Raw genomic sequence first — 57,671 nt, forward strand, 5'->3', positions numbered from 1 at the left:
TCGATCTGAGCGATGACCGCCTCGGTGGCGTCGCCGGTATAGCCATGTGGCACATGGCCGTAGGTCCACACCGGGTGCACCGAGCCGACGGAACGCTGTGGATCGGCCAGATACTGCTGGCCCACCAGCACGAACGGGCGCTGCGGCATCCGGCCCGCGTGGATGTCGCGTTCACCGGCGGCGATCTCTGCGAACGAGCCGCCCAGGTGCACGGTGCCCGCGCGGCGGGCCGCGGCGGCCGTCCAGGGGACGCCGCCCTCCACCGCGAAGTCGACCTTGAACGCACCTGGCCCGTACCGGAATCGCCGGTAGGCGGCGGCGATTCGCGGTGGTAACCGGTCGCCGAGGATCTCCGCGAGCGCGGTCGGCGCCACATCCCAGACGGTGATGTCCGACGGCGGCAGCTCCGCCGCGGAGCGCACCCGGACCCCGGTCTCGATGGTGCCGCCGTGATCGGCCAGGGCCGTCGCCATGGTGTCGGCGATCCGCTGGGAGCCGCCGACCGCCACCGCCCAGCCGTACCGGTGCCCGGCGGTCAGGATGCCCAGCCCGATACTCGCGCTCAGCGGCCGGTCCAAAGGGTGGAAGGCGTGCGCGGCGACTCCGCCGAACAAGGCTCGGCCCTGGTCGGTGCGGAAGGCCCGTGCCAGCAGTGCGGCGGGCGCGGCCGCGGGAATTCCGAAGCGCGCCAACCGGAACGGATGACGCGGGATCCGCAGCAGTGGGCGCATGATGTCGGCGCCGAGTTCGTCGTAGCCGGCGACCGGTCCCTCGAACAGTCGTCGCCACAACCGTTCGTCGTCGCCGAGGCCGACGGCGGTGTCGCCGACCGAACGATGCAGGACACCGGCGCTGCCGTCGTCGAGCGGGTGGACGCAGTCGAGTTCGGGCCGCGCCCACCGCAATCCGTAGCGTTCCAGGTCGATACGGCCGAACAGCGGCGACCCCACGGCCATCGGGTGGATGGCCGAGCAGTGGTCGTGCAGCAGTCCGGGCACGATCGCCTCGTGTGAGCGGGTCCCGCCGCCGATCGTGCCGGCGGCCTCGAGCACCGTCACCTCGATCCCGGCCAGGGCCAGGGTGAGGGCTGCGGCCAGTCCATTGGGTCCGCTGCCGATCACCGTCGCTGTCGTCATCGGCTCGCCCTGACCACGGGCTCGTCGTCGTGCCGCGAGGTCACCGTGTGCGGGATGGGCCCGTCAGGCAGCCAGGGCAGTGCGTCGACCGCGTCGGCGACCTCCCACGTTCCGCGTTCGATCACGCCGAGCGCGGCGTCGATCACCATGTAGGCCTGGGTGCCCTTGTGAATCGGCTGGGATTCCACCCACACCACGATCCATTCCCCAGGTGCGAATCCGACCCGGGCCTGGACCGCGTCGATGAGATCGCGATTGTGCAGGTGGCCGTCACCGAAGTTGAAGCCGATCAACGAGTTACAGGCGAACTCGGCTTCCCGCACGGTCCAGCTGTCGAGTTCCGGAATGTGCTTGTACAGCAGGGAGAACAGGCCGCGGCCCTGGCTGTGCATGGCACGCCACGCGATCGTCTGCTGCATCGTGATCTCGGCGACCGCCGGGTCGTAGCCCATGGCCAGCAGCTGATCGACCTGGTTGAGCGAGGGCCGATGCGCGATCGTGTTCAGCTTCGCCTCCGCGCCGGGAGCGAAGGCCCACAGCGCCGAGGCCCAGTTCCCGGCGTACTGGCGCATCGAGGGCAGGAACGAGACCAGATCGGGGCGCAGGTTGCCCAGCACCGGGAAGAAGGCCAGAGCGGCCACGATGGTCACGGTGAGCCACGGTGAGGACATGTCGAACACGCCGTAGCCGCCGGAGTCGGGGAAGCCGAGGAACAGGAACACCGTCAGGTAGGCGAAGAGGATGTTCCATTCCAGCGGCACGGCCAGCGGGAAGGTGGAGGTGATGAACAGGTGGAAGATCACCATGACGGCCACCGCGGCCAGGGTCAGCCAGCGGTCGGTCGAGAACAGCAACACGATGGGGGTGATCACCTCGACGGTGGTGCCGCCGACGTGAGCCATGAACGAGGCCAGGCCCGAGGGGCGGATATCGCGCGGAAAGTCGCGGTAGTGGGCGCGTTTGATCGACGTGAACGGCATGGTCGGGCTGTTGGAGACCATCGGCGGCACCACATTGGTGAAGTGCTTGCCGAACTTGGAGACGCCCGCGCCGATCCACACGATCACGATGAGCAGCTTGGCGGCGACGATCATGTCGGTGAACGGCAGCACCGCGAAGAACACCAGTGCGGGCAGATACTGTTCGCCGCGAGCAGCCAGGAAGATCGTCTTGTCGCGCAGGCCGCACAGCACGTACAGCACGATCGGCGCGATCAGCAGGGCGGGCCGCACCAGCCCGGAGGTGTTGTCCGGCAACGCTTCCAGCAGCGAGGCCGTGGTGCGGCCGGGCGCGAGCAGGGCGACGGCCAGCGAGGCAAGGAAGCCGAGGTAGAGGATCACGTCGAGCATCGTGCGGGTATCGCCGTCGGTCATGGGCACTCGGCGCCAGGGACGTAGCCGGATGGTGCCGGGCTGTCCGAAATACCGCGCGCCGCCGGTCATCGGCTTGAATTTGCCCGCCAGCGGGCCCCACGAGCCGGCGACGCCGATCGCCTCGAGCAGCACCGTCCACAGCACCAGCTTCTGGTAGACGATCGGCTCGTTCCACCACTGCGTCACGTCCCAGAACGGCCCCGCGCCCGAGGTGGCGGTGGCGACCGCCACGCCACCGATCATGTAGAGCACCAGCACTTTCACCAGATAGATCGTGTGGATCATCTTCGGCGTGCCGAAACCATATTCCGCCCAGTACAGTGCCAATATCCGAATGCGTTCGCGCAGTGGCAGATCCAGAAATGTCTCCGTATCCACCGGCGGGAAATCTCCCGTCTTGAATCCCATGACTCGATGCCTCTCTTCCGTGCTCCGGGCGCGCGCGACCGCGACCGAAAGTCTTCTTTCGTTCGAATTGAATTGCGGGGCAGTATTGTTCAGTCCCTGGAGGCGGACGCCCGCAGCTGTTTCTTGTCGATCTTGCCGACCGGATTGCGAGGCAGCTCCGCGGTGAGAACGATCGCGGCGGGCACCTTGAACGGCGCGAGCGCGCCGCGGCAGTGTTCGGTCAGCTCCTCGGCACTGACCACATCCCCCGGCACGGTCACCACATGGGCGACCGGCACCTCGCCCAGCACCGGGTCGGGCACCCCGACCACCGCGGCCTCGTGGACCGCCGGGTGCCGGTAGAGCGCGTTCTCGATCTCCTTGGGGTAGAGGTTCTCTCCACCGCGGATGATCATGTCCTTGATCCGGTCCACCAGAATCAGGTAGCCGTCCTCGTCGAAACGGCCCACATCGCCGGTGTGCAGCCAGCCGTTCACCACCGCCTGCGCGGTCGCCGCCGGCTTTCCGAGATACCCGCGCATCACGTTCGGGCCGCGGACCACGACTTCACCGGATTCGCCCGCGCCCAGCAGGTTTCCCTCCGGATCCATGATCGCGACGGTCTGGCCGGGCAGCGGCAGGCCGACGGTGCCCGGTTTGCGAGGGCCCGCCACCGGGTTGAGCGTGGAGGCGCAGGTGCCTTCCGAGAGTCCGTACCCCTCCACGATCGGCACGCCGAAACGCTCCTCGAACCGCGCGATGAGCTCGGCAGGCATGGGTGCCGCGCCACAGATCGCCCGGCGCAGCGAGGACAGATCGGGGCGGTGCGTCTCGGGCTGCGCCACCAGCATGGCGTAGATGGCGGGCACCGCGGAGAAATAGGTCGGGCGGACCCGTTCGACCGTGCCGAGGAACCTGGTCGCGGAGAACTTCCCCGCGAGGGTGGTGCGCCCGCCCGCCAGCAGCGGTGAAAGCACGCTCACCACAATGCCGTTGACGTGGAACAGGGGTAGCACCAGCAGGCTGTGGTCGGTGTCGTCCAGGCCGAGCGCCTCGATGATCATCGTGCACATGGCGGCGAGGTTGCCGTGGTCCAGCACAACGCCTTTCGGGCGGCCCGTGGTGCCGCTGGTGTAGATGATCAGCGCCGGGCCGTCACCCGGGGCGGCCGCGACCGGTCCCGCCGGGTGCGCGAGCCGTGCGACGTCGAGTGTCACGCCGACTCCACCGGGTTCGCCGACCACCACCGCCGCACCCGAATCCTCGATCTGGTAACGGATTTCGTCGCCGGCGAGGCCCGGGTTCACCGGGGTGACGGCCGCGCCGAGCCGCCAGGCGGCGAACAGCGCCACCACCAGCTCCACCCGATTGGGCAGCACGACGGCGACCACGTCACCGTCGCGCACACCGGCCCGGTGCAATGCCGAGGCCGCAACCCGCACCCGTGCGCGGAATTCCATGTTGGACAGCGCGGTGGTGTCGTCGGCCAGGCACGGTGCCCCGGGGGCGGAATCCGCTCTGGCGTTGGGCAATTCGGCGATGTGTCGCATGATTCCTCACCGTGACAGATGTGACATGGGTTACATCTCTCAAGGTAGGACGCGTATCCGACGGGGACCACGGGCCGGCGGCCCAGCGTTGCGCGGCCGGGTTGTGCCGTGAACACAAACCGTGCGGTTCCGGCGGTGTGCGGGAGTACTGTCAGCGGCCATGGCGCTCGACAACGATCCCCTCGTACGTGAGGTGGCGGGGCGGATCAAGGCCGACCTGGACCGCCTGACACCCACGATGACCTCGATGTTCGTCGAGGTCATCCCCGAGTTCCGGCACGACGACGAGGTACGCAGGCTGATGGTGGCCAGCACCGAATCCAACCTCGCGGCCATGCTGGACATGCTCACCCTGGCCATCGGTCTCGACGACTTCGCCGTGCCGCCGGCCGCCGCCGAATACGCCCGCCGCTTCGCCCAGCATGATCTGTCGTTGGAGGCGCTGTTGCGTGCCTACCGGCTCGGCGAGCACATGTTCGGGCAGTGGGTCCTGACCGTGCTGGCCGAACTGAGCCCGTCGACCGACGTCGCCCTGGTCACCGCCGCGCGCATCGCGGCACTGGTCAACGGCTACATCGATCGGGTGATCGAGGGCCTGATCGACATCTACGCGAGCGAACGCCGCCGCTGGGACGCGCGTACCGACGCCGCCCGCGCCGCCCAGGTGCGCGCGGTACTCGACGCGGAGGACCTCGATCTGGCCTCGGCCGAGCAGATGCTGTCGGCGTCGCTGCGCGGGTGGCACCAGTTCGTCCTGTTGTGGACTCCTCCGGTGACCCGCGACCCGGGCGCGGTGCTGCGGGCGGGCACCGCGCTGGTGGCCGCCGCCACCGGGAAGACCCCGATGACCGTCGAGATCGACGACCACACCCGGTGGGTCTGGATCGCCTCGGTGGGCCGACCCGCGCTCGATGCCGCGCGATTGGAGCGCGACCTGAGCGCGCACCCGAATCTGTCCATGGCCGTGGGAGATCCGGCCACCGGCCTCGACGGCTTCCGGCAGACCTTCCGTGATGCCCAGGCCGCCCGGGCGGTCGCGCTGGCCACACGCGGACGCGGGCTGACGGTCTACTCGGAGGTGGCGCTGGCTGCTCTGTTCGCCGACCACCTGCCCGAGGTCGAGGCGTGGGCCCGGCGCGTACTGGGCGGGCTCATGGGCGGAGACGAGACCGCCGCGCGGCTACGCGAGACGGTCCGCGCCTTCCTCGACACCCGCGGCAGCTACACCGATGCCGCCGCCCGGCTGCACGTTCACAAGAACACAGTCCACTACCGGGTGCGCAAAGTCGAAGAGCTGCTGGGGCATCCGCTCACCGAGCGCAGGCTCGACATCGAGGTCGCGTTGCTCGCCTGCGCGCAGCTGGGTCTGCCGAAGTCTGACCGGTCGGGAGTTTGACAGTTACCGTCGTCTGTCGCGAGGGGTGAAGCTCAGCCGGTTACGCCCAGGTGCCGGGCTTGGGCGCGGTGAACGGCGACCATTCGGGGTCCGCGCTGGGGGCGCCGGTGCGGCCGAAGTTCGGCATACGGCACACCCCGGAACACGACGACACCCTCTTCGACCGCCCCGCGCGGCGCACCGTTCTTCGTGTCCGTCGTTGTGATCATCGGTGAACTCCAATCTGCCGGTGCCGCCGAAGGAAACAATCGCGGTGCCGCCGGGTTCACCCACCTGTGCTCGAATGTAGGTCACAGGGCCCCAAGGCTTCTCGCTAGTTCTGGGCCGACTGGATAGAGCTTCTCCGGAGGGATGAGGCGCTTGGCGCGGTCGGCCCGCCCCTCGCGCAGATGTGCGGAGATCCGGTGCACGAGGGGGGTGCAATCGCGTATCTCTACGGTCCAGTCGCTGACGTAGCGTTCGACGATGTTTCGAGACAAGCCGACCTGAATGCTGCGGTGGTCGAGCTTCGCCCCCTGCATCGAGTACTCCGGATCCCATTGGACATGGACGAGCGCGTGCTTGAACATTGCCCGCCACTGTGCGGCATCAGCGTAGACCCGCCGCTCGGGGCTGGTGAGGACTGCGTGAGTGAGGGCCTCCTCCCATCCCGCCCGGGTGATCCGGACTGCGAGAATGCGTTCCTGACCAGGCTTGCGGGCCCAGTTGCTGCGCTGCATGAGCCATCGGAAAGACGGCTTGATCCACGTCATGCGATTGAGCGAGAAGGGCTCGACCAAGCGTTGCGCTGCGACAGCGGCGGAGGCGATGGCCTCGTTGAAGGCCTGGTAGACGACGATCGTGTCGCGGTCGAAGTCTGCGCGGATCTCGTACTGATTCATAACGAGCGCAGAGTATGGCCGTGCACGCCGTAGCCGCCACTGCTTTACCCACAGGGCTGGCCGTGAGGCAGCGTGTTGAAGCCGCGCGGCATCTGACCTCTCACCGCCACCCCTGCGCCACAACAGCTTTCAGGCTGAACGGCCGCCGATCACCGACGGCTGTCGATATCCGGACATTCGACCGCATCCGCCGAGCGCGATCATCAGTGTTCGTCGTAGTGCCCGTTGTGGGGTGCGTGCCGGTGCCCATCGTGGATGTAGTCGACGTGGTCGCCATGGGGCACGGCGGTGTGGCCGCAGCCCTCGCCGTGGACGTGATCGTGGCTTTCGTGCGCGGTGTGCGCGGTCGGTTCGCACTCGTCGTAGTGATCGCCGTGTGCGCGGTGCAGGTGACCGTCGTGCACGTAGTCGGTGTGGCCGCTGTGTGGAACAGCTACATGTCCGCAACCTTCGCCGTGATGGTGGTCGTGCTCGGCGTGCGCCGCATGCTCGGGTGTGGTCATGATCCTCGTTCCTTTCTCGCGCCTCTCTTTGTCCGCTTCCCCTCCGCTGTCATTTTCACATCATAATGTGCGCATCCTTTTGCGTATGTGCTGATCGGTAGCTATTTCTCGGGTGGCCTGATGTGCTCGGCAGCCTGCCGATTCGCATGGATGACCGGTTCGGATTCGGCTTGAAAAGGTGTGGAATGGCTGTCACTTTGCTGGTAACGATCTTGAATTTCAAGATCTCGTGAAGGTTGCATGATGGCTGGTCTGGTTTCAGCAAACGTGCTGTGCCGTCACCGCTGTTCGAGGCTGGGCGGTGGTGAGGAGGACGCTGGCGGTGAGTGCGAAGGCTGCGGCGAGGGAGATGACGGTGATGGTCGCGTGGAGGAGGGCCAGGGCCGAGGCGGTGAGTACGGCGGTGAAGGCGGGGCGGATGATCGCGGCGGGGGAGCGGGAGGAGAGGAGGGCGCCGAGTACGACGCCGGGGATCGCGCCCAGGACAAGGGATCCGGTGAGGGCGAGGCGGACATCGCCGAACAGCAGGTGCCCGAGGGTGGCGGCGGCGACGAGGGGGATGGCCTGCACGATGTCGGTGCCCACCAGCTGGTTGGGGCGCAGGGTGGGGTAGACGATCACCAGTGCGGCCATCATGACCGCGCCCGCACCGACGGAGGTGAGTCCGACGAGCAGGCCGCCGAGGACTCCGATCAGGACGGTCGGGACGGGACGGATCGTCAGCGGCAGGTCGTCGGTGGCGAGCGGGCTTCGGCGTCGGCGTTCGATCGCTTGGCGCGCGAGGGTGAAGACGACGGACAGGGTGAGTCCGACCCCGATGGCGAATTTCAGATTGTTCTGGACGGCCGCGGCATGGCCGAGCACACCGACCAGGACCGCGCCGAGGAAGGCTGAAGGGACCGATCCGAGGGCGAGCAGCCCGGCCAGCCGCCAGTGAACTGTTCTGCGGCGCAGGTGAACCGGGACCGCGAACGGTTTCATGATGAGCGAGGCGAACAGGTCGTTGGAGATGGCGGCCAGGGGTGGGATGCCGAAGCCGAGGACCAGCACCGAGGTCAGCAGGGCGCCGCCGCCCATGCCGGTGAGGCCGACGAAGAACCCGATGACGAGCCCGACGGCGCCCAGGGTGGGGGAATGCATGTGTGTGTGCCTTCTGAGGATGACGCGCGGCCGGTCTCGGCGCGCGGTGCGGAGAATCGGGGAGGAGTGCCGGAGGGCTCACACGATGCGGTGGTGATGCGCATCAGGTCGATGTGCAGGCGGCGGATCAGCCTAATGCGGGCGGGAATGGTCATGGGGTTCAGGGGTTTTCGGTGCGCGTGAGGAACAGTGGACTGGTCCATGCCTGGTGGCCGTCGAATTGGCGGGCGCGAAGGTAGACGGCACTGTCGTGCGGCGGCACCGCGAGAGTCACGGCGCCGCGCACGCTGACCGGGAGCCCGGCCGGGTCGGCGATGCGTTCGATCCGGATCCGGAGATCGAGCCCGCCCATGGCGAGTTCCCGGTGACCCGACCGGATCAGCTCGGCACCGGTCACCTCGAGCGTGCCGCGCCGATCGTCCTCACGCACGGTGGTCTCCAGCTCGAAGCGGGCGTCGGCAAGCGCTCCGAGGGTCACGACCACGCCGATATCCGCGCCGTAGGTTGTTGTGCGCCAGGTGATCTCGTTGCCGGTAGCAGCGATCCGCTGTTCGAGGTGCAGGGCCGCCCAGGGCTCGGCGGCCACGACGTCGGTGCCGATGATCCGCATTCGTCCGGTCCAGCTCGCCCAGCGATACCGATCGCGATGGCGGGCCCCGCCCCAGCGCACGCGAACGAGCGTGTCCGACAAGCCGGTTTCGGCGTGCAGGTCGCGCCGCCAGACCTCGCCGGTGGCGTCGAAGAGCCGTATCTCCTCCCATCCGCTGGTGCCGTACACGGCGTACTCGGCATCGAGTTCGGTTGCGGCGGAGACGATATCGTCACCCATCCACCGGTCGCCCGAGCGCAGCAGGGCGACCGCCCGGGCGCCGGTGGTGGCCCAGGTGCGCCGGGCGCGCAGGGTCCGGCCCACCTCGGCGGCGGTCAGCTCGGGTGCGAGGACGCCGGTCAGGCCGCCGGCCGCCCCGAAGATGTTGGCGCCGGGCGCCCCGCTGCCGGGCCGTCCGCGGTGCTCGTCGCTGGCGGCGCTGGCGCCCAGGCGCAGCCCGCGGGCGAGGGCGTCCTCGAGGAACCAGGGGCTCGAGCCCCAGGTGGAGTGGACCTCGATCAGCCGCTCCAATTCCGGGTGATGCCAGTCGAGGACGGCGCGCCGACCGCCGACGTGCGGAATGAGCAGGTAGGAGTCGGGGTCCTCGTCGTAGGCCGCGTACAGCTCGGTGATGGGCCAGGTTTCGGGCACGGGGATGGTGCTCGACATGTTCGCGTGCCAGGTGAGCGATCGGGCGAGAGTGGTGTCCTCGCCGAGGAATACGACATTGTGGTCGCCGCCGACGCCTGCGGTGCCGCACCATTCCACACCCGGATAGCAGACGAACCGGCCGTCCTCCCCGGCCCGCCGGCAGGCGGCGACCACCTCGTCCCAGGTTTCGTCCGTGATCTGGAAGTCGTTGGCGGTGTAGCCGAGCACATCCAGCGCGCCGATCTCGCGTCCATAGGCGAGATTCCATGCGGTGTCCTGGGTTCCGACGGTGTCGTCGGAATGCACGTGCAGGTCCGCGAAGAACGCGCGCGGTGCCGGCAGGTCGGCGATGGTATCGAGGTGGCAGCGCGCGGATGCGACTGCGCCGCCGTCGAATTCGGCCGCCACCAGGATCTCGTCGGTGTCGTCGACCGGCGGCACGGTGAGGGTGGCGCGCGCCCAGCCCGTCGCGGGCGTGGCCGCGGTGGCGACGGTGCGGTCAGCGCGGATGGCGCGCAGCCGGACGGGCAGGTCGCGGCAGGCGTTGCCCCAGCGGTCCTGCAGATGCGCGTGCAGGTCGACCGCCCCGGCATCGGCGCGCACCAGCCGGGGGCCGTGCACGACCAGGCGTTCGGGCGGGCCGGGCACGATAGCGAGATGGCAGGCGCCGGCGTGCGCCATGCGGGAGGTGCCGAGCGGGTCGACGAACAGATGGAAGGCGAAGGCATCCTCCACGAAGGTCTGCACCCGCGTACCGGGACCACCGAAACGCCGGTCTCCGAGCCGGATTTCGATCACGTCACCGGGTCGCAGATATCCGTCCACCACATGGACGAGAACGGATTTCTGGAAGGGCCGCTCGCCGCCCTTCACGTCGTAGCGCACGTCCAGGCGCTGTGCGGTGGCAGCGCTGTCCGGTGACGCGCCGCCGATCAGCGACCGGTGTATCAGCCGCGCGCTCGCGTAGTCGCGTCCGGCGGGGTCGCCGACCTGGAGGTCCCAGTCCGAGTAGTACCGGAAGCAGAGCTTGAGCCATCCGCTGTCGGCGATCCCGGAGCTGCCGACGATGTAGGTCAGCACCAGCTCCTCCGTCGCGCCCGCGGTCAGGGTGTGGGTCGAGCAGGTCAGCGTGCCCAGGAACGGCAGGGCTGTGATCTCGACCGTAATACGTTCGCGCACAGCGGGATCCGAGCAATCGTTGATTCGCGGGCCGTCGTGCGGGCGCAGCGGCACCGGCGCCGTGGGGGAGAGCCGCAGATCGGGGTGCGTGGGCATGCCGATGATTCTGGGCCGCCCGAACTATCCAGTCCAAGGTATGAATATGATCGTATTCATCATCGAGAGTGATTGATCGGATGAACCTTCAGCAGTTGCGCTATGTGGTCGCCGTAGCCGAGCTCGGCAGTTTCACCAAGGCGGCCGCCGATCTGTTCGTCGTGCAGTCGGCGCTGAGCCAGCAGGTGCGCAAACTCGAGGACGAACTCGGGGTGCGGCTGTTCGCGCGCACCACCCGGTCGGTCGTCCCGACCCCGGAGGGGGAGGCGCTGCTGCCGCAGATCCGGCAGGTGCTCGCCGGAGTGGATCGGCTCGTCATCGACGCACAAGCGCTGCACGGCGCCGTACGTGGCCGGTTGACCGTGGGGCTGATGGAGGTGCCGCCGGAGCTGCTGGACGTCGCCGCGCTCATGGCGGCCTTCCACGCCCGCTATCCGGAGGTGAGCGTGACACTGCGCAGCGGCGGCAGTGACCTGCTGGTCGGTGCGGTGCGCGACCGCAAACTCGATGTCGCGATCGTGGGACTGGCCGTCGAATCGGCCATGGCGCACGTGGAATTCACCCCACTGCTGAGCGAGCCGTTGGTCGCGGTGCTGCCGGTCGATCATCCGGCGTCGGCGGCCGCGTCGGTTTCCGTGCACGACCTGGCGGCCTGCCCATTCATCGACTTCCCGCCCGGCTACGGCCTGCGCCACGAGACCGACCGCGGATTCACCAGTGTGACAAGGCATGTCGCGTTCGAGGTCACCCGAGTCGAGCAGGTTGCGCAGTTCGTCCGTCAGGGTCTGGGTGTGGCGTTGCTGCCGGAGTCCGTCGCCCGGTCGCATGCCGACCGGGACGCGAGCCTGGTGCTTCGGCAAGTATCCGACGCCGAACTTCGGCGGCAGGTCAACCTGGTGGCGCCCCGAGCTCCGGTCTCGGCCGCCTGCCAGGCGTTCGTCAGGTGCGTGAACGAATTCGTGCTGAGCGCCGTGCACTCGCGGTGATGCCCGGACACCAACCGAACGAACTCCGCCTATCCATGCTCTGAAACGGGTTCCTGGGCGGCCGCTTTCGAGTACTTTCGCAACATGTTCCAGTTTCGTCGGTGACTCGCGGCGAGACCTGTGCGGACAGAAGGGCTGGTCATGGCGGCGACGGACTACATCATCATCGGTTCCGGGAGCGCCGGGGCCATTATTGCCCGCAGGCTGGCCGATACCGGCGCCGCTGTCACGCTGCTCGAGGCGGGCGGTCGCGACAACAGCCGGCTGGTGCGCAAGCCCGGCATGATCGGTCCGATGCACAGCGTGCCGCAGCTGAAGAAGCGGATCGACTGGGGCCACTACACCGTCGAGCAGAAGCATGCCCTGGGCCGAACCATCCCGCAGACGCACGGCAAGGTGGTCGGCGGTTCGAGCTCGGTCAACGGCATGGTGTTCGTGCGCGGCAACCGGCGGAACTTCGACGACTGGGCCGGCGAGGGCAACAACGGCTGGTCGTATGAGGACGTGCTGCCGAGCTTCAAGAAATTCGAGTCGTTCGAGGACGGCGCGAGCGAGTTCCGCGGTGGCGCAGGTCCGATCAAGGTGATCCGGGCGCGCGATCTGACGCCCGCGTCGGAGTCGTTCATGGAAGCGCTGGCCGAAACCACCGACCTGCCGCGCAACCCCGACTACAACGGCGCCGAGCAGGAAGGCGTCTCGATCTTCCAGCAGAGCAACAGCAACGGGTTGCGCTACAGCACCTCGGTCGGTTATCTCGACGATCGCCCGAAAACCCTTACCGTGCTGCCGAATACGCACGTGACACGCATCGTGATCGAGAACGGTCGGGCCACCGGTGTGGAATTCCGGACCGAGCAGGGCATCGAAGTGCTGCGTGCCGAGCGCGAGATCATAGTCAGCGCAGGAACATTCGGCTCTCCGCAGCTGCTCATGCTCTCGGGCATCGGACCGGCCGATCATCTCCGCGCCTTCGGCATCGACGTCGTCGCCGACCTCCCGGTGGGCGACAACCTGCACGACCACCTGTTCGTGCCGATGACCTTCGCCATGCCGACCGCCGTGCGCCGTTCGTCCGCGGGCTATTTCGCCCGGGCGTTTCTGCGGGAGTCGTTGCGCAACAACAGCACCTGGCTGGCGCGCAGCGTGTTCGAAGTTGTCGCGTTCCTGCGCACCCCGCATGCGGCCGGGGCGCCCGATCTGCAACTGCACGTGCTGCCGTGGAGCTATCCCGGCCCCAATCAGGATGCCCCGATCCGCCACACCCCCGATCCGCGCCGGTCACTGACCGTCCTGGTGACGATGATCTACCCGCAGAGCCGGGGCACGCTGCGCCTGACATCGGCCGACCCCACCGCTGCGCCCGCCATCGACCCCAACTATCTCGCCGAGCAGCGCGACGTGGACACGCTGGTGTACGGCATGGAGCTGACCCGAGAGGTCATGGCCGCAAAGTCGATCAGCAGCGCGGTGGACACCGAGATCTCTCCGGGCCCGCAATACCCCGCCCGCGCGGAGCTGGCCGCCGAAGTCCCCAACCGCGCAACCACCGTCTATCACCCCGTCGGCACCTGCCGCATGGGTGTAGACGACCGCGCGGTCGTAGACCCGGCACTCCGGGTGCGCGGAGTGGCCGGACTGCGCGTCGCCGACGCCTCGATCATGCCCAGCATCGTCGGCGGCAACACCAACGCGTCCACCATGATGATCGGCGAACACGCCGCCTCGATCATCCTGGCCTGAGCGCTATCGAGTGCGCCGCCGCATCCGATCGATCAGCGACTGCCCCGAGAGCTCCTTGTCGACTGCCAGGAGATAGGAGACGGGTGATTCACGGTGGAGAGTCCGGCGGGCCTTTCGCCGGTCCGCCACGTAGGACCCCACTCCGAGGGCCACCCCTCCGGCCACCGCCACCGGGTGTCCGGTAGCAGCGCCCAAAGTGGCACCGGCCCCGAGCAATGTGCCTGCCGCGGCTTCGCTGATATCTACCTTCAGCCCCAGCAAGCCGATGCTGGATTCGACGCCCAGGGCACGCAGCGCGCGGCGGAGCTCGTCGAGTTGCGGCTTGGTATTGGCGTTGTAGACGCTCTGCAGGTGCTTCTCCGCGATGACCGGATCCGCAATGGCGGCAATGGTTCCCAGCTCCGCGGACAACGATGCGACGTGGGTGCGGAAGGCCGCCAGCTCGCCGCGATATCGATCCCGGAAGGAGATCAGCGTGTCCAGTGGCACCCCCTCGAGGTGATCGGGCCGGATGGATGCCTCGACGGCGAGGTGGACGTAGGCACCCTCGACATCGCCGATCGCAGGTACGGCGACATCCTCGTCGAGCAGGAGTTCGTAGAGGCGGTCCAGAGTGCCCACGGCGCTGTGCGCGTCGACATCGTCGGTCGCCGGGGCCAGCGCGCGGTGTTGCGACACCACATCGGCCAGCGCGGTCAGGTAGATCCGGGCCAGCGCGGGATGCAGACCGACGTAGACGGCATCGTCCTCGTCCACGATGACGGCGAGATCGGCCGCCTCGAACGAACTGAGCAGGGTACGAGCCATTTTCGGTCCACTCTGCCCTGCGTGTACCCACACCAGGCCCGGGTAGCTGCCGCGCAGCCCGGGTACCGCTCGCCCGCCGGCTGTTTCCTCGATGGCCTGCTGCCAGGCGAATCGCTCCCGCAGATCCTCTCCGCCCAACTCCACGATCTCCCGGAACACATCCGCGATCGCCACCAGTTCCCGGCGCGAGGGTTCCACCCCGAAGAGGAAGTCCGTCTCCGACTGCAACTGCAACACCAGGTCCGAGTCCACGTCCATGGTGAGCCGCGGCTGAATCCGCCCGACCGAATCCCAGGTCAGAATCGCGAGCTTGAGCCAGTTCTCGTTCCGGAAACGCATTCACGGGTAGTACAGGGCGATCTTAGACACTCGTCCAGCATGCCACCGCTACCACGTTCGCCGTCGCAATGTTGTTGCAGCGGAGTCTGTTCCGTGTGCCGATCCCGCCGCCCTCCACCATTCGTTGTTTTCGCTGACAGTGATGACGGATCCTCGGTCGCTACCAGGGCAGCGTTCCGGAGGCGTCGAAATAGCCTCCGGTGGGACCGTTTTGGGGAACGCGGGCCATCCGTACGATGATCTCGGCACCCTCCTCGACGGTCTGCCTGCCCGCGTGGGCGTTGAGGTCGGTCGCGGTGTATCCGGGTTCCACCGCGTTGATCCGAATTTCCGGGAACGCTTTCGCGTATTGCACGGTGATTCTGTTCAGCGCGGTTTTCGATGCGGGATAGGACAATCCGGGATAGGCGTAGGTTTGGGTGCCGGGGGTGGTGCCGCGTGCCATCGAGGCCAGGGAACTGCTGACATTGACGATGACCGGTGCGGTGGATTGCCGTAGCAGCGGCAGGAACGCGTGCACGACGCGCACGACGCCGAAAACATTGGTGTCGAATACCGCTCGCATCATGTCGGCTGTGACGTCGGCCAGATCGACCGCGCCATTGCCCTCGATATCGATGCCCGCGTTGTTGACCAGCACGTCGAGTCCGCCGTCCGCCTCGGTGATCTTCGCGGCCGCGGCGACGGACGCGTCGTCGGTGACATCCAGCTGGACGGAGCGTGCCCCGATTTCCGCCGCGGCGAGCCGCCCACGTTCGGCGTCGCGGCTGCCGACATACACGGTGTGCCCCGCCGCGACGAGCCGACGGGCGGTTTCGAAACCCAGCCCCTTGTTGGCGCCGGTAATGAGTGTTGTTGTCATGTCCTCAGATTCGCGCCGCCCCGCGGCATCAGCCAGTCGCCTGATCTTCCTGGGACTGTCGATACCAGGCTGGGACGGCCGATATCGAGCGATCCGCCGACGGTGAGCGGATCGGCGAACGGGCAGAATGAATCCCATGGCCACAGCGGAATTCGGAGTAGCGGTGCGGCGCTGGCGCGATCAGGTATCGCCCGACGCCGTAGGGCTGTCGGCGAACGGCGCGCGCCGTGCGCCCGGCCTGCGCCGTGAGGAACTGGCGCTGCTGGCCGGTATTTCCGTCGACTACGTCACCCGGCTCGAACAGGGCCGAGCATCCAACCCCTCGCCCCAGGTGGTCGAGGCGCTGGCGCGGGCCTTGCGCTTGTCGGCCGACGAGCGTGCGCACCTGTATCGGCTGGCCGGACTGGTACTGCCCGAGCCCGGAACCGTCCCGACCGCCATCCCGCCCGCCGTACAGCGCATGCTGGATCGGCTGGTCGGCATCCCGGTCGCCGTCTTCGACGCGTCCTGGACACTATTGCAAGCGAATCCGGCATGCGCGGCGCTGCTGGGCGATTCGACGACCTGGCAGGGCAACGAACGCAACCGGGTGTGGCGGCATTTCATCGGCCCCGGCTCCGTCGGCCGCTACGCACCGGGCACCCTCGAATCCCTCGAAACCGCACTGGTATCCGACCTGCGCGCCGCCGAGGCCCGCTACCCCGCCGACCAGCGCCTGCGCCGCCTCATCGCCGACCTGCGCACCCATAGCCCCCGCTTCGCCGCATTCTGGGAGTCCGGCGCCGTCGCCGGCTACGACATCACGGTCAAGACCGTCGACCACCCGACAGCGGGCGCCCTGACCCTGGACTGCGCAGTCCTCACGGTGGCGGGCTGCGACCTGCGAATCATGATCGACACCGCCGAGCCCGGCAGCGCAGACGCCGAACGCCTTTCCCTGCTCACCGCCCTCGGAACCCCAACCGCCATCGGCTGATCATTCGGGCCGGACGGCGTCGGACCACGTCACCCGAACTCGGCCTGACCGACAGTAATTACGTCATCCGACGCTCGCCGCGGCCTTCCCGCGAAACCTATCTTCCTCGACGCGGACGCTCGCGCCCGCGATTCACGGCTCGCGAAGAGGAAGGGGTCCCACTGATGACAGCCACATCCCAGTACGCCGTCGCCGACGGCCCTGTGGCCGAGGCCGACGCCACACCCGCGCAGGTCTCGCCGGCCTGGCTGCTGCATCGACCGCCGGGTGACGACTACGTCATGGTCGGCGTCAGCCGACAGATGTGGCGGTGGGGGAGCGGAAACCAGAGTGGAAGCCGCACAACGTGCTTCACCTCGAAAGGACAATGACATGGTCGACATTCGACGCCCCCGGATGCGGCGCGCGGGCCGGGCGATCGCGGCGGTCACGGCGGCGGTCGCGGCCGGTAGCCTCGTCGTCGCCTGCACCGCGAGCACCACCACCCATGCCGGACCGACCGAGGACGCGCCGAAGCCGACCATCGTGCTGGTGCACGGTGCGTTCGCGGACGGATCGAGCTGGAACGATGTCATCGACCAACTCCGCAAGGACCACTATCCGGTTGTCGCGGCAGCCGATCCGCTGCGCGGGCCCGCCGCCGACGCCACCACCCTGCGGGGGCTGATCAGCCACACCAACGGACCCGTCGTGCTGGTCGGCCACTCCTACGGCGGATCGGTCATCAGCGCCGCCGCGGCCGGCAGCGATCAGGTCAAGGCGCTGGTGTACGTGGCGGCATTCCTGCCCGCACCCGGCGAGACCGCGCTGGAGCTGACCAACAAGTTCCCCGGGTCGACCCTGCCCGGCACGCTCGACCCGGTCCCGTTCACCAATCCCGACGGCAGCACCGGCACCGACCTGTACATCCAGCAGGCCAAGTTCCACGACCAGTTCGCCGCCGACGTCCCGGCCGACCGCGCCGCCCTGGCTGCCGCCGCCCAGCGTCCGATCCTGCAGGCCGCGCTCGAGGAGAAGGCCACCGTCGCCGCCTGGACCGACAAGCCCAGCTGGGACGTGATCACCACCCAGGACCTCAACATCCCCGTTGCGGCACAACGGTTCATGGCCGAGCGGGCGCACGCGCAGGTCACCGAGATCGCGGCCTCGCACTCGGTGGCCGCCTCGCACCCCGATCGGGTGGCCGAGGTGATCGAGCAGGCCGCCAAGAATTCCGCCCACTGACAATCGCCAAAGACGTTCGAGGAGAACACGAATCATGGATATGAAACTGGAAGTCGTCGTCCTGCCCGTCGCCGACGTCGACCGCGCCAAGGCCTTCTACACCGAGCGCCTCGGCTTCCGTCTCGACGCCGATTTCCCCGTGGACGACGGTTATCGCGTCGTGCAGGTCACCCCGCCCGGCTCGGAGTGCTCGGTCATCTTCGGCACCGGCGTCACCGCGGCCGAGCCCGGATCCCTGCGGGGTCTGCATCTGATCGTCACCGATATCGAGAAGGCCGTCGTGGAGTTGACCGAGCGCGGAATCGCCGTGGACGGACCGTTCCGTGATGCCACCGGTGTGTTCCACCACGCCGGAACCGAAGGCCGCGTCCCCGGAGCGGATCCGCAGCGACGCAGCTACGGATCGTTCGCCGCGTTCACCGATCCGGACGGCAACGACTGGTTCCTGCAGGAAATCACGCAGCGCGCACCCGGCCGCTGACTCGGCCATCGAAGGGAACCCCATGTCCGACAAGGAAGTTCGTACCTACGACGTCGTGGTCGTCGGGGCCGGGCCGGTCGGTGAGAATGTCGCCGACCGGACCCGCGCCGCCGGGTTGAGCACCGTGATCGTCGAATCCGAACTGGTGGGCGGCGAATGCTCGTACTGGGCATGCGAACCCAGCAAGGCGCTGCTGCGTCCCGCACTGCTCTACCGCGAGGCCGCCCGCTTCCCCGGTGTCGGGGAGGCGGTCACCGGACCCCTCGACGCGGCCGCGGTGCTGAAGCATCGCGACCGGATGGTGGCCGACTGGGACGACCGGGACCAGCTCGACTGGCTCGCCTCGGTCGATGTCGAACTCATCCGCGGCCACGGCCGGCTCGAGGGACCCCGGCGAGTGACGGTCGAGACGCGCGAGGGCGAGACCGTGCGGCTCGCCGCCCGCTATGCGGTGGCCGTGTGCACCGGCACGTCGGCCGCCCTCCCGCCACTGCCGGGCCTGGATGCCGCGCGGCCGTGGACGAGTCGCGAGGCCACCAGCGCCCGGGAGGTACCGGACCGGCTCGCGATTCTGGGAGCCGGAGTCGTCGCCACCGAGATGGCCGCCGCCTGGCAGGCATTGGGCGCGCGGGTCACCCTCATCGCCCGCGAATCCCGGCTGCTGGGCCGGGTCGAAGCCTTCGCCGCGGACCTGGTCGCCGAGCAGCTCCGGGCCGCCGGAGTGGACCTGCGGTTCGGTACCACCATCACCGCCGCCGAGCGCGCGGGCGGACCCGACGACAGCATCCACCTCACCCTCGCCGACGGCACCCGGCTGGTCGCCGATGAACTCTTGCTCGCGACCGGACGCGCACCCCGGACCGACGACCTCGGCCTCGACACGATCGGCCTGACACCCGGCCAGTGGCTCACCACCGACGACACCTTCACCGTGACCGCGGTCGACGGGGAGTGGTTGTATGCGGTCGGGGACGTGAATCATCGTGCGCTGCTGACCCATCAGGGCAAGTACCAGGCCCGCATCGCCGGGGCGGTCATCGCCGCCCGGGCGCGCGGGCTGGCGCTGGACACCGGTCGCTGGGGCCGCCACGCGGGGACCGCGGACCTCGAAGCGGTGCCGCAGGTCGTGTTCACCGACCCGGAGATCGCGGCGGTGGGTCTCACCACCGAGGACGCCGCGCGCGCCGGGCGCGACGTGGACGTCGTCGACTACGACATCGGCCGGGTCGCCGGTGCGATCCAGCACGATCCCGGCTATCGGGGCCGGGCCAGGGTCCTGATCGACCCGGACCGCCGGGTCATCGTCGGCGCGAGCTTCGCCGGGCCGGGCGTCGCCGAACTGCTGCACTCGGCCACCATCGCCATCGCCGGCGAGGTCCCCCTCGACCGTCTCTGGCATGCGGTGCCGTCCTTCCCCACCATCAGCGAAGTCTGGCTCCGGCTGCTGGAAACCTATCGCGACCAACAGAATTCGCCGACCGAGGGAGAAGCCAGATGATCACCTACGACCGGCTCTACGTCGGCGGTTCGTGGACCGAACCCAGCGAACCGGCACTGCTGGAGATCCTCTCGCCGCACGATCGATCGGTCATCGGCTGGGCGGCGCAGGCGCAACCCGCCGATGTGGACCGCGCGGTGGTGGCGGCGCACGCGGCCTTCGAGGGCCGTGTCTGGCGCGATACCTCGCCCGCCGCGCGAATCGCGGCCTTGCGGCAGTTCAACAAGCTGCGCGAGGAGCAGGCCGACCGGATCGCCGAGATCATCACCGACGAAAACGGTTCCGCCGCATGGTTCACCAGGGCCGGCCAGGCCGGTCTGACCCGGCAGGCGAATGCCTACCTCGCGGCGGCCGAGAATTGCGACTGGGAGCGCACGCTCACCCCGTCGGACCCGGATACCGGTGTGCGCAGCGTGGTCCGGCGCGAACCGGTCGGCGTGGTGGCGGCGGTGATTCCGTGGAATTCGCCCTTCTCGTCGGCGACGTCGAAGATCCTGCCCGCCCTGCTCGCCGGAAACTCGGTGGTGCTGAAGGTGTCTCCGGAGAACTCGCTGAGCATGGGTCTGCTGGCCGAGCTGGTGGATCGAATCGGCCTGCCGGAGGGCGTGATCAGCGTGCTGCCCGCGGATCGGGAGACGAGCGAGTACCTGATCTCCCATCCGCGCGTGGACAAGATCGCGTTCACCGGCTCGACCGGGGCCGGTCGCCGGATCGCGTCCATCGCGGGCACCCAGCTCAAACGGGTGAGTCTCGAACTGGGCGGCAAATCGCCGGCGGTGATCCTGCCCGATGCGGATCTGACGGCGGTGATGAACGGCCTGAAATTCGGCTCGCTCTTGAACAATGGAGAGTCCTGTATCGCCCAGACACGGATCCTCGCCCCGCGCTCCCGCTACGAGGAGGTGGTCACGGCGCTGGCGGCGCTGGTCGAATCCTTGCCGGTCGGTGATCCGCGCGACCCGGAAACCTTCATCGGGCCCATGGTGCGCGGCGATCAGCAGCAGCGGGTCCGCGACTACATCGAGGCCGGTATTGCCGAAGGCGCGCGCCTGGTATGCGGCGGTCCGCAGGTCCCGACCGGACTGCGGGACGGCTTCTATGTCACCCCAACTGTTTTCGCCGACGTCACACCGGACATGCGCATCGCCCGTGAGGAAATCTTCGGCCCGGTCCTGGTCGTGCTTGCCTACGACGACATCGACGACGCGGTGCGCATCGCCAACGACTCCGACTACGGACTCTCCGGTGGCGTCTGGTCGGCGGACGAGGACGCCGCGCTGGCCGTTGCCCGCCGCATCCGGACCGGCACGGTCACCATCAACGGTGCACCGATCGGATTCGACGGCCCCTTCGGCGGATTCAAGACCAGCGGCATCGGCCGCGAGTACGGCGCGGTCGGTTTGGGCCAGTACACCGAGTATCAGACGATCACCGTCTGACGCCCCTGGTAAGGCGGTGCGTGCGATCGAGTCCGGCGAGACCGGACAGCGAACCGCCGGGCCCAGCGGCAGCTGCCGGACCCGGCGGTTCACGGGTTGTTCAGAGGTGGTCGGCGTCGATGATCGCCTGCGCGAACGGGCCCGGCGCCTCCTGCGGGACGTTGTGCCCGATGCCGTCGAGGACGCGGTGCTCATGTTTGCCGGTGTACTTGGCGGCGTACGGCTTTCCGTCCTTTGCCGTGCCGTCGAAGTCGCTGCCGATGGTGATCGCGGGCACGGTGATAGCCGGTCCGTTGGCGAGTTGCCGTTCGTAGGCGTCGTATCGCGGCTCGCCCGGGGCCAGGCTCAAGCGCCATCGATAGTTGGTGATGACGATGTCGACATGGTCGGGATTGTCGAAGGCGGCCGCAGTGCGGTCGTAGGTCGCGTCGTCGAAATTCCATGCCGGGGACGCGCGCTTCCAGATCAGCTTGTTGAAGTCGTGCCGATTGCGGGTGTATCCGAGGCGACCGCGTTCGGTGGCGAAGTAGTACTGGTACCACCAGCCGAGTTCGGCCTCCGGCGGCAGCGGCTGCTGCTGTGCCGCCTGCTGCGTGACGATATACCCGCTCACCGCGACCATCGCCTTGACGCGCTGCGGCCACAGCGCGGCGATGATGTCGACCGTGCGTGCGCCCCAATCGAATCCACCGAGCACGGCCTTGTCGATGTGCAGCGCGTCCATGAAGTCGGCGATGTCGCGCGCGATCGCCGACTGCTGGCCGTTGCGGACAGTCTGCGCGGACAGGAAGGTGGTCGGGCCGTAGCCGCGCAGGAACGGGACGAGGACCCGGTACCCGGCCGCCGCCAGCAGTGGCCCGACATCGGCGTAGCTGTAGGCGTCGTAGGGCCAGCCGTGCAACAGGATCACGGGTTGTCCGGTGCTGGGCCCGAATTCCGCGTAGCCGACGCTGAGGACCCCGGCGTCGATCTGCTTGATCGGTCCCAGTGTCGTATTCGCGCCCGAGCCCTTCCGCAGGTCCGCGCCGACCGGAGTCGTGGCCGCCGGCGCGGTCGCGGAATCCGTGCCGCAGGCACTCAGCGAGGCCGCGGCCAGGCTCGCCGCGCCCGCTGCGAGCGCACCACCGAAAAATCGTCTGCTGATGTTCATGTCCTCAGACGCTAGGAACCGGGCGACCGGTGTCGCGAGCGTCGGATGACGTACTCGGTGTCGGTTGGGCTACCGCGCCGGCTCGTCCTCGGTCGGCAGCAGCGCCGCGAGGTCACCGCGCGAACTGATCCCGAGCTTCGGGAAGATGCGGTGCAGGTGGGTACTGACGGTCCGGTGCGACAGGTACAGCCGCTGCCCGATCTCCCGATTGGTCAGCCCCTGCGCCGCCAGCTGCGCGATGCTCAGCTCGTGCGGGGTGAGCCGCTCGCGGGCATCCGGATCGCGGTTCGGGCTCGATTCGCCCGCGCTGCGCAGCTCCAGGCGGGCCCGCTCGCTCCACGCCGTGAAGCCCAGGGCGTCGAAAGTCTCTCGGGCCGTCCGCAAATGGGTGCGGGACTCCACCACCCGGCGCTGCCGCCGCAGCCACTCGCCATAGGCGAGATGCAGGCGGCCGCGTTCGGCGGGCCATCCGGTGAGATCGGCCTCCAGCGCGGCGGTGAACAGCTTGCCGGCCGAGTCGCCGGCGAGCACCGCTCGGGCATACCGCATTCCGATGTGCAGGGCGGGCGACGACGTGGACTCCGCCACCGGTTCCAGTCCGCGCAGCAGCTCCGCCGCCGCGTCGGTCTGCCCGGCGCGGACCGCGGCCTCGGCGAGTTCGGTGAGGAAACACGCGCGCAGCGCCGGCGAATACGACGGGTCGCGCGGATCGTGGATGCGGGCCAGATCGATGAAGGCGTCGTCGAATCGGCCCTCACCGAGCGCGATCAGCCCCCGGGTGAGCTGCACGGTGGCCAGCACGGGCCGCGCACCGGCGGCCAGTCCGGTCCGCTCGGCGTCCGCCGTGAGCTCTGCGGCCTGTACGTAATCCCCACGCAGAGCAGCGATTTCGGCCTGTACCGCGATGACCACCGCATGCATGAACGGCGCCGCGGTCTCGCGGGCGAAGGCCGCGGCCTCGGCCGCGATGGGCGCGGCGGCGGCGAGGTCACCGAGCCGGGCCAGGCTCCAGGCCTGGATCGCGAGGGCCCGGGTCAGCAGCCCCAGCCGTCCGGCGGAACGGAATCCGGGTGCGGCGGCACCGGCGAACTGCGCCGCGAGGTCGAAGGCGCCGACCTGGTATGCCGCGCTGCTGAGAAAGTGATCGACCTCCGGATCGCGGCCCGTGGTCGCGGCCAGCGCCCGCAGGTGGCGCAGCACCTGTTCGCCACGTTCGAACGGGGCCACGATCGAGTCGATCGCCAGCTTGCGCGGGTCACCGTCGGGAATGCCGAAGGTGTCGGCGACCGCGAGGACCGCGCGCCGGGTCTCGGGTCCGGGTTCGGACCAGAAGCACCGCATGGCCGCGCCCCACATGATCCGCAGCGCGGGATCCGGATACCCGTCGGCGGCGACGGAGGCCGCGAGCGCGGCCAGTTCGCCGATGCGCGACGGACTTTCGCGCATGCCGTCCTCGAATCCGCTGACCAGCCACTTCGCGGTGGCCTCCTGCGCGGGGGTGAGGGGGAGGGTACGCGCGGTGTCGACCAGTCGGTCGGCTGTGTCTCGGTGACCGGAGTCGACGGCCAATTCGGCCGCACGCAGCAGGCGATCCGCGCGCCGGCCGGGGGTGGCGCTGAGCGCGGCGGCCCGCTCCAGCGCCGCGACCGCACCGCCGCGGTGCCGGGACCGTTCGGCGACGTCCTCGAGCGTCGCCGCCACCTCCTCATCGGCTCCGGCGGTGCCCGCCGCCCGATGCCACACCTGGCGATCCGGAGACTCGGCGAGCAGGTCGGCGAGCGCCAGGTGCGCGCGGCGGCGTTCCTCGTCCGTTGCCGCCGCCACGAGGGCCGAGCGGACCAGTGGATGACGGAAAGTCACTGTGCCGGAACCGATATCGATCAATCGGGCCGCCACCGCGGGGGCGAGAATGTCGGCCCCCACCGCGGACCCCAGGAGAATCCCAGCGGCAGCGAGTGTTTCGGCGACCGAATCGCCGTCGTCGAGCGCCGCGACCAGCAATGCCGACCGGGTGCGCTCGGGCAACGCGGCACTGCGCGCCGAGAACGCTCGTTCGAGGCGTTCGGTCAACGGAAGGGTCGGCGCCGGTTCGGCGAGATCCCCCACGGCCGTGGGCAGCTCGGTCAGCGCGAGCGGGTTGCCGTGCGCCTCGGCGAGCACCCGGCGGCGGCCCTGGGCGGACAGCTCCGGTGCGGTGCTGTCGAGCACGGCGTTCGCGTCCTCATCGGACAGCGGGCCGAGTCGCATGGCGGTCAGCTCGGCCTCGTGCAGCGGCGAGCTCGTGCCGTCGCGCACGGTGGCGACCATGGCGACGGGCTCGGAGTCGATGCGGCGCGCGACGAAGGCGAGGACCTCGGCGCTGGCGGGATCGAGCCAGTGCACATCCTCGGCGACGACCAGCAGCGGCTGTTCGGCCGCCAGATCGGCCAGCAGTGTCAGGGCGGCGAGACCCACCAGGTGCGGGCTGGGCTCGCCGACGGCATCCGACATGCCCAGGGCGGTTGTCAGCGACTCGAACTGGCGCGCCGGCAGGGCATCGAACGCGCGGCGCAGCGGGTACAGCAGCCGCTGCAGCCCGGCGTAGTCGAGGCCGTGTTCGGCTTCCACACCCGCGGTCCGCAGCACCCGCAGCCCCGCGGCGGCCGCCATGGCGACCGTCTCCTCGACGAGCGACGATTTGCCGATTCCGGGTTCCCCCTCGATCAGGATGCCGCTCCGGTCACCCGGGCCGCCCACGAGTGCGGCCAGGACTTTCAGCTCGGTGTCTCGTCCGACCATCGGCATGGGTGTGGCTCTCCTCCTGGACCCGAGACGACGTACGGGACCGGTCGCGACCTTACCGAAACAGGATTACGTCACCTCAGCGTCAACTGACAGATTCGGCCGCCTGCCCGCGGCGGCGAAGGTATTTCCATGGCTACGGTACGTTTTCATCTCCTGTCCACACTGACTCCCGCCGAGGTCGTGCGGGTGCTCACCGACTTCGGCCCCACCCGCACCGAGGCGTGGCCGAGCATCGACGCCGAGCATTTCGTCGTCCACGACCGCGGCGAGACCTGGGCCGAGGTCACCGAAGGCACGGCCGCCGCCTGGGAACGCGCCCGCTACCAGTGGGATCCGGACGGCGACACCGTCACCATCACCACTCTGGATTCCAAGCTCTTCGGCGCGGGCGGCGGCTGGGTCTTCCGGGCCACGCCGGAAGCGGGCGGCACCCGGGTCGATGTCGAGCTGACCCGGACTCCGCAGGCCTTCAAGGGCAAGCTGCTGGCGGCACTGCTGCCGCTGGTCGGACCGTCCTCGCTGCGCAAGTCGTTCGCCGGCCCGCTGCGGGCGGTGTGATGTCCGCGCTCCACTCGATCCGGGGCACCGGACGGCTCGCGCCGGGCGTCCACACCGTCGATTCCGACGGCATTCTCCAGCGGTATCACGTCTACCGGAGTGGGCCTGTCTGCATCGCCCACCCCGCCGGCCCCGGGATCTTCTGGGAGTACCCGCGCATGCCCGCGCTCGAGGAACACCTGACCATGGTGTACGTCGAGGCGCTCGGCACCGGCGCATCCGGCCGCCTGCCCACCCGTCCGCACGGCTACACCCGCGAGCGGTACAGCCTTGCGCTGCAACGGCTGGCGCGTGATGGGCGGCGACGAACGCCCCGTGCGAGTGCTGGAACACAGCGGGCACCTGGGGCATCTGGAAGAACCCAGCGCTTCGACCACGCGGTCCGGGAATTCGTCTTCTCACCCAAGGAGTGATCGATATGTCCCCGTTTCGTGCGTTCCGCTGGGGCGAGCAGGTCAGTGCGGCAATGGTTTTCGCTGGTCCGGCGGCGCTCTGGAGCTGGGCCGAACTCGCGGTACTGCACGGGCGGGGACCCACCGCACGGGATCTCATCGGCTAGCGATCCCACTGTCTTCTTGCCCCGCCCGATCGAATGGAAGAGCTTCCATGAACGCCACTGCGGTACAGCCCGCTTCGATATCCGGGCGCTCGTCGCTGATTCGCCTGTCCCTGGTCCGCGGCCTCCTGGCCATCGCGTGGGCCCTGGCCTTCGCCGCAGTCCACGACCCCCTGAACGCCATCGCGCTCACCCTGTTGATCGCCTACCCCCTCATCGACGCGGTGTCCTCCGCCATCGACTGGCTCGCGGTACCGGAGGGATCCGAACGCCGCGTGACCGCCCTCAACGGCACCCTGAGCACCCTGGCCGCCATCGCCCTGGGCATCGCCGGAACCACCGGCGGCGTCGCCGCCGTCCTGGCCGTATTCGGTATCTGGGCAACGATATCCGGCGCGGCTCAACTCGCGGTCGGCCTCTACCGGCGCGGCCCCACCCTGGGCAAGCAATGGCCCACCCTCATCTCCGGCGGCCTGTCCTTCTTGGTCGGCGCCGTCTACGTCGCCCAGGCCACCGCCCCCTCCCCATCCCTGGATGTCCTGTCCGTCTACGCCACCGGCGGCGGTATCTTCTTCATGGCCCAAGCCGCACTGCTGGTCTGGAAGTCGCGCTCCGCGGAATGACCGGACAGGTGTAGGCGATGTCATCGGTATATCGCCGCGATCGGCGGCTGATACGACGCTGACTGCTGATTGCCAGCGGGGGAGCGCATCCTGGACGCCGTCGGCGGGTGAACGGGAACAGAAGGTGGCACAGGTTGATTCGGATCAGTCTGCTGGGGGCAGCGGAGGTGATCTCCGGCGATGGGGTGGTTGTCGAGGTGCGGGGGGCGCGGTTGTCAGCGCTGCTGGCCGTGCTGGCGCTCGAGGCCGGGACTGTGGTCCCGGTATCGAGGCTGGTCGATGCGGTGTGGGGTGAGCAGCTGCCCGTCTCACCGGAGAATTCGCTGCAAACCTTGGTGAAACGGCTGCGGGCGATCACCGGGCAGGACGCCGTGGTGTGGGCGGAACCGGGATACCTGCTGGCGGTGGAACCCGAAGCGGTGGACGCGATTCGGTTCGCGCGATTGGTCGACGCCGGGCGCGATGCGCTGTCGGAGGGCAGGCCGGACGATGCCGTGGCGGCGTTGGACCGGGCGCTGGGATTGTGCCGCGGACCGGCGCTCGGCGATGCCGTCGAGACCGCGGCGCTGCGCGTTGCGGCCGAGGTCCTCGCCGAGCGCCGGCTGACGGCGGTCGAGTTGCACGCCGATGCCTTCCTCGCGCTCGGACGGGCCGCGGAGGTCGTGCGCGGGCTGGCCGCCGAGTCGGCCGCGCACCCGTTCCGGGAGTCGCTCGCGGCTCGCCTGGTGACGGCGCTGGCCGCCGCCGGGCGCACATCCGATGCGGTGCAGGAGTTTCGTCGCATCGAGCGGTTGCTGCGCACCGAACGCGGCGTCGAACCGTCGGCGGTGCTGCGTCGCGCGGTCCCGGAACTCGATCTGCCACCCGAACCGCCCGGCGTCGCCCGCGACGTGCCGGCGTCGCCTCGACGGCTCACCAGTTTCGTCGGACGCGTCACGGAGGTCCCCGAGATCGCCGGGATGCTCCAGCGGCACCGGCTGGTGACGCTGGTCGGCCCCGGCGGTATCGGCAAGACCAGGCTGGCCACCGAACTGGTACTCGCACATCCCGGACAGTGGCCGGACGGAGTCGCTTTCGCCGAACTGTCGGCGGTCACGCCGGAACGCCCGGGCGCCAGAGTCCGGAATGCGATTGCGGCAGCGGTTTTCGCCGCCGTCGCACCGGGCGTGATCACCGATGAGCCCGGCCAGGACTGGATCGATCTGCTGGTTCGTAGACTGGGGCGGCGGCGGATGCTGCTCATTGTGGACAATTGCGAGCACGTGATCTCCGCAGTGGCCGATCTGGTGGTGAGTCTGCTGGATCGGCTTCCGCTGCTGACGGTTCTCGCCACCAGTCGTCAGCTGCTGGCGGTGGATTGTGAACAGCTGTACCCGGTGCGGCCCATGCCGATACCCGCGGCGGGTGTGACGGTCGAGGAGGCCGCCGCCAGCACCGCCGTCCGGCTGTTCCTGGATCGCGCTGTCGCGGTTCGCCCGGATTTCCAACTGTCCGAGGACAATTGCCATGCGATCGCGGCTGTCGTACGCAGCCTCGACGGGGTGCCGCTTGCGCTCGAGCTCGCAGCCGCCCGCCTGCACGGCCTGTCACCACAAGCGCTCGCCGACCGGCTCGACGATCGTTTCGGCCTGCTGACCAACGGATCTCGCCGGGTGATACCCCGGCATCGTTCACTGCGGGCGATGGTCGCTTGGAGCTGGGAACTGCTGCCGGCCGCGGAGGCCGAGCTGGCGCGCCGCCTCTCGGTGTTCGTCGGCGGCGCGACCTTGGACGCGGTCACGGGCGTGTGCGGGACCGACATGGACGACGCGGAGACCCTGACCGATCGGCTCGCCGCACTGGTCTCGATGTCACTGGTGGAATTCGACGGTGAGCGCTATCGGATGCTCGATACGATCCGCGCCTACGCCACCGCGGAGCTGGCCCGCGCGGGTGAGACCGAACGATGGGAACACGCGCACGCAGCGTGGTTCGTCGAGTTCAGCGCCGTCGGCGCACGGGAACTGGGTGGGCCCGCCCAGCACGAATGGCTGCACCGATTCGCCGCCGAACACGGCAACTGCGAGGCAGCGCTGGCCTGGGCGGTGCGGCATCAGGCAGCGGAATTCGCGTTGCGGCTGTTCGGCGACCGGGTCTGGTATTGGTTGCTGCGCGGACAGCGAACTCAATTGTCGGCCTGGCAATCCGAGGTGCTCGCTGTTGCCGGTGAGCGGATACCGCCCGGCTGCACGGGATCGTTTCTGATGTGCCGATACGCCGCACACTTTCCGGAACCGACGATGGGTGTCAAGGTGGAGTCGTTCTCCGATGCCTCCGCCGAATTCGAACAACTGATCCGGGTGGCGATGAGCGAGCCGCGCGGCGTGCATTACCTCTTCGTCCTGGTGCTGGCATTGAGGGAGCACCACCGTGGCGATCGGAGTCTGCTGGACTGCTGCGCGGCGGCCGACGATGGCAGGTTGCGCGGTCATGCGCTGGTATTGCGCGCGTTCGAGGACATCGACGCCAACCCCATCACGCGCACCTTCGCCGATCTCGAGCAGGCCGTGGATTGCCTGAGCGAATCCGGCGACCCGCGCACACTGGGCTTTGCATTGTTCCTGTTTGCCTATCTGCGTGTCACCTGGCATGGAATCGCTTGCGCTGCACCCTTGCTGATTCGAGCGGCAGGTCTGCTGAACGCCGAACTCGGCGCCGACGTCCGGCTCCGGACCTTGACCTACGTCGCGAACCTGCATCTCGCCGGCGGTGATATCGCCGGAGCCGCCGGATATCTGGCGTCCGCCGAGCGCATCGATATCGCGGAGCAGACCGCCTTCACGGCGACCGCCCGGTGCCTGACCCTCGGCTACCTGGCATGGCGGGAAGGACGAACGGTTCGCGCACTCGAACTCTTCGATCAGGTATTCGCAGCCACACAGCCGATTACCGATCATCGTAGCTTCGCGCGCATGTTCGAACCGGTCCACTGGCGTGTCACCTACGCGTATGTGCTGCTCGATGCGGGCCGGATGGAGTCGGCCGCGCACCATTTGCGGATCGCTCGCGACTATGCGGTCTCCACGTCCCCGCTGATGCTGCTGAACGTGGCGTTCGGTCATGCGATGGCGGCTCTCGCGTCAGGTCAGGCGGATCGGGCCGCGCGGATCATCGGCATCCTGCGCCGGGAGCATGTGCGCGTAGGCCGCACGGTGCTCGGACCGGATGGCGAGCGTGTGGTGACCCTGGCCCGGAACGCGCTCGGCGACACGGCATTCGAGGCGCTCGCGGGCGAAGGGGACGACACCGCGCTGGAAGCTCTGCTCGTCGAGGTCGAACATGTTGCGCTGACTGTTCGAGGAGCTACGAGATGAGCCCCCGGTTGCCCCGGCCCCAGGTCGCGGTCATCACGACCGCGCGGATCCGCCAGTCGCCCGCCGCGCGGGTCAGATCGAAGCGGTAGGTTCCGCCCAATGTCCATGTCGGCGCGCCGAATCGATCGGCGAGTATGTGCCTGGCCTGGAAGTAGGCGGTGCAGACGGCGGTGTCGCCGTCCACGGTCACCAGGTGGTTGGTGATCACGTGCTGAGTCGCGTCGAACTTGCCCAGCACCTGAGACCACGCGGCGCCGATCTGTGTGGGTGTCAGCGTCACCGGCTCGCCGCCGTTGAGACTGGTGTAGTCCAGGACGGCTTCCTGGGTGAAGACCTCGCCCAGCCGGTCCCAGTCCCGGTGATCGGCGAGCCAGGCCATGAGGGAGCAGGTCGCGATGATGTCGAGCCGATCCTGCACAGCATTCATGATGTCGAGTTCTCCTGTCGTGGTGGATGATTCGTGTCAGGCCAGATGGTGGTCGAGCCAGCGCAGGGCGTGGCCGACGGCCTCGGAGACGTAGGGGTCCTGGTCGTAGAGTTCGACGTGATTGCTGGTCTCGATCCAGACCAGCTCCTTCACCCCGAGGGCGGCATCGTGGACCTGGCGGGCATATTCCGGCAGCAGTGCGGTATCCCCGGTGCCGTGGATGATCTGCAGCGGGGTGGGCGCGACCAGCGGGGCGTGCACGATCGAGTTGTAGATGAAATACGGTTCGAGCGAATCCGCGGTCAGCATGCGCGGCCAATTGGGTGCTTCGGTCCTGCTGGTGCGGTCGTAGTAGCCGTACGCCTCCGGGTTCGGCATGACCGCCACCGGAATCTGCTCGGTCAGCTCCTCGGCAATGGTTGGTATGTAGGCGATTTCGCCGGTCTCGTACTGGCGCTGGACCAGATCGTTGACCCGCCGGAAATAGTCCGCGAAGCCTTCGACGCCGAGGCCCTGCTGAAAGGTCCCGCCGATGTTGTACCCGCCGGCGATGCTCACCACGGCCCTCAGCCGCTTGTCCCGGGCCCCGACGGAGACGGCATAGCCGCCGCCCATGCAGACACCCACGGCCGCAATCCGTTCCGGATCCACATCCGGCCGTGTGAGTAGATAGCTGATGGCGTTCGCATAGTCGGCGATGACCAGATTGGGGTCGTAGCGATGGCGTGGTTCCCCTTCGCTCTCACCGAAATTGCGGGGATCGAAGGTCAGCACCGTGTATCCGGCGTCGCTGAACCGCTCGGCGTAGTGCGGCAGCGTCTGTTCCTTGACGCTGCTGATCGGCCCGCACATCACCACACCCGGTGTGCGCTCGCCGGGTGCGGCGGCCGGGGGCCGGTACAGGTGGCCGGCCAGGGTCGCGGTCCCACTGGCGAATCGGACCGACTCATGCCGGGCGGGATCGGCCCGCAGGAATCGCTGTGCCATGGTCATCGATGTTCCTTTCGTGATGGGTCGTGGTCAGGCGTGCGCGGCGACGACGCGCGGGTTCGCCGCGACGGTGCCGGGGCACGGCGCCGGACAGGGCGGGGCGCCGGTGAGGGTGCTCAGTGCGCCCCGGTGCCGGGCGCTGCTGAGCACCGCGATGAGTTCGAGGGCGAGCACGATCACGCCGTAGCCGAAGGCCGTGGCGGACAGGTCGAATCGGCTCAGGCAGAGTCCGGCGAGGACGGCGGGCAGGCTGAACGCGAGGTACGCCGCCACATAGGTTGCCGTGATCACCTCGGCTCGCCGATCGGCCTCGGTCAGTCCGGTGAGCATCCGCAGGATGCCGGTGAAGGTCGGTCCGGTGCCGAGTCCGGCGATACTGCTGCCGACGAGGAACAGCCACACCTCACGCGTCGCGACGCCGGTCAAGGCGATCACGACACCCGTGACCAGGAAGGCCGGGCCTCGGCCCAGTGCCCGCTCGATGGTCCAGTTGCGGGTGAACACGGCGGCGGTGAGCGACGCGCCTTGCAGCGCGACGATCACCAGCCCGCCGGCCAGCGGGCTGTTCAGATGGAACTGCGCGCGCATGAGCGCCCCACCGAGCGACAGATACAGACCGCCCAGCGCCCAGGTGGCGACGATGGACGGCAGCAGCGTCCGGAAAACCGACCGAACCGATTGCGGCACCGAGACTTTCGGAATCAGTGAGTCCAGCGCACGACCGTCCGGCGCGGCCGTTTCGGGCATCATCGTGACGCCTGCGATCAGCACCAGATACGCAGCCGCCAGTAGCCAGAACACCAAGTGGGTGGGTGCCGGCGCGTAGGTCACCAGCAGTCCGCAGGCCATCGCGCCCGCGGCCGATCCGGCTCCGGCGGCCACACTGGACATCAGGACCCCCAGCCGTGAACCCGGCGGTTGCAGATCGATCAATGCCGCGCTGATCGCTCCGGTGGACAGCCCGGCCGCGATGCCCTGAACCCCGCGCGCCACGAAAAGCCATGCCACCGACTGCGCCTCGGCGAAGACCAGCGTCCCGGCCAGCGCCGTCACCGCGGCGGCGAACAGCACCGGCCGGCGTCCGATGTGGTCGGACAGCGATCCGGCCACCAGCAGAGTGGCGAGCAGGGCAAGGACATTGATCGCATACACGCCCGTCGATACCAGCGAGGAGTAATGCCACTGCTGCTGATAGACGGGATACAGCGGCGACGGCGCCGAGGAAGCGAACAGCATCAGGGCCAGTGCGGCCACCAGTAGCCAGAACGCCGCCATGCGCGGAAGTCGATAGCTCGCGGCACGGGCAGGCCTCCCCGGGCCGGGCCGGATCACATTGTCCACCATGCCCGCAAGCCTGATCGCGGCCGCTGATACCGGACTGTCGCCGCGTGCCAGTCCCGTGTCCGCGGGGCCGGTGAGTGTGGTCGACATGACGAAGATCGACAATGTCAGCCAACTCGACTTTTCCGTTCTTCCGCACCGGGGTGCTCTCGGGATCGCCCCGGGGCGGCTCTACATCGACGGCCGGTGGGTCGATTCCGATTCCGATGCGCGCTGGCGGCACCTCAGCCCCGCGACCAACGAGGAGGTCACCACGATTGCCGACGCTTCGGCCACCGACGTCGATCGGGCCGTCAGCGCGGCGCGGCGAGCCTTCGACGAGGGCCCGTGGCCGCAGCTGCGGGCCAAGGAGCGCAAAGCGATCCTCGAACCCCTGGTGCGGTTGCTGCGCGAGGTCGCACCACGGCTGAGCAGGATCCAGACGCTCGAGAACGGCATGCCGATCTCTTTCACCGCCCAATACCGGCTCTCCTCCGAGGTCGCCGCGGATGTGTTCGATCACCACCTCGGCTGGATCGACAAACTGGGCGGGGAGACCTATCCGCAGTACACCGAGCGAAGTGACCTGCAGTACCTGAGCTTCCGTGAGCCGGTCGGCGTGGTCGGGGCCATCGTGCCCTGGAACGCGCCGGTGCTGCAGCTCGCCAACAAGGTCGCGCCCGCGTTGGCCGCCGGCTGCACGGTCGTGCTCAAACCCTCCGAATACGCGAGCCTCAGCAGCCTCGCGATCACCGAACTGATCGATCAACTGGATTTGCCGCCCGGCGTTTTCAATCTCGTCACCGGCGTCGGTGCCAAGTCCGGCGAGGCGCTGATCACTCATCCCGGCGTCGACAAGATCAGCTTCACGGGTAGTCGCGGGGTTGGCGGCCGCATCCTCAAGGCCAGCGGGCGGGACGTCAAACGTGTCACCCTGGAACTCGGCGGTAAGAGTCCCAGCCTGATCTTCCCCGACGCGAACGTCCGCGAGGCCGGGAAGGCGGTGATGCGCATGATCGCGCTGGGCATGTCCGGACAGCAGTGCACCGCCCAGACCCGGGCCCTCGTGCACGTCGACTGCTACGACGAATTCCTCGACGGTGCACGGGAGATCGCGGCATCGGTGCGGTACGGCGACCCGTTCGACCCGGCCACGAACGCGTCACCGCTGATCAACAAGCAGCAACTGGTGAAGGTGCTGGACTACATCGAGTCCGGCACCGCCGAGGGGGCGCATCTGCTGCTCGGCGGCGATCGGCCGAGCGATGCGCTGAGCGCCGGCAACTATCTGAACCCGACCATTTTCACCCAGGTCGACAACGGCATCCGGTTGGCCCAGGAGGAGATCTTCGGGCCGGTGCTGGCCGTCATCCCGTTCACCGGCGAGGACGAGGCGGTCCGGATCGCCAACGACACCGAATACGGCCTCGCCGCAGGCATTTACACCGCCGACGTCGGGCGTGCCTTCCGGCTGGCCCGCCGCATCCGCGCCGGAGCGGTCGGCATCAACGGCTACACCTTCATGCCCAACGCCCCGATCGGCGGGTACAAGACCTCGGGGTTGGGCCGGGAGGGCGGGCGCACCGCGCTGGAGGCCTACACCGAGCAGAAGACCGTCATGATCGAGACGGGCGCTTGATCACTCGACCGCACGGCCGCAGCGAGATGACCGCACTCGTCGTTGATTACCTCGAACTGCTGTGGAACCGGGGCCGTGCCGATCTGGCCGACCGCTTCGTCGCCGACGAGCTGGTCGAGCACGGTCCGAGCCTGCCCGACGGCCGCCGGGCATTGATCGAGCTGATCAGCGGTGTGCGGCAGCGGTTCCCGCACGCCCGGTTCGACCTGCGCCGGATCGCCGCCACCGGAGATCTGGTGTTCGCGCACAGCCTCTTCACAACCGGACCGGAGGACCGCGGCACGGTAGTCGTGGATGTCTTCCGCATCCAGGGTGACCTGATCGTCGAGCACTGGCAGGTCCGAGAACGGGTGCCCGCCAGTGTCGTCGGCGGCCACCCCGTCGTGTGAATTCCGTTCGACAGCGGCCACGGATTCCAGTGATCATGGGCGGGAGGTCAGGTGGAGGTGTCACGTGGTGCAGGTGAGGGTGCTCGGCCCGGTCTCGGTGGTCGCGGCCGACGGGCGCGAGGTCGCGATCATCGGGCCACGGTTGCGAACCTTGCTGGCGCTGCTCGCACTTCGCGCCGGGACAACGGTTCCGACCGGGCTGCTGACCGAAGGGATCTGGGACGGGGATCCGCCGGCGCGAGTCGAGAACGCGCTCCAGGCCCTGGTGAGCCGATTGCGTGCGGCCGTCGGCTCCCATCGCGTGGTGAAGGACGGAGCGGGCTATCTACTGGCGGTCGACCCGGACGCGGTCGACGCGTGCCGGTTCGACCGGCTGCTCGGTGAGGCTCGGCGGCTGGGGTCGGCCGGGCGGTATGAGCCCGCCGTTCGCGCGGTGGATCTGGCTCTGGCACAGTGGCGTTCGGACGCGCTGACCGGCGTGGTCGACTCGGCCGACATGCGCTCGACGGTCACCGAGCTGACCGAGCGGCGACTGGCGGCGATCGAGCTCCGCGCCGATCTCCTGCTCACGCTCGGCCGGGCCGGCGAGACCCTGCCCGAACTGGCTCACCATTGTACGGCGCACCCCTTCCGGGAAACCCTTGCCGCCCGGCGCATCACAGCACTCGCCGCTGCTGGCCGGAAATCGGACGCCTTCGACGTCTACCGGCACACCGCCGAATTGGTGCGCCGTGAACTCGGCGCCGAACCCGGCCCGGCGTTGCAGGCGGCACTGAACTCGATCGACGCAGGTGCCGCCGCCGAATCGGATCACCCGCCACATCCGGCGCCAGCTGAACCGAGCCGGAAAGCGCTGGATTCCATACTGAAACAAGAGGATTCGGCGCGGCCTATGCCGGAATCCGCAGTCGGATCGTCGGAATCATCAGCGGGAGCGCCCCTCGTACGGGGGCGGGGAGTACCGCGACGCTGGACCAGCTTCGTCGACCGGGAACGCGATCTCGACCAGCTCGGCCGGATGCTCCGCGACTCCGCGCTGGTGACCCTGACCGGGACGGGCGGCGTCGGCAAGACCCGGCTGGCGACGGAACTCGCCGCGGTCCAGTCGGATTGGCCCGATGGCTGCGTTTTCGCCGACCTCGCCGGCATTGCACCCCAGCGCGAAGACGACGCGTCGACGCCGAGCGCGGTTCCGGCCGTCCTGCTGTCCGCCCTGGGCCTCGGCGGATCCAGCGACGACGCCGACTGGCGCGCGGTGCTGCACCGATCCGTGGGGCGGCACCGAATGCTGGTGATCCTGGACAACTGTGAGCACGTGATCGACGCGGCCGCCGAGTTGGCCGCGTTCCTGCTGTGCCACTTCCCCCTGCTGACCGTGCTGGCCACCAGTCGTGAGCCGCTCGGGATCGACGGCGAAAACTTGTACCCGGTAAGGGCTTTGGCCGTACCGGAGCCTGGTGCGTCGGTGGAGGTCGCCGCCGAATCCGCCGCCGTCCAACTATTCGTGGATCGCGCCCGCGCGGTGCGGCCGGACTTCCGGCTGACCGACTCCGAATGCGCCGATATCGTGTCCATCGTGTGCTGCCTCGACGGGCTGCCGCTGGCGATCGAACTCGCCGCCGCGCGCCTGCACGCCCTGCCGGTACGTCATCTGGCCGACCGGCTGCCCCACCGATTCCGCCTCCTGGACTCGCTCGGCCGCAACGTATCAGCCCGGCATCGCACACTGCATGCCGTGGTGTCCTGGAGCTGGAACCTGCTCACCGGTGCAGAGGTCGAATTGGCGCGCAGGCTCGCCGTCTTCGCCGACGGCGCCACACTCGACGCCATCCTCGCGGTATGCGGCGGCGAGGACACCGCGGATACCCTGACGGCACTGGTCGCCAAGTCCCTCGTCGAGTTCGACGGCGCGCGATACCGAATGGTGGAAACGATTCGCGCCTACGCCGCATCGGAATTGGACGCGGCCGGCGAGAGCCGGCGACAGGCGGACGCCCACGCCGGCCATTTCCTCGCGCTCGTACGGGACGCGGCACCACGGCTGCTCGATGCGCGGCAGCAGCAGGCGACGCGCCTGCTCACCCTCGAACACGCCAACTGCCTGGCCGCTCTGGAATGGGCGGTGCGCACCGGGGACGGCGAGTGTGCGGTCGGTCTGTACGGCGGCCTGATCTGGCATTGGCTGCTGTGCGGGCTCCGTGGCGAGGCCCTGGCCTGGCAACCGCGGGTGCTGGCGCTGTTCGGTGCGGGTCCGCCGCCGGGCCGCGCCGCGGATTTTCTGGCCGTCCGCTACGCCCACCAGCTGCCCGCGTACCACGAGCCGTTGTGGTGGGGCCAAATACCCGATCGCTCGGGTGAATTCGATGAACTGGTGCGGACCGCCATGGGCGAGCCCCGGCCGCCGCATCCGATCTTCGTGCTGCTGCTGGCACTTCGCGACCGGCACCGTGGTGCCGGCGAGCTGTTGAACCAGTGCCTGGCTGCCGACGACACCTGGTTGCGCGGCAATGCGCTGGTGCTGCGGGCACTGGACGAAATCGGCGGTGATACGGAGTCGTTCGAGCGCTGTGTGGCCGACCTCGAAGCGGCCATCAGCCTGCTGGAGCGTCTGGGCGAGCCGCGCGGGGTGAGTCGGGCGCTGCTGTACCTGGCTCACCGCCGGATCGAATCGGCGGGGCTCGCCGCGGGTGCTCCCCTCATCGCCCGGGCCGCCGAATTGCTGACCCCGGGCCTGGGGGCCGAGGAGGTCGTGGGCGTGCTGCGCCGCGCCGCCCAGCTGCATCTGCGGGAGAACGATGTGGACGGCGGCGCCGCCTACCTGGCGTCCGCCCGGAGATGGGTGGATACCCAAGTGCCCGATGGAACTGCGCAGTGGCTGCGTGTTGCCGAAGCCGATCTGGCGCTGCGGCAAGGCAAACCGGACACAGCGATCGAGCTGTACGGTCGATTGTTCGGCGACGACGGTCCGCTGCGCGGTGCCGACGGCAGTCCGGCCGCAGCATTGGCCGCCGACGAGATCCTGGGGCGCACACACTATGCGATCGCGCTGGTCATGGCGGGCCGAACCGCCACCGCGACAAGGCAACTCGAGATCGCCCGCGACCTCGCCGCCACTGCCGCACCACGACTGTTCCCCGTCGTCGCCGTCGGCGGTGCGCTGGCCGCCCTCGCCATCGGCGCACCCGAACCAGCCGCGCGCCTGCTGGGAGCGATCGACCAAGCGGACGGTCGCATCACGCACGGCAATCCCGGTCCCGACGTCCGGCAGGCGTGCACCCTCGCCCGGAAAGCGCTGGGGCAGCACCGATTCCTCTCCGCCCTGAACGAAGGGCGGCGCACCTCCTGCGACCAGGTCGACGTCCTCTTCGCGCAGGCTCTGTACCAGCGCGCTGTCAGCTGACGCCAGCGTCGCATCAGCGCCGCCCGGAAGTGTTGCGAGCATGGCGAACACCACCTCCTCATCCGACACGAGCAGGTGGAAGTAATGGCATCCCCCATCGCTTCCACCCACGAATCCACCGGCGCCGGAACTCCGATCCGCAATTGGCTCGCCGTCGCGGCGGTATCCACCGCCACCTTCGCGATGGTCACCGTAGAGGCCATGCCGGTCGGCCTGCTCACGCCCATCGGTCACACCTTCGACGTCTCTCCCGGCGCGGTCGCATTGACGATCACACTGCCCGGACTCATGGCCGCGGCCGCCGCGACCACTCTGCCCGTCGCGATCGGACGATCGGACCGGCGTACGGTCCTGCTCGGGCTGATCGGGCTCATGCTCGCCGCGACAGCCATCTCGGCGCTGGCACCGGACTTCGCGATCTTGCTCGCCGCCCGTGCCGTCGCCGGCATCGCCATCGGCGGCTTCTGGGCCCTGGCCGCCTCGTGCGCGGTCAGACTGGTTGCCGCGCACCACATTCCACGAGCGATATCGCTCGCGTTCGGCGGTGCGACAGCGGCCAACGTGCTGGGCGTGCCGGCCGCCACGCTGATCGGCAATCTGAGCGGCTGGCGCGTCGCCTTCGCCGCGCTGGCCGGATTCGGCGCGGTGGTCGCCCTCGCGCTGCGGCTGCTGCTGCCGCCCCTGCCCGCCACCGAGGTGGTCCGCCCCCGCGCGCTGGCGCGGCAGCTGCGCACACCGGCCGTCCGCGCCGGCGTCATCGCCACATTCCTTCTGGTGGGCGGGCATTGGGCGGCATTCACCTTCGTCCGGCCCATGCTGCAGGACATCTCGGGTCTGGGCGCGGGGGCAATCGGGCCCGCGCAGCTGGCCTTCGGCTTGGCGGGCGTGGCCGGAACCTTCGCGGGCGGCGCCGCCGCCGGCCACGACCCGCGGCGCGCCCTGGTCGCCGCCGCCGCCCTGCTGGCGGTGACACTCGCACTCTTCCCGCTCATCGCGACCACACCGGTCAGCGGCATCGTGGCACTGCTGGTGTGGGGCACGGCATTCGGCGCGATTCCGGTCGGCGTGCAGACCTGGATCCTGCAGGCCGCCCCCGACCATCCCGAGGCCGCGACCGCCCTCAATACCGCCATGTACAACCTGGCCGTGGCCCTCGGCGCGCTCACCGGCGGCGTGATCGTCAGCTGCACATCGGTGACCGGCGTGCTCGTCACGGGCGCGCTGCTGGGCGTGACCGCCATCGCCGCGGTCATGATCGGCGGCCGACAGCTGACGCGGCGTGCCGGTGCCCTATCAGCGGCGTCGGCCACAGTCGAAGAACGAGAATGGTGATCGCCGGAGCCACCGGACCGCCGAATCCGGCGCGGTTTTGACTTTTAACGAGCCTTTAACTAGGTTCCCTGTTGCACCTCGATAGGCGAGGCTCCTGCACGAACACAGGCCACTGATCTGACGACGTCGAGAGACGCCCAAGGTTAGGACAGATTTCTCCGGATCAAGGGGTAATCCAAAGTGGCTTTCCGATTCGGAACACTCCGATTCGGAACACGTCGTGCAGTGCCAAAACTCTGACGAGAGGGGTGTGCGTCCGGCCCGAGGGTTCCGGGCACCTCCCCCGTGCGTTGACGAATCGCGTTCTACCAGTGAGGAGGTCGGGTAGCACGATGGCACCCGATGATGACCCGGGATCTCCGGGTCGGCCCCTCCGCCTCGGTCCGGGCCGCTAGCCACCACACCAACACCGCGTCGATATCTCGACGCACGTAATTCTCCGATATTACGATGCCGCCCGCGCGCACCGGACTATTCGCATGCACATTTTACGAATGAATTCGGAGATTCGCATATATATCCGACCCGTCGGCACCACCGTGCCCGACGGTATTCGATGCTGCCCGGAATCCGATGCGAGCAGCGGTATCCCGAGGGGAAACATCCCGATGAGAATTCGCTTGCTCGCATTCGCCACCGCGGCGATGACCACCGCCGGACTGGTCGCCCCTGCCGCCGCTTCGGCCGCGGCACCCGGACCGGACGTCCGGATCGCCGACGCTGTGACAGCCCGGGCCTTGTCCGGCGACGCCCGGATCGTGGACCGATCGGTGGTGCTGCGCACCGACCTCGGCACCCTCCGAACCACCACCGACCAGCTGCAGATCCTCGACCCGCAGGGCGTGATGGTGGGGGCGATCCCGCTGACCATCACGAAGCAGGACACGACGTACCCGATCGACGCCCGCATCGACGGCGACAGCGCCACCCTCACCCCGCGCCCGGATCGGGCCCGACCGGTCAGCACCGAGGAACGACGCCTCGCCGCGGAGCTGCACGCTGCCGCGGAGGCGCAAGCCGAAGGCCCTGCGGCACAGCAGATTGCCGATCCCGACAGCTTCGAGGATCGGATGAATACCGTCTTCCAGAATGTCAACAACGAGCTCACCGTGGCCCTGGCGGTGGGCACGCTGCTGGGTGCCGTCATCGGAGCGCCGCTGGGCTGCGTCCTGCTCGGCGCGGGCCAGGGTCTCGCGGTCGGCGCATTGACGTTGGGCACGTTGGCGATTCCCGGCGCTGTCACCGGCTGTCTCGAGGGCGCGGTGGCCGGGGCCGGGATGGGCGTCGTGGCTTTCAACCTGCTCATTGGCGCACCGGCGGTGCTGGCCGCAGCCGTGCACGCCTACAACGTCATGACCGCACCGCCCGCGGTCGCCGTCGAATCGACCAACTGAGTTGCGACGCAGCCGCTCGGAGCGAGGTGAACAGCAATGACTCTCGAATTGGCAATTCCGGACCGCCCCAAGACGACTCCCGAGGTGCCGCGGGTACGCGGCCGGCTCCGAGCGGTGGACTACCTGATCATCGGCGCAGGCGTGCTGCTGATCCTGGTGGTGCTGCGGCTGTTTCGGGACATGTCGGTGCCCTGGACGCCGGATACCGGAACCGAGGCCGTATCAACCGATCCCGCGAACCTGCCCTACTACGCGGCCCGCACCACGCTGCGCATGTTCATCGGCCTGGTGGCGTCCATCCTCTTCACACTGATCGTCGGCCAGTGGGCGGCGCGCTCGCGGCGGGCCGAGAAGGTGCTCATCCCGGCGCTCGACGTGCTGCAGTCGGTGCCGGTGCTGGCCCTGGTCTCGATCACGGTCACGGCGTTCGTGGGCCTGTTCCACGGCTCGTATCTGGGCGCGGAGGCGGCGTGCATCTTCGCCATCTTCACCGCGCAGGCCTGGAACATGACCTTCGCCTACTACCAGGCGTTGCGCAATATGCCCCGGGAGCTGGATGATGCGGCCCGCATGATGCGGCTCACCCGCTGGCAGCGGCTGTGGCAGCTGGAGGTGCCGACGGCCATGGTGCCGATGATCTGGAACGGCATGATGAGCTTCGGCGGCGCGTGGTTCATGCTCGCGGCCTCGGAGGTCATCACGGTATCCGGCCGGGACGAGGCGCTGCCCGGCATGGGTAGCTTCATCGCGGCGGCCACCTCCGAGGCCGAGGTCGGCAATCTCATACTGGGCGCGCTGGTCATGGTGCTCACCATCGTCCTGGTGAACGTGGTGTTCTGGCGGCCGCTCACGGCGTGGTCGGAGCGATTCCGGGTGGAGCACACCGAAAGTGCGCAGGCCCCACGGAGTCTGGTGCTCGACCTGCTGCGGCACAGCACGGTGCCGAGCCGGCTGGCTCGGGTGCTACGGCCGGTCGGCGAGCGGGTCGATCGCCTCATGCGGGTCTTCGGGCACAGCACCCGTTCCGCCTACGACGAGCGCGCGGGCAGCCGCATCGGCGATGTGCTCTTCTTCGGACTGCTCTTCGCCGCGCTCGCCTGGGGCACCTGGGCACTCGCCTCCTACTTCGACAGAACCGTGGGCCTGGCCGAATTCGGGCCGACCTCGCTGATGGGGCTGGCCAGCCTCGGCCGCGTGATAGTGCTGCTGGTGGTCTCCACCATCGTGTGGGTGCCGGTCGGCGTGTGGATCGGGATGAATCCGCGCATCTGCCGGTTCGCTCAGCCGGTGGTGCAGGTGCTGGCCAGTTTCCCGGCCCAGTTCTTGTTCATCTTCGTCATTGCGGCGCTCACCTACACCGGCATCTCACTGAATATCGGCGGCATCGCGCTGATGGCGCTGGGTGCGCAGTGGTACGTGCTGTTCAATGTGATCGCGGCGGCCGGGCAGATCCCGACGGACCTGCGCGAGGCCATGGACGATCTCGGCGTGCACGGGTGGCAGCGCTGGAAGTCGTTGATACTGCCCGCGATCGCACCCGGCTACGTGGTCGGCGCGATCACGGCGTTCGGCGGCGCGTGGAACGCCACGCTGGTCGGCGAGGTCGTGGAGGCCGGGAACACGCATATGGAGGCCTACGGCCTGGGCGCGTACATCACCAATGCCACCACCGACGACGTCTTCGCCGAGGTGCTGCTCGGCACCGTGGTGATGAGCGTAGTCACGGTGACCATCAACCGCCTGCTGTGGAAACGCCTGCAGCGCACCGCTGAACGGCGATTCTCGCTGAGCTGAAACACTTTTCGAAAGGAGGACACCGTGTCGGCCCCCATCATCACCGTCGATCGTGTCACCAAGAACTTCACCAACCCCTCCGGCGAGCAGCTGCCGGTTCTCTCGGATGTCTGCCTCGAGTTGCAGGAGGGTGAAATCGTCGCGCTGCTGGGCAAATCCGGCTCCGGCAAGTCCACGCTGCTGCGGATCATCGCGGGCCTGATGCTCCCCTCCGCGGGTTCCGCGCGCATCCGGCAGACCGAGATCACCGAGCCGAATGCCAATACCGCCATGGTGTTCCAGACCTTCGCGTTGCTGCCGTGGCTGACCGTGCGGCAGAACGTCGAACTCGGCCTTCGCGCCCAAGGGATTTCGGCCTGGGAGCGGGCCGAGCGGGTTACCGACGCCATCGACATGATCGGCCTGGACGGCTTCGAGAACGCCTATCCCAAGGAGCTTTCCGGCGGTATGCGCCAGCGAGTGGGATTCGCCCGCGCCCTGGTGGTGCAGCCGGAGGTGCTACTCATGGACGAACCGTTCTCGGCGCTGGACGTCTTGACCGCCGAGAACCTGCGCGGCGAGCTCATGCGACTGTGGGCGGAGACCGCCTTCCCGACCAAGACCATGCTGATGGTCACCCACAACATCGAGGAGGCCGTGCAGCTGGCCGACCGAATCCTGGTGCTGGACAACAATCCCGGGCGAATCAAGGGCGAGATCCAGGTGCGGCTCCCGCGGCCGCGCGACCCGCGCGGCGCGGGTTTCCAGGCGCTGGTGGACCAGGCCTATCGGATGCTCACCGACGTCACCTTCGATGGCGGCTGGCCGAGCATCACGCCCACCCCCACCACCCGGCCGCTGCCCGATGCCGGGGTGGACGGAATCGGCGGCATGCTGGATTTTGTGGCCGCCCAAGGCGGGCGGGCGGACCTGCCGGATCTGGCGGGCGGGTTGCGCTTCGAGATCGACGATCTGATGCCGCTGGTCGACGCCGCCACCATGCTGGGGCTGGCCACCACCGCCGACGGGGATATCGAGCTCACCCTCGACGGCACTCTGTTCGCCGAGGCCGATATCGACAGTGCCAAGGCCATTTTCGCGCGGCTGGCGCGAGCCAACGCGCCCCTGGTCGCGGCAATCGACCACGCGCTGACCAGTGCGCGCAACCAGCGGCTGCGCGACGGCTTCTTCCTCGACCTGCTGCAGCGGGGCTTCACCGAGGACGCCGCCCGGCGACAACTGCGGATCGCCATCGACTGGGGACGCTATGCCGAACTCTACGAGTACGACGCCGCCGAGCGACTGCTCACCCGCCATCCGGACGAGGCCTGAGGTCGAGGCGGGCGCGGTCGGCGGCTACTCGGCCGGCGTCCCAGCCTGCGGCGCTGCGGATTGTGATCCCGCGATTCCGGGCTTGTGGAAACAGGGTGTCGAAAGCCGCGTCGACTGCGATCTCGTGTGAGGCCAAGGCCGGCAGCAGTCGTTCCGGCTCAGCCGATTCCGCGATGGTGGCCGCGGTGGCCGCATCCAAGCGCTCCCCGATGCGGGTGGCATAGGCGACGAGGAACGACTTCCGGAACGTCCGGCTGCGTGCCTCCTCGTTTCGGGAGGCTTTGTCGTTTCGGGAGGCTTTGTCGTTTCGGGAGGCTTTGTCGCCGTTCGCGATCATCGCCCTGGTGGCCTGCACGAGCAGTGAGGTGGACAACAACTCCACCGCGTCGAGATCCGCGTCGTCGCCGACGATGGTCATGAAATCCCATGCCGAGGAAAAGACGGCGCGGCATCGATTGGCCTTGGCGACGACGTCGATCAGCAGGGCCTTCGCGTCGGTGTACGGGGTATCGAGCCACATTCGCCGTGCCCCTGGCAGATCCGGGACGGCGGTGTCGGCGTCGACGAGCACCCGATCGAGCGCGTACTTGGTCATCAGCTCCTGTGCTTTGGCCGACAGCGCCTCGGCCTCTTCGGGGAAGGACGTGGACTCGGCCTTGGCAAGCAGCCCGCGAACGCGGCCGAGCACCCTCTCGTCGACATGATGGGGGACCGCGGCCATCGGACGTGCGGTGCCGGGCAGGGGCCTGATGAGTTCCAGTTTCGGCAGCAGGATCAGCAGTGCGAGGGCCTCGATGACGGTGATGAGCGCTTCGGCGGCGGTCAGCATGTGCTTCGCCGCCCACTGGCCGAAATGCGGCGAAGAATCCGACCACCAGGCGTCCGCCGCCAATTCACCGAGCTGAGCAACCCAGGTTTCGTCGACGGTCGCGGGCGCGAAGGGCCGCACAGAATCCGCCATGGTGTCGATCAGAAAGCTGACCGCGAAGTCGTCGACCCGCCGTCGCGCTGCCTGCTGAATGTCCGCCGGCAACCAGCCATTCCGGAAGGCTCGCGTCATGAGGTGCTGCCCCGCCAGGTGCACACCCAGCTCCACCTCGTGAACGAGCGGATCGTCAGCGGCGAGCCGGCCGGCGAACACGACGACCGGATCACGTTGTGCCGATCCGCCCCGCGCCCCACGCCGGGCCGATTCCATGGCGGCCGCCAGGATTGCATTGCCGATCTCCTCAGCGGTCGGCGGCCGCCCCTCGGCCCCAGCGGGCATGCCCGGAAAATCGGCTCCGCCATATCGCGCCCGCTGCTTGGCTGCCCGATGCTTCCGATTCGGCTTACCCATGATCGACTCCGCCGACCCTCGAATCGCCATGACCTGTCACGACCCGACCGTATTTCACTGCCGTACCGTTCCGCGATGCGGGCCGGGCACGGCCAAAAACTTCAGAATGGAAACAAAATCGGGCTCGGCTACGACGAACAACACAACGCCAATCGGAAGGATCTTCATGAAAAGGTCGTTGAGTGTGGCCGGACGGGTTGCGATCGCGGGCATTTCGGGTTTGGGTTTCGCGGCCGTCGTCGGGTCGGGTACCGCGCAGGCCGCGCCGCAGGACTGCACCGTGACGAAGGGGCTGTTCGACGCGTCGGCAGTCTGCCGGCCCGACGGTGGATCCAACTACGTACTTCACCTCGACTGCGTCGGCCTCTACGCCAGCGGGCCGTTCCCGCTGTACGCCGTCGGCCCCTACAAGGTGCTCAGCTACCCCTTCACTCCGTCGGGTGACCGTATTACGGCGGCCTGCACAGGCACCGGACCCGGCGTCTTCGCCGTCGCCACAAACGCTTTCGTGGAAATCTACAACCCCTAGGCAACCGTCACCGAGTGACAGCCGACGTGTCACTCGTCCCCGATGCCGATTGCCGCACTACCCCTCGTGGGATCGGCGCCAAGGTATCGGGGACCGGCCTTCGGTGTTCGGGGAGTTGGGTGCGAATCAGGTTCTATGCCAGGAGATTCGCGCGTCTTCCGGGCGCTCATCACCCGGAACACCGAGATGATCTCGGGCCGTTGATTTCCCGGTCACTGCGGCGTCGGTACGTTGTCGCAGTGACCGGTGGCCCAATGTCAGCTGATCGGAGCCACGAGCGGGGCGCTGATGTCACCGGCAGCGTGCAGGGTGTTGTACGCCTGCGCCAGTGCCGCGATACCGGCGGGGACCCCGGCGACCACGCCGCCGATGATCGGGCCGACCGCCGCGCCGATCCCCAGGCCGGGAATGCAGCCACCGATCGCGCCGACGATCGCACCGACGACACAGCCGCCTACGAGCCCGACCACGCCACCGGCCATGGTGCCCACGGTCGTGGCCAGCATGAACTCGTTACCGGCCTGGTTCAGCGCATCGGCGATGTCGGCCTGCGGGTCGGTCCCCGCGGCCGCGGCGACCGGGACGGCGGCGCCCGACACGGACGGAGGAAGCGGCTGTGCCGCAGCGTCATTCGCCAGCTCCGCAACTGGCAGATCGGCCGCTGCCCGCGGCGTGGACGTCCCGGCGCCGCTCGGGGAATCGGCGCTCGCGGCGGCCGCGTCCGTGGTGGTGCCGGCGGTCGGGGCGACCGGCGAGGGGGCGGCCGTGGCGACTTCGACGGTGAGGGTCATCAAGGTCGCGGTCAGTGCGGATGCGACGAGGATGCGGGTGCGGGTGTTCACTGAATCTCCTTGGTGGGCAGATTGATTGGTTGATTCATTCGCTGAAATGGACGGGGCGGCCAGGGGGCCCACGGTTGATCGGAGGTCCCCTGGGAATTTGTCCGGGTCAGCGCAGCAGTTGCGCGAGGAAGCCGTCGACGTCGGGTGCGGCGGTGGCGAGCAGGGTTTCGTGGTCGTCGCCGGGGTAGTTGCGCATTTCGACTCGGGTGCCTTGCCCGACGAGCTGGGCTTCGAGATTCCAGACCATGGGCGCGGGAACGTCGGCGTCCACGGCTCCCTGTGCGATGAGCAGCGGGCGGTCGTAGCCGGAGGTGGGAATGTCCATCACCGGATGCGCGAGCGCCGGGAAATCGCCCTCGTCCAGCGGGCGGGCCAGCATGTCGGAGACGTTCACATCGGCTGACTCGGCGATGAGATCGTCCAGACACAGCTGCCGGGCGCGCTCGATGATGTCCCGACCGAACGGGGTGAGGTAGCTGTCGAGATCGAAGTCGGGCCGGGCGGCCTGGAGCCCGAGCAGCGCGTAGGCGGCATACGCATTCATGTCCGGGGGCAGCACCTTCGGTAGACCGGGCCGACCGAGCAAGGTCATCAAGTCGACGGCGCTGGCGCCGGGCGCGTAGGCGGCGCCACCGCGATAGTCCAGTTCGGGGGCGTAGCGGGTGGCGTCGATGGCGGTGAACATGGCCGCCTGCCCGCCCTGGGAATGTCCGACGACGGCCCAGCGCGCCGAGAGTCCCGGCTCGACCGCCCGAGCCGCGCGGACCGAATCCACGGTGGCGTTGGCCTCGGCGTGACCGTCGAGATAGGCGTGCGGACCGGGGGTGCCCAGTCCGATGTAGTCGGTGGCCACGACGGCATAGCCGTCGGCGAGCCAGCGCGAGAACAACTCCGGGTAGTGGTCGTCGGCCAATCCCATGGCCGACGGTGCGCATTTCCCGGCGACTCCCATCGTGCCGTGGTCCCAGGCCACGATCGCCCGCCCGCCCGGCGGCGGAGTTCCCTGCGGCAGGAAGATCAGGGCGCTGGACAGTGCCGGACGGTCCGAGGAGTCCCGGGTCCAGTACGTGATGCGGTCGACAGTCGCCGCTCCCGCGACCCCGAACGCCGACGCGGCCGGACTCCGGTCGGTGACGGTGCCCGCAGGAGCATCGGCGGCCGCACTGTGTGCAGTGGCCATGGTCGTGAGTGCTGCCAGCGCGGCAAGGGCCGACAAGCCTCTGCGCAGTGGTGGTGTCATGGATCACCTCGGGTCGATCTTTGAGAGTTCGGACACCGTAACTTACAAGACGTTCGTACGAATAGTTTTCTTGAGGTTTGCGCAGTGGACATCCGGCAAGATGGACCCGAGGAGGTGGCGGTGACAACCGGATATACCGACGGGCGACGTGCCCGAGGTCAGCAGCGATATCAGCTCGTCCTCGACGCCGCGCTCGACCTGGTGTCACGCGAAGGCCTGCCCGCGCTGACGACACGGGCGCTGGCCGCGGCCGCGGGGGTTTCGCTGGCGTCGATCACCTACCACTTCCCCACACGAGCGGATCTGGTGTATTCGACCTGCGCCGAAGCGGTGCGCCGCGATATCGCCTCGACCCGGGCGATTCTCGATGAACTGCGCCGCGACTTCGATCTGCGCACCGTGTCCCTCACCGAACTGGCCGACCGGTGGCTGCAGGTGAGCACCGCCCCCGACCGGCGCATGATGTCGGTATTCAGCCTGTACCTCGAGGTCGTCCGGCAACCCGATCTGGCCCCGCTCGTGGTTCAGTGGAACAACGACACCCGCGACCTGGTCGCCGCGGCTTTGACGGAAGCCGGTGCCGCGCAACCGATATCGGCCGCGAAGGTCCTCTGTGCGGCACTCGACGGACTGCGACTGCCCACGTGTGCTTTCCCCGACGCCACACCGACCCGAGCAGACCGCGACGACCTGGCGTTGTTGTTCAGCTGGGCACTCGGGAGGCCATGAGGACGGGCCGCCGGTTCCGTCCGGCACACGGGATCCATTTCGCTACAACGGATCTCGGCCTGCTCATGTCGGCGGTACGCCGTGCGCTGCCGAATGCCTGGTGCTTGTCCGGCCTGGATATCGGTCGGGAGAACTCGGACAGCGTTCTGGGACTGGAACATTCTGTCGCGGTGTCAGCCTTCTTGTTCTGCCAGTGCGGCCGTCGTCAGGGTGAGATGCCGGCTCAGTAGGTCGGCGGCGGTGTCGGGGTCGCGGGCCAGCGCCGCCTCCTCCAATCGGCGATGCATCGTCGATGCCGTCGCGGTCGGGGGCGCGGTGTGTCGACCAGCGGCGAGCCAGCTCGCTCGCGACCCACATCCGGGTCGAAGGCCTCCAGCAACACCGGGTTGCCGCACCCCGCCAAGAGGGCGCGATGGAACACCCGATGGGCCTCGGCCCAGGCCTCGCTGTAGTGCGCGCCGTTTCCGATCGCATTGAACGACACGTCGATGCCGCCGACTTCAGCGACGACGGCGTCGAGGTGCTCGGCGACGGATTTCTCGTCCCGGGGCGTCGACCACAGCGGTCGCGACGGCTCCGCCCGCGGCGGAGATTTCCTTCGCGACGACGTTGACGATGTCGGGATTTCGCCCGGTCAGCAAGACCCTGGCGCCTGCATGGGCGAATCCGCGGGCAACCGCGCTGCCGACCGCTCCACCCGCGCCGTAGACAACCACGTTCTTGTTTGCCAGCAACATTTTCCTACCTCCTACTCATATAGAGGCGATGGCACCGCGAAAGTCATCGGCCGAGCGGGCCCGGTCGGATCTCCGCCGAATTCGCGATCGATCGGCGGCGCTACCGGCGCGCCGCTACAGTAGGCGTTCGAATCTGAAGCGGTCGCGCTTCGCATGTTTTCGCAACGGATCGATAAGAGGTACACAGCTTGAAGAGTTCGGCTCGGCTGCGGTTGCTTGCAGCGTCCACGGTCTGCGGCACCGCAGCGGTGCTCGCCGCGATGGCGCCGCCGACCACGGCGGAGACTCCCGGCGGCAAAACCCTTGTGGTGATCGGCGATTCCTTCTCCGCCAACGGCGAAATCCTCGACCTGCTGAACGCGGGCGGGGATCCCGGCTGCAAGCACGTGCCCACATCATGGCCGACGCAGCTGACGCAGCGCATCGGCTTGTCGCCGGATGACGTCGAGGACACCTCGTGCCAGGGCGGCACGATCGACACCTCGGGCTGGACCCTGGTGCACCAGGTGAAACGGGCCATGTCCGATAACGCGTTCGGACCACGCACCCGGACCGTGACGATTCAGCTCGGCATGAACGACGCCTGGGGTACCGACAACCCGGTCGCCTTGTCTCGTGCCTTCACGTGCCTGACCGACCTGATCGATGGTTGCGGTCCGGAAGCCGCAGCGCAGGGCCGCGCCCCCGACCTCGACACCATCACCGGTCAGGCCTATGCCGATCGAGTCCGCCAAGCGGTGGATTACATCCGCTACTACGCTCCGAACGCACGGATCGTTTTCGTGGGATACCCGGAAATACACTCTCCGGGCCAAGACTCCGCCTGCGCGAGCATCCTCGGCATCGATGTGGTCCAGCCCCGAGCCGGCGCGGTCACCGGGTTCCTGGACCGGATCGACACGGCCCAGCGCGAGGCCGCCGGCATTCTGAACGTGAACTTCCTCGACACCCGAGCGGTCACCGCCGGGCACGGCGCCTGCACTGCGGATCCCTGGGTGGACGGAGCGTTCGACCCACACACCGAACCGCTCGGGTTCCCCTGGCATCCCAGCGCGCACGGCGACTCGATGGTCGCAGCCGCCATGCACCAGTGGATCGCTCGAGGCTGAAACAGCAGTTCAGGCAACTAACGTCCGGCGAGCTCGGCGATGACCGGAGCGAACCTGTCGGCGACGTCGGCGCCGAAGACGAAATAGGAGAAGCCGATCTCCTCCCGTCGCCGCTGGATTTCCTCGGCGGCGGCGGCCGGGTCGTCCGGAAGCACGGTCATTGCGTCCGCCGCGTGGAGCGCGGCGGTATCGGTGTCTGGGGGCGCCATGTGCGGCGCGACAGTATCGCCGATAACCGGTACGGCGAGCGCGAGCTCGGCGTCGCTGGTGATGCGGAAGTCGCGTGCCAGCCGCTCGGCCATCGCCACGGGCGTGTGACGGTCGGGGCCATCGAGATCTCGCAGCCTCTGGACGGTCTCACGGACTTGGGCCAGCCGCTCGAAAGGCAGCGTACGGGCATTCCCTTGTCGCGGAGCTCGTCCTCGATTCCCGGTCTGCCGGTGCACATCTCGAAGCGACCCTCGGTCAACAGCGACAGCGAGTGCGCTTCCCACGCCGTCAGCCAGGCCGGGCGTAGCGGAGAGGCGCACCCAGGTGCCCACGCGCAGGTCGGTCAGGGCCGCGACGGTGGCCAGCATGGGGGCGGGCGCCGGTTGCAGCCAAGTCAGAATGGGCCGGCATCGGTCTTCTTTCCGGAGCGTTCGACCGCTGCTGAAGCGCCAGGGCTCGAACCTGGACTGACAGAATCAGAATCTGCCGTGCTGCCGATTGCACCACGGTTCATCGAAAGTGAGTGTGCCCGGGAGGATTTGAACCTCCGGCCCCCTGCTTCGTAGACAGGTGCTCTTTCCGCTGAGCTACGGGCACTTGACCCCGCGCGGATGTCGGCGTTGACATCTACTCGGCACTGAAGTGCGCGGGGTTGGGTGGGTTGGTTCCCTCGGGGTGGCACGTACAGCATCTACAACTGCCCGGACCCGCCGTGAGCTGCGGATTTCCGCCGATTTACCGGTGGCCCGGCGGATTTATCGGCGGTCTCCGTGGTGATCTTTGCTACGCAGGTCGCAGCTGGCTTCGTCGGACTTGAGCGCGTGCCATTGCCGAGTTTCGGACGATTCTCAGAGCCCTGGTCTCAGGTCGCAGGACCTCGTAGTGGGCTGGACTCTGGTTTCCTATCCGATGTATGTCCAGTTGCGTGTGCTCGGTATTCCGAGTTCTTTGCCCATGTAGTTGGTGTTGGTCGCCAGCACCAGGTCTTGCGGGCGTGCCACGCCATATACGTCCCTGAGCGTGGTGACCAGCAGTTGCGCGAGGTTCCTTAGTTGGTGGTTGGAGGACAGGGCGTGCATCGGGAATGGTCCGTACTGCCAGATAGCAAAACCGGCTTCCCTGGTTACGGTTCGCCAACCGAGACTGCACAATCGATGATCCAGGCCCTGGATCTGCTGTTCTTCGACTCCCTCAACGATCGTGGTCATCTCCAGGCTGTCGCCGATCGAAATGATCTCCATGCCGTTGTGGTACGAGATCGTGGGGGTCTCCAAGCGAGATACGTCGTTCCATGGCTGCGTTAGTACGAGCCAGTCGAGACGTTCGACGAAATCGCCCCGGTCGGTGCATTGTTCGGGTGCACGTCGTCCGGAGGGGCGGTCGGCTGTCAGAAGGTCGCTCCAGGTCCACTGGACGTCGAGCGGTCCACTTCGGTCGCCCGCCGCATATCGCATCCGGGTGGGATCCATGCCGAGACCTTCACGCATCACCTTCGTCACCGCCTCTGCAGCCTCGGCGTAGTAGCTGTCATATCTGGAGTCCTCGTCCTCGGTCAGCAACCGCCAGGACATCGTGTGTCGTTGTCCGCTCGCGGACCAGATCGGGCTTGATGACAACACCGCCAGCAACTGTTGTGCGGCCATCGGATCGGTCGGTGTGCGTACCTCGACCTCGAGCACCTTGAGGTTCTCGAAGAACAGGATCTCACTCCCGGTGCCAGTGTCTCGGAGCCGCACCCACGACCACCGCTGGATCAGGTTGGGGTTCTCGTCATGTTCGGCCCACAGCATTTCCGGCATGTCGCTCTGCAGAGCAGCCCAGAAATCGTTATTCATCCTTGTCCCCATCTGATCTGTTGCCCGACAAGATATCCGGCAGCACGGACAAGCCTTGTCGCGTGTGCCGGTACCGGTTTCGAGCAGTCGTAGTAGTTCTGCGGTTCCGGCGGGTCAGGGCGCGGCCCGGAAGGCTGGCGTGCCGTCTGTCCGCGATGCCGATTCGAGGCCACTAGCGAACTACCGTGCCACGCAGCGAATCCCATCCGACGCTCATATGTCCGTCGGTGCTGTACGGGCGTGTGGTTCGAAACAGTCACACGGTAGGGTCCTCGAGGTCGGCGATATCGGCCAAAGCGAGGCTGATTTAGACGTTCACCCGCGCACGGTAGCCACTGACACCGGCCAGTGGCGAGCTCAATGCCTGCCTCCGATTCGAATGGTCTCGGGAATGTTCCGAGCAGCCCAGGCCTCGGCGAACAGTTCGTGCATCGGACGTGGGGGCAGGATGCGATGGAAAGGGCCGAGGATCTGTGAATCCGTTATTCGGATCAGGTGGTGGGGGAGTTTCATGGTTTCCAACGGGAGGTGGGGCTTCGGTACTTTCTCGGTCCAAGCGCCCGGAATGAAAGCGGTGCGCCCCGCGCGGGCACGTCGGTCCTCCACTACTGGGCCCAGCCTTACCAGTTCTGCTTGGATCTTCTTGTGGTGTGCGGCATTCCAGCCATTCCAGCGCCGTACATTTCGATCTGTGGGATGGGCGAGAGCGAGTAGTTGGAGATAAAGCGCCGCTGAGTCCTCGCTGACGCCGATCGTTGCGGTGACCTGCTCCACCAGCTCTGGGACGCTCTGTCGTGGATCAGCCTCGTAGCGGCCCGGGGCGACGGGTGTTGTGGTCGTTCGTTCGACCATGCGTGAAAGACCGCTCAGCAGAACCTCTTCAGCACGGATCGCGCGAGTCAGCTCTGTCAGGCCGTGGTCGGCGCATGTTCGTAGCGTACGGGCGAAGACATCGGTATCGAGAAGGGCGGCAGGACGTAGGAATGGCGTTGTGTACGAATCGGTCTTTTCGACGACCAGCAGTTCATCGTCGTAGACGACGCGTCCCTGGGGTGCCGGTCCATAGGTGTTGGGCCCGAAGTGTTCGGCGGCTACCTTCGTCAGGTCGAGGGTGATGAGGAGGTCCGGGGCGTGCAGCCGCATGCGCAGGCGGTTGTACAGCTCGTCGAGCCCACGGATGTTCGGATCGCCCGCCGGTCGGTCGGTGAGTGCCCAAACCAGCGCTGTCGCCAAGGACCGGTAGGGATGGTCGTATCGGCTTATCGAGTTCTCCGAGACCGCCCAGAGCCTGCCGTTGTATCCGTTCGGCTCCAACGTGGTGCGGATATCGGTGGTCGCGATCATTGAATGCTCTGGATATCGCAATGCCAGAGCGAATTCTGCGTCCAACCCGGTTGTGGACTCCAGTTCGGCAGTGAACTCCTCCGGAACGTAGGGCTGTCGGCCGATCAACTTGTTCCACACCGCGGCCATCCGTTCGGCGGCGGCGAGTTCGCCCTCTTCCGTCCACAATTCGGCGGGATCGTCGGCCATGCCAGCAGTCAGGAGACGACGACGGCCCTCCGCTTGCAGGCGCCTTGACAGTTCTGCGTACTGCAGGGTGATCTCGTAGGTCGCACGGTATGGGTTCGACCGGAGTACCTTCGCGTGATCCCCGTTGATCCCAACGGACCCATCGCCGCGGTAGGTCAGACGCGGCAAGCCATCGAGGACGAGCCGAGCAACCGTTTCCCGGACACCGGTACGTTCAGCGAGGAGCAGCACTGCCTTCTCTCCTATTGTACGAGCGCCGTTGCACGCCAATAGATCCAGTAGTCGTTCGACGCGCGCTGCGTCGTCACGCACCACCGTGACCATCTCGCCCGACCCGACCTGCCACGCACCGGGTTTCGCGAAAGGCTGAGCAGACCACATAAGCAGTAGTGCGGTCAATGCTGCGCGATCGACGTCAGGTGTACGAGCGTTGATCGCACGCCAGGCCACCGCATCGATGTAGCCCAGTAGCGGTGTCCAGTCCGCGGGCGGTGCGGGCGGACTCATCCGGCGAATGGTGTCGTCGATTTCGCCTGCTAGGAACTGGCCTTCCGCGGCCAGTGCGGTAATCGTGGCAGGCTGAGTGGTGGGATCGGAGTGCGAGTGGTGGTCGAGCAGACCGAAAAGTGCTGGGAGTAGTTCCGAATCCGAGGCGGATGCCGCCGGGGTAACGAGTACACCCGAACGAATCGTCTTGATTCGACGACAGATTTGCTCGAGGTCCTGGACCAGGCGGGCAACTCGGGAGGCAAGCGCGCGTACAGCTCGAGCGAGCACGGGATCGGTGAGTTCAGTAGGAAGTGCGCCGGTCGTGAGCAATGCACGTGTGCTCGCCATGTCCATGCCACGTAGCGCGCGAGATCCCGCGGCATCACGTGGGGTAAGGAAATGCCAGAAGGCCGGCGGTGGAAACATCGGCCGGTGCAGAGGGTCGGCCTGTGGTATCTCGTTTTGGCCGTCCGGGAAGGAACGCACTTCCCACATCGCTGTCTCACCGTCGTGTGCACGCATCAACGCGTGTGCACCCGGCAGGGCGTATGTCATCAGCAGATCGCCCCCGCCCTCCGGCATTCCGATTACACCCCACGGTTTGCCCGAGGATCGAGCTCCCGCGTTCTCGGCGCGCCGACCGTCGATTCCTTCGAGTACATACTCGGGTTGACCAGTTCGATTCTGGGTGATTCGATACCCCACCATCCCGGCCACCGAGCCGAGAGGCGAGGCGTCGACGCCTTTGGGAAGACGCGCATAAGACAGCATCGACCACGCGAGATTCCTGTTCGCCGGGACGTCGACTTCGGTGAAGAACTCCGGTAGGCGACCGGTGTCCCCACGTTCACCAGTGGTCGGGTCCAACTCGGACCAGTGAATTCGTTGTTCGCCGTATCCGAGGTAACTCCATACACGCAATCCGTCGCTCATCTGCCGCGGGCAAGCCCCGACGCCGTGACGGTCGCCCGGCCGCAGCACTCTGCGGCCATCGTGGCGGCCGTCGGGAGTGGCGAACTGATAGCCGAGCGCGCCGCCGTACTCGCTACGGCAGGCGGTCATACCCGCATTGTCACCAGGTGAGAAAGTCTCTTCGGGCGAGCTCGCCCAGAACGCCGTATCCGGCCAGGTCCGCACGGTGCCGCTGGTGTAGCCGACCAGAAAGTCACCGCCCGCATAGAACACCACGTGCGAAAGGGTGTTCGGCGGAAGCTCGAATGCGGTCCCGGCGACTCTGCCATGCGGGGCGATCGCAACCGCGCGGTCGATACCGTAAACGGTGAGCAGCGGCCAGGTGGAAGTCACACCCCGCACGTCGCCCACTTCGGCGATCGCGTTTTCCAGTGCCGACCAACACAACTCGTCGGGTATTCCGGAGCGCAGTGTGCGGAGCAACGGTGCTGCCCCATCCAGGCCCGCCAGCGCGTCCGCTATTCCGTCGAGAGCTCGGACGGTCGGCTGATCCAGTAGTTCGTCGAGTTCGGTGAGAGCCAGTTCGGCCTCCAATAGCCCACCACCCGCGATGCGCTCGATAACGGTGACAATGCGGGCGTGGACGGCACGTTCGATGCCCGGATTCTCCGGCAGCCGCACAATCGCGGTGCTCGTCGTCTGGAGATCGGCATGGACGACGTCCTCGAGCTGCGTGCCCAACACCGGGTCCGCTGCCAGCGCTCGCAGATCACGGCGCGATTTCTCGCCCCAGAAGTGCAACTTCAGATCATCCGCGCCGCCGATGCTCACACCTACTGCCAATAGCGCGTCGGCGAGATCGGCATCCACATGCTCATATGTCTTACGTCCCTGCGACATCGCCACCGAATCACCGGATTCCCGCAGACGTGGTCCTATCCGTTCCACTACGTCGAACAGTTCGGCGGGTAGTTGTTGCTTGGTTATGCCGCCGTTAGTGATATCCCTGAGTCGGTACATCGCGTTGAACCAGCTGACCCAGCCCGCAAGTCCGCGTGGGGGAGTGAGGGTCCCGTTGGCCATGCCGTCGATCGCACCGGCGGCGTCGAGCATGCGTAGCAGCGCCGCGCCGTTGGTGGTAGGAGTAGCCGGAAAAAAGTTCAACAGTCCGGTAAAGCTTTTCGGTCGCGCCTGCGCGAAGACCTTTGCTGCACCGTCGAGCAAGCCGTCGGAGACTTTCGCGGAACTACTGGCGCTGAAAACCTCCGTCAGCACCCGGGCATCCTCCTCGATCCCCATTCCCGCTGCCTTCGCCGAAGCTCTCACCCGCCCCCGCAGTTCCGGACCCAGCGTCACCCCGCCCTGTGCGCACGCGACCAGCAGGCGAACGAACTGGTGGTGCGCCTCCGCGGCCGAACCTACTGTGCTCAACCATTGTTGTTGTGCAACAATCTCTTTCGCCGGCAAGGTACCCGCTCGCGCGAATAGCAAAGCGTTTTCCCGCTGGTAGTCTGCCTGCACTGGAAGCGAACGCTGCCGCTCCACCGTTCGTGCTCGGAGATAGGAGGCCGAAGCTGCCTTCCTGCACCGTGATCCCCAACCCGTCGATTCGTCAGCGCGCGCACTCAGCCAGTGGCCCACCATGTCCCAGACCCACGGTTCGTGTGTCTCGGGCAGCCTTAGGGTTCGAAACCTCACGCCATCGACGAATCTTCCGGGTGGCATCCCCGGCCGAAAGTCCTTCCCCAGTTCCACGACCAGCGTCTCAGCGGCCGCGAGCGCATCAGGATCGCAGGCACGCACCCAATCCGAGTACACCGTCGAGGTTGATGGATCAGACGGCAGCAAGATCAACATGCGCGAATTGTGGCAGGGACCACCGACATCAGATGGTGCGAGCGTGCTTTCTGGTGC

General features: G+C 67.8%; 45 protein-coding genes, 2 tRNA genes, 1 pseudogene and 1 riboswitch (1 of these 49 running past the window's edge). Of the genes and pseudogenes, 24 read left to right on the top strand and 24 right to left on the bottom strand.

Annotation, left to right across the window (positions count from 1 at the left end; all coding sequences use genetic code 11):
* The 3 genes from AB0L60_RS18270 to AB0L60_RS18280 form a co-directional block, all read right to left on the bottom strand.
* Window positions 1-1,136, bottom strand: the 5' portion of a protein-coding gene (locus AB0L60_RS18270) for an NAD(P)/FAD-dependent oxidoreductase (protein ID WP_364614879.1). Its footprint begins 328 nt before the window's first position; the window shows 1,136 of its 1,464 coding nt (coding positions 1-1,136); it begins with the start codon at window positions 1,134-1,136; the stop codon falls past the left edge of the window.
* Window positions 1,133-2,917, bottom strand: coding sequence for a DUF3556 domain-containing protein (locus tag AB0L60_RS18275; protein WP_364614882.1), 1,785 nt, complete (start codon window positions 2,915-2,917; stop codon window positions 1,133-1,135). Before AB0L60_RS18275 ends, AB0L60_RS18270 begins: the two co-directional genes overlap by 4 nt.
* An 89-nt stretch (window positions 2,918-3,006) precedes the next feature.
* Window positions 3,007-4,446 (bottom strand): AMP-binding protein, encoded by a 1,440-nt coding sequence (locus AB0L60_RS18280; protein WP_364614885.1) that lies wholly within the window; start codon window positions 4,444-4,446, stop codon window positions 3,007-3,009.
* A gap of 160 nt (window positions 4,447-4,606) precedes the next feature.
* On the opposite strand from AB0L60_RS18280, the gene AB0L60_RS18285 reads away from it, so the two are divergent.
* The gene (locus tag AB0L60_RS18285) at window positions 4,607-5,842 is read left to right on the top strand and encodes a helix-turn-helix domain-containing protein (protein ID WP_364614888.1); all 1,236 of its coding nucleotides are present in this window, start codon (window positions 4,607-4,609) and stop codon (window positions 5,840-5,842) included.
* Window positions 5,843-6,132: 290 nt separating this feature from the next.
* Here the strand turns inward: AB0L60_RS18285 and AB0L60_RS18290 are convergent, their stop codons facing one another.
* The 4 genes from AB0L60_RS18290 to AB0L60_RS18305 form a co-directional block, all read right to left on the bottom strand.
* On the bottom strand, window positions 6,133-6,723 hold the full coding sequence (locus AB0L60_RS18290) for a DUF4291 domain-containing protein (protein ID WP_364614891.1): 591 nt from the start codon (window positions 6,721-6,723) through the stop codon (window positions 6,133-6,135).
* Window positions 6,724-6,926: 203 nt separating this feature from the next.
* Window positions 6,927-7,226, bottom strand: a complete 300-nt coding sequence (locus AB0L60_RS18295; protein ID WP_364614894.1) for a hypothetical protein — start codon at window positions 7,224-7,226, stop codon at window positions 6,927-6,929.
* Between the two features lie 258 nt (window positions 7,227-7,484).
* Window positions 7,485-8,366, bottom strand: a complete 882-nt coding sequence (locus AB0L60_RS18300; RefSeq protein WP_364614897.1) for a sulfite exporter TauE/SafE family protein — start codon at window positions 8,364-8,366, stop codon at window positions 7,485-7,487.
* A 160-nt stretch (window positions 8,367-8,526) separates the two neighbouring features.
* Window positions 8,527-10,881 (bottom strand): hypothetical protein, encoded by a 2,355-nt coding sequence (locus AB0L60_RS18305; RefSeq protein WP_364614900.1) that lies wholly within the window; start codon window positions 10,879-10,881, stop codon window positions 8,527-8,529.
* 80 nt (window positions 10,882-10,961) lie between these two features.
* Between AB0L60_RS18305 and AB0L60_RS18310 the strand changes: the two genes are divergently transcribed.
* Window positions 10,962-11,867 (top strand): LysR family transcriptional regulator, encoded by a 906-nt coding sequence (locus AB0L60_RS18310; protein WP_364614903.1) that lies wholly within the window; start codon window positions 10,962-10,964, stop codon window positions 11,865-11,867.
* A gap of 141 nt (window positions 11,868-12,008) precedes the next feature.
* Window positions 12,009-13,607, top strand: coding sequence for a GMC family oxidoreductase N-terminal domain-containing protein (locus tag AB0L60_RS18315; protein ID WP_364614906.1), 1,599 nt, complete (start codon window positions 12,009-12,011; stop codon window positions 13,605-13,607).
* Window positions 13,608-13,610: 3 nt separating this feature from the next.
* Here AB0L60_RS18315 and AB0L60_RS18320 read toward each other — a convergent pair whose 3' ends face one another.
* On the bottom strand, window positions 13,611-14,753 hold the full coding sequence (locus AB0L60_RS18320; RefSeq protein WP_364614909.1) for a DUF6236 family protein: 1,143 nt from the start codon (window positions 14,751-14,753) through the stop codon (window positions 13,611-13,613).
* Window positions 14,754-14,913: 160 nt separating this feature from the next.
* Complete coding sequence (locus tag AB0L60_RS18325; RefSeq protein ID WP_364614912.1) at window positions 14,914-15,615, bottom strand: SDR family NAD(P)-dependent oxidoreductase; 702 nt, start codon at window positions 15,613-15,615, stop codon at window positions 14,914-14,916.
* A 136-nt stretch (window positions 15,616-15,751) separates the two neighbouring features.
* Here AB0L60_RS18325 and AB0L60_RS18330 point away from each other — a divergent pair, with 136 nt between their 5' ends.
* The 6 genes from AB0L60_RS18330 (at window position 15,752) to AB0L60_RS18355 (ending at window position 21,233) form a co-directional block, all read left to right on the top strand.
* Window positions 15,752-16,591, top strand: coding sequence for a helix-turn-helix transcriptional regulator (locus AB0L60_RS18330; protein ID WP_364614915.1), 840 nt, complete (start codon window positions 15,752-15,754; stop codon window positions 16,589-16,591).
* A 164-nt stretch (window positions 16,592-16,755) separates the two neighbouring features.
* Window positions 16,756-16,962, top strand: a complete 207-nt coding sequence (locus tag AB0L60_RS18335) for a hypothetical protein (protein WP_364614918.1) — start codon at window positions 16,756-16,758, stop codon at window positions 16,960-16,962.
* Window position 16,963: 1 nt separating this feature from the next.
* Window positions 16,964-17,815: an alpha/beta hydrolase gene (locus tag AB0L60_RS18340; RefSeq protein WP_364614921.1), complete on the top strand. Its 852-nt coding sequence runs from the start codon at window positions 16,964-16,966 to the stop codon at window positions 17,813-17,815.
* A gap of 34 nt (window positions 17,816-17,849) precedes the next feature.
* Window positions 17,850-18,296: a VOC family protein gene (locus tag AB0L60_RS18345; RefSeq protein WP_364614924.1), complete on the top strand. Its 447-nt coding sequence runs from the start codon at window positions 17,850-17,852 to the stop codon at window positions 18,294-18,296.
* Window positions 18,297-18,318: 22 nt separating this feature from the next.
* Complete coding sequence (locus AB0L60_RS18350) at window positions 18,319-19,794, top strand: NAD(P)/FAD-dependent oxidoreductase (protein WP_364614927.1); 1,476 nt, start codon at window positions 18,319-18,321, stop codon at window positions 19,792-19,794.
* Window positions 19,791-21,233, top strand: a complete 1,443-nt coding sequence (locus AB0L60_RS18355; RefSeq protein WP_364614930.1) for an aldehyde dehydrogenase — start codon at window positions 19,791-19,793, stop codon at window positions 21,231-21,233. Before AB0L60_RS18350 ends, AB0L60_RS18355 begins: the two co-directional genes overlap by 4 nt.
* A gap of 100 nt (window positions 21,234-21,333) precedes the next feature.
* Here the strand turns inward: AB0L60_RS18355 and AB0L60_RS18360 are convergent, their stop codons facing one another.
* Window positions 21,334-22,383, bottom strand: coding sequence for an alpha/beta hydrolase (locus AB0L60_RS18360; protein WP_364614933.1), 1,050 nt, complete (start codon window positions 22,381-22,383; stop codon window positions 21,334-21,336).
* Window positions 22,384-22,452: 69 nt separating this feature from the next.
* Window positions 22,453-25,167 (bottom strand): AAA family ATPase, encoded by a 2,715-nt coding sequence (locus AB0L60_RS18365; protein ID WP_364614936.1) that lies wholly within the window; start codon window positions 25,165-25,167, stop codon window positions 22,453-22,455.
* 129 nt (window positions 25,168-25,296) lie between these two features.
* Between AB0L60_RS18365 and AB0L60_RS18370 the strand changes: the two genes are divergently transcribed.
* The 5 genes from AB0L60_RS18370 (at window position 25,297) to AB0L60_RS18390 (ending at window position 30,257) form a co-directional block, all read left to right on the top strand.
* Window positions 25,297-25,725, top strand: a complete 429-nt coding sequence (locus AB0L60_RS18370) for a hypothetical protein (RefSeq protein WP_364614939.1) — start codon at window positions 25,297-25,299, stop codon at window positions 25,723-25,725.
* On the top strand, window positions 25,725-26,138 hold the full coding sequence (locus tag AB0L60_RS18375; RefSeq protein WP_364614942.1) for a hypothetical protein: 414 nt from the start codon (window positions 25,725-25,727) through the stop codon (window positions 26,136-26,138). The genes AB0L60_RS18370 and AB0L60_RS18375 overlap by 1 nt, the downstream gene beginning before the upstream one ends.
* A 5-nt stretch (window positions 26,139-26,143) precedes the next feature.
* Complete coding sequence (locus AB0L60_RS18380; protein WP_364614945.1) at window positions 26,144-26,284, top strand: hypothetical protein; 141 nt, start codon at window positions 26,144-26,146, stop codon at window positions 26,282-26,284.
* Window positions 26,285-26,331: 47 nt separating this feature from the next.
* Window positions 26,332-26,904, top strand: a complete 573-nt coding sequence (locus AB0L60_RS18385; protein WP_364614948.1) for a DUF308 domain-containing protein — start codon at window positions 26,332-26,334, stop codon at window positions 26,902-26,904.
* 134 nt (window positions 26,905-27,038) lie between these two features.
* Window positions 27,039-30,257, top strand: coding sequence for a BTAD domain-containing putative transcriptional regulator (locus AB0L60_RS18390; protein ID WP_364614951.1), 3,219 nt, complete (start codon window positions 27,039-27,041; stop codon window positions 30,255-30,257).
* Here the strand turns inward: AB0L60_RS18390 and AB0L60_RS18395 are convergent.
* Genes AB0L60_RS18395 through AB0L60_RS18405 form a run of 3 tightly spaced genes read right to left on the bottom strand, consistent with a single transcriptional unit; the run spans window position 30,247 to window position 33,105 of the window.
* Complete coding sequence (locus AB0L60_RS18395) at window positions 30,247-30,684, bottom strand: nuclear transport factor 2 family protein (protein WP_364614954.1); 438 nt, start codon at window positions 30,682-30,684, stop codon at window positions 30,247-30,249. The genes AB0L60_RS18390 and AB0L60_RS18395 overlap by 11 nt on opposite strands.
* Before the next feature lie 36 nt (window positions 30,685-30,720).
* Complete coding sequence (locus AB0L60_RS18400) at window positions 30,721-31,677, bottom strand: alpha/beta hydrolase (RefSeq protein WP_364614957.1); 957 nt, start codon at window positions 31,675-31,677, stop codon at window positions 30,721-30,723.
* 27 nt (window positions 31,678-31,704) lie between these two features.
* Window positions 31,705-33,105, bottom strand: a complete 1,401-nt coding sequence (locus tag AB0L60_RS18405) for an MFS transporter (protein WP_364614960.1) — start codon at window positions 33,103-33,105, stop codon at window positions 31,705-31,707.
* Here AB0L60_RS18405 and AB0L60_RS18410 point away from each other — a divergent pair.
* The 7 genes from AB0L60_RS18410 (at window position 33,104) to AB0L60_RS18440 (ending at window position 44,253) form a co-directional block, all read left to right on the top strand.
* Window positions 33,104-34,633: an aldehyde dehydrogenase family protein gene (locus tag AB0L60_RS18410; protein ID WP_364614963.1), complete on the top strand. Its 1,530-nt coding sequence runs from the start codon at window positions 33,104-33,106 to the stop codon at window positions 34,631-34,633. The genes AB0L60_RS18405 and AB0L60_RS18410 overlap by 2 nt on opposite strands.
* Window positions 34,630-35,022, top strand: coding sequence for a nuclear transport factor 2 family protein (locus AB0L60_RS18415; RefSeq protein ID WP_364614966.1), 393 nt, complete (start codon window positions 34,630-34,632; stop codon window positions 35,020-35,022). Before AB0L60_RS18410 ends, AB0L60_RS18415 begins: the two co-directional genes overlap by 4 nt.
* A gap of 64 nt (window positions 35,023-35,086) precedes the next feature.
* A complete protein-coding gene (locus AB0L60_RS18420) occupies window positions 35,087-38,422 on the top strand; it encodes a BTAD domain-containing putative transcriptional regulator (protein WP_364614969.1) in 3,336 nt (1,111 codons plus the stop codon).
* 84 nt (window positions 38,423-38,506) lie between these two features.
* Entirely contained in the window at window positions 38,507-39,754 is a 1,248-nt protein-coding gene (locus AB0L60_RS18425; RefSeq protein ID WP_364614972.1) for an MFS transporter, read from the top strand.
* Between the two features lie 70 nt (window positions 39,755-39,824).
* A riboswitch (M-box (ykoK) riboswitch) is annotated at window positions 39,825-40,009 on the top strand.
* 353 nt (window positions 40,010-40,362) lie between these two features.
* Complete coding sequence (locus AB0L60_RS18430; protein ID WP_364614975.1) at window positions 40,363-41,148, top strand: hypothetical protein; 786 nt, start codon at window positions 40,363-40,365, stop codon at window positions 41,146-41,148.
* 36 nt (window positions 41,149-41,184) lie between these two features.
* On the top strand, window positions 41,185-42,942 hold the full coding sequence (locus AB0L60_RS18435) for an ABC transporter permease subunit (RefSeq protein ID WP_364614978.1): 1,758 nt from the start codon (window positions 41,185-41,187) through the stop codon (window positions 42,940-42,942).
* Window positions 42,943-42,966: 24 nt separating this feature from the next.
* Complete coding sequence (locus AB0L60_RS18440) at window positions 42,967-44,253, top strand: nitrate/sulfonate/bicarbonate ABC transporter ATP-binding protein (protein WP_364614981.1); 1,287 nt, start codon at window positions 42,967-42,969, stop codon at window positions 44,251-44,253.
* Here AB0L60_RS18440 and AB0L60_RS18445 read toward each other — a convergent pair.
* Window positions 44,228-45,592 (bottom strand): DUF2786 domain-containing protein, encoded by a 1,365-nt coding sequence (locus AB0L60_RS18445; RefSeq protein ID WP_364614984.1) that lies wholly within the window; start codon window positions 45,590-45,592, stop codon window positions 44,228-44,230. The two genes, AB0L60_RS18440 and AB0L60_RS18445, sit on opposite strands and share 26 nt — an antisense overlap.
* 166 nt (window positions 45,593-45,758) lie before the next feature.
* On the opposite strand from AB0L60_RS18445, the gene AB0L60_RS18450 reads away from it, so the two are divergent.
* Window positions 45,759-46,121 (top strand): hypothetical protein, encoded by a 363-nt coding sequence (locus tag AB0L60_RS18450; protein WP_364614987.1) that lies wholly within the window; start codon window positions 45,759-45,761, stop codon window positions 46,119-46,121.
* Window positions 46,122-46,378: 257 nt separating this feature from the next.
* Here AB0L60_RS18450 and AB0L60_RS18455 read toward each other — a convergent pair whose 3' ends face one another.
* Together AB0L60_RS18455 and AB0L60_RS18460 are read right to left on the bottom strand one after the other, a co-directional pair.
* Entirely contained in the window at window positions 46,379-46,963 is a 585-nt protein-coding gene (locus AB0L60_RS18455) for a hypothetical protein (RefSeq protein WP_364614990.1), read from the bottom strand.
* A gap of 106 nt (window positions 46,964-47,069) precedes the next feature.
* Window positions 47,070-48,203 carry a lipase family protein gene (locus tag AB0L60_RS18460; protein WP_364614993.1) on the bottom strand — a complete coding sequence of 378 codons (1,134 nt, stop codon included), beginning with the start codon at window positions 48,201-48,203 and terminating at the stop codon, window positions 47,070-47,072.
* A gap of 120 nt (window positions 48,204-48,323) precedes the next feature.
* Between AB0L60_RS18460 and AB0L60_RS18465 the strand changes: the two genes are divergently transcribed.
* On the top strand, window positions 48,324-48,932 hold the full coding sequence (locus AB0L60_RS18465; RefSeq protein ID WP_364614996.1) for a TetR family transcriptional regulator: 609 nt from the start codon (window positions 48,324-48,326) through the stop codon (window positions 48,930-48,932).
* Between the two features lie 334 nt (window positions 48,933-49,266).
* Here AB0L60_RS18465 and AB0L60_RS18470 read toward each other — a convergent pair.
* Together AB0L60_RS18470 and AB0L60_RS18475 are read right to left on the bottom strand one after the other, a co-directional pair.
* Window positions 49,267-49,416 (bottom strand): annotated as a pseudogene (locus AB0L60_RS18470) (FCD domain-containing protein); the annotation flags it as partial.
* Window positions 49,417-49,432: 16 nt separating this feature from the next.
* Window positions 49,433-49,669 carry an SDR family NAD(P)-dependent oxidoreductase gene (locus tag AB0L60_RS18475; RefSeq protein WP_364614999.1) on the bottom strand — a complete coding sequence of 79 codons (237 nt, stop codon included), beginning with the start codon at window positions 49,667-49,669 and terminating at the stop codon, window positions 49,433-49,435.
* A 188-nt stretch (window positions 49,670-49,857) separates the two neighbouring features.
* On the opposite strand from AB0L60_RS18475, the gene AB0L60_RS18480 reads away from it, so the two are divergent.
* A complete protein-coding gene (locus AB0L60_RS18480) occupies window positions 49,858-50,778 on the top strand; it encodes an SGNH/GDSL hydrolase family protein (RefSeq protein ID WP_364615002.1) in 921 nt (306 codons plus the stop codon).
* A 17-nt stretch (window positions 50,779-50,795) separates the two neighbouring features.
* On the opposite strand, the gene AB0L60_RS18485 is transcribed toward AB0L60_RS18480, so the two are convergent.
* The 5 genes from AB0L60_RS18485 to AB0L60_RS18505 form a co-directional block, all read right to left on the bottom strand.
* Window positions 50,796-51,080, bottom strand: coding sequence for a hypothetical protein (locus AB0L60_RS18485; protein ID WP_364615004.1), 285 nt, complete (start codon window positions 51,078-51,080; stop codon window positions 50,796-50,798).
* Window positions 51,081-51,429: 349 nt separating this feature from the next.
* A tRNA-Gln gene (locus AB0L60_RS18490) sits at window positions 51,430-51,501 on the bottom strand.
* An 11-nt stretch (window positions 51,502-51,512) separates the two neighbouring features.
* Window positions 51,513-51,585, bottom strand: a tRNA-Arg gene (locus tag AB0L60_RS18495).
* A gap of 305 nt (window positions 51,586-51,890) precedes the next feature.
* A complete protein-coding gene (locus AB0L60_RS18500) occupies window positions 51,891-52,823 on the bottom strand; it encodes a hypothetical protein (protein ID WP_364615007.1) in 933 nt (310 codons plus the stop codon).
* 357 nt (window positions 52,824-53,180) lie between these two features.
* Window positions 53,181-57,614, bottom strand: a complete 4,434-nt coding sequence (locus AB0L60_RS18505) for a hypothetical protein (RefSeq protein ID WP_364615010.1) — start codon at window positions 57,612-57,614, stop codon at window positions 53,181-53,183.
* Window positions 57,615-57,671: the final 57 nt, after the last annotated feature.

Source organism: Nocardia sp. NPDC051981 (assembly GCF_040680715.1).
GTDB lineage: Bacteria > Actinomycetota > Actinomycetes > Mycobacteriales > Mycobacteriaceae > Nocardia.

Excerpts from the sequence above, each read along its gene's own strand:
- AB0L60_RS18275 (WP_364614882.1), bottom strand. The coding sequence starts at position 2,917 with ATGGGATTCAAGACGGGAGATTTCCCGCCGGTGGATACGGAGACATTT.
- AB0L60_RS18280 (WP_364614885.1), bottom strand. The coding sequence starts at position 4,446 with ATGCGACACATCGCCGAATTGCCCAACGCCAGAGCGGATTCCGCCCCC.
- AB0L60_RS18285 (WP_364614888.1), top strand. The coding sequence starts at position 4,607 with ATGGCGCTCGACAACGATCCCCTCGTACGTGAGGTGGCGGGGCGGATC.
- AB0L60_RS18290 (WP_364614891.1), bottom strand. The coding sequence starts at position 6,723 with ATGAATCAGTACGAGATCCGCGCAGACTTCGACCGCGACACGATCGTC.
- AB0L60_RS18295 (WP_364614894.1), bottom strand. The coding sequence starts at position 7,226 with ATGACCACACCCGAGCATGCGGCGCACGCCGAGCACGACCACCATCAC.
- AB0L60_RS18300 (WP_364614897.1), bottom strand. The coding sequence starts at position 8,366 with ATGCATTCCCCCACCCTGGGCGCCGTCGGGCTCGTCATCGGGTTCTTC.
- AB0L60_RS18305 (WP_364614900.1), bottom strand. The coding sequence starts at position 10,881 with ATGCCCACGCACCCCGATCTGCGGCTCTCCCCCACGGCGCCGGTGCCG.
- AB0L60_RS18310 (WP_364614903.1), top strand. The coding sequence starts at position 10,962 with ATGAACCTTCAGCAGTTGCGCTATGTGGTCGCCGTAGCCGAGCTCGGC.
- AB0L60_RS18315 (WP_364614906.1), top strand. The coding sequence starts at position 12,009 with ATGGCGGCGACGGACTACATCATCATCGGTTCCGGGAGCGCCGGGGCC.
- AB0L60_RS18320 (WP_364614909.1), bottom strand. The coding sequence starts at position 14,753 with ATGCGTTTCCGGAACGAGAACTGGCTCAAGCTCGCGATTCTGACCTGG.
- AB0L60_RS18325 (WP_364614912.1), bottom strand. The coding sequence starts at position 15,615 with ATGACAACAACACTCATTACCGGCGCCAACAAGGGGCTGGGTTTCGAA.
- AB0L60_RS18330 (WP_364614915.1), top strand. The coding sequence starts at position 15,752 with ATGGCCACAGCGGAATTCGGAGTAGCGGTGCGGCGCTGGCGCGATCAG.
- AB0L60_RS18335 (WP_364614918.1), top strand. The coding sequence starts at position 16,756 with ATGACAGCCACATCCCAGTACGCCGTCGCCGACGGCCCTGTGGCCGAG.
- AB0L60_RS18340 (WP_364614921.1), top strand. The coding sequence starts at position 16,964 with ATGGTCGACATTCGACGCCCCCGGATGCGGCGCGCGGGCCGGGCGATC.
- AB0L60_RS18345 (WP_364614924.1), top strand. The coding sequence starts at position 17,850 with ATGGATATGAAACTGGAAGTCGTCGTCCTGCCCGTCGCCGACGTCGAC.
- AB0L60_RS18350 (WP_364614927.1), top strand. The coding sequence starts at position 18,319 with ATGTCCGACAAGGAAGTTCGTACCTACGACGTCGTGGTCGTCGGGGCC.
- AB0L60_RS18355 (WP_364614930.1), top strand. The coding sequence starts at position 19,791 with ATGATCACCTACGACCGGCTCTACGTCGGCGGTTCGTGGACCGAACCC.
- AB0L60_RS18360 (WP_364614933.1), bottom strand. The coding sequence starts at position 22,383 with ATGAACATCAGCAGACGATTTTTCGGTGGTGCGCTCGCAGCGGGCGCG.
- AB0L60_RS18365 (WP_364614936.1), bottom strand. The coding sequence starts at position 25,167 with ATGCCGATGGTCGGACGAGACACCGAGCTGAAAGTCCTGGCCGCACTC.
- AB0L60_RS18370 (WP_364614939.1), top strand. The coding sequence starts at position 25,297 with ATGGCTACGGTACGTTTTCATCTCCTGTCCACACTGACTCCCGCCGAG.
- AB0L60_RS18375 (WP_364614942.1), top strand. The coding sequence starts at position 25,725 with ATGTCCGCGCTCCACTCGATCCGGGGCACCGGACGGCTCGCGCCGGGC.
- AB0L60_RS18380 (WP_364614945.1), top strand. The coding sequence starts at position 26,144 with ATGTCCCCGTTTCGTGCGTTCCGCTGGGGCGAGCAGGTCAGTGCGGCA.
- AB0L60_RS18385 (WP_364614948.1), top strand. The coding sequence starts at position 26,332 with ATGAACGCCACTGCGGTACAGCCCGCTTCGATATCCGGGCGCTCGTCG.
- AB0L60_RS18395 (WP_364614954.1), bottom strand. The coding sequence starts at position 30,684 with ATGAATGCTGTGCAGGATCGGCTCGACATCATCGCGACCTGCTCCCTC.
- AB0L60_RS18400 (WP_364614957.1), bottom strand. The coding sequence starts at position 31,677 with ATGACCATGGCACAGCGATTCCTGCGGGCCGATCCCGCCCGGCATGAG.
- AB0L60_RS18410 (WP_364614963.1), top strand. The coding sequence starts at position 33,104 with ATGACGAAGATCGACAATGTCAGCCAACTCGACTTTTCCGTTCTTCCG.
- AB0L60_RS18405 (WP_364614960.1), bottom strand. The coding sequence starts at position 33,105 with ATGTCGACCACACTCACCGGCCCCGCGGACACGGGACTGGCACGCGGC.
- AB0L60_RS18425 (WP_364614972.1), top strand. The coding sequence starts at position 38,507 with ATGGCATCCCCCATCGCTTCCACCCACGAATCCACCGGCGCCGGAACT.
- AB0L60_RS18430 (WP_364614975.1), top strand. The coding sequence starts at position 40,363 with ATGAGAATTCGCTTGCTCGCATTCGCCACCGCGGCGATGACCACCGCC.
- AB0L60_RS18435 (WP_364614978.1), top strand. The coding sequence starts at position 41,185 with ATGACTCTCGAATTGGCAATTCCGGACCGCCCCAAGACGACTCCCGAG.
- AB0L60_RS18445 (WP_364614984.1), bottom strand. The coding sequence starts at position 45,592 with ATGGGTAAGCCGAATCGGAAGCATCGGGCAGCCAAGCAGCGGGCGCGA.
- AB0L60_RS18450 (WP_364614987.1), top strand. The coding sequence starts at position 45,759 with ATGAAAAGGTCGTTGAGTGTGGCCGGACGGGTTGCGATCGCGGGCATT.
- AB0L60_RS18460 (WP_364614993.1), bottom strand. The coding sequence starts at position 48,203 with ATGACACCACCACTGCGCAGAGGCTTGTCGGCCCTTGCCGCGCTGGCA.
- AB0L60_RS18475 (WP_364614999.1), bottom strand. The coding sequence starts at position 49,669 with ATGTTGCTGGCAAACAAGAACGTGGTTGTCTACGGCGCGGGTGGAGCG.
- AB0L60_RS18485 (WP_364615004.1), bottom strand. The coding sequence starts at position 51,080 with ATGGCCGAGCGGCTGGCACGCGACTTCCGCATCACCAGCGACGCCGAG.
- AB0L60_RS18500 (WP_364615007.1), bottom strand. The coding sequence starts at position 52,823 with ATGAATAACGATTTCTGGGCTGCTCTGCAGAGCGACATGCCGGAAATG.
- AB0L60_RS18505 (WP_364615010.1), bottom strand. The coding sequence starts at position 57,614 with ATGTTGATCTTGCTGCCGTCTGATCCATCAACCTCGACGGTGTACTCG.